We start from the raw sequence: 45985 nt of genomic DNA, 5'->3' as shown, positions 1-45985 counted from the left end.
TATATAGATAGTTAACTACCTTGAACATCTACCTGATCTGTTTCTACTCTTGTAGAGGGTGCTAGATTCTCTACTTTCTGTTCTTCTCTTAAGTAAAAATTCATCACATCATCTATTTCCCATCTTAGTTGACCTAGCTTTTTGAATGAAAGAGTGAATGGTGTAGTAATATAGTTCTCTACTAAATCAGGAAATCCTAGTGTTTGTAGTGTCTCATTAGTTACCTGTGGATTATCCCCATCCAAATAGAAGTTCCAGATAAAGTAGTACTTAGCTTGTAGTGTAGCAGAAATTGGTAATATAAAATCATGTCTAAACTTGCCACCCCCTAAGCCGCTGCCATCACGCTTCCACACAATGTGACTTATCTGGAGCTTGTTCCTGATGAACAGCTGATCTATTAGGTTGATGTTTTCATAGAAAAAGTAAATAGCGTATTTGTACTGTGGCTCCTTGGATATATGTGATGTAACTCTGGCACGAAAGAAAATTGCCTTACCTGTTGCCTGGCTTGGGCTAAAAGCCACATATGATTGATTAAAGGCATAATTAAAAAACTCAGCATTAGGCTGTAGCTCACAATAATCGTCTATCATTATTGATGTGTACATATCCCAATGAAGCGTTTTTGAGTCAAAGAATCTGGACTCTGAGAAGGGGAAATAATCTGAAAAAATAAACAGGTCTGGTTCCACATAAGAACCAGTTGTGTTGATACCTATATAATCAAGGCTCTTTTTACGAGTGAAAACAAAAGGTCGTAAATCTTCACCTGCAGACGGATAATATAGTACGTTTAAGTCTTCATTTTTATCTAAGAAGTTGTTCCATAAGTTAGAGGCTGACCGGAAGCAATTTTTTAGTATTTCTCTTTGCTTATGCATGTTATTTATGTTTTGAATGGATGACTTATAAGAAAAAGAGATTTACCTCCCACAGATCCCCGCATACCCGCAATACTCACAGCCTTTGGTATCCTCCCGCTGATCCAACACGCCGTCTGCAGACAATACTTCTTCCAACAGGTTTTTAAGCTGTTGCTCTACTTCCTCTGATTGTACTGCTGTGAACGAGAGAAGCTTTTCATCTCCTGCACTTAAGGTAGCATCAAAACTCTTACTGTAAAGCTCTTTGCTGTTGTAAAGCGCAGGTGCTACGTTTTTACCATCAAGTGTCTCCCTGTTATTCCGTGCATAGAGCAGCGAGTAGATCAATACCTGCATGGCTGCTTTGTTTCTGTCTTTCGTTTCGCGGTCAAAAAGCTCAGGTATGGTTGTGAAGGCGCGGGTGTCTTTACCGGTCTTGTAGTCTAGTACTCTTACTTCACCGTTTTTCTCATCAATCCGGTCGACGTGGCCTTTCAGGCGCATGGTTTTGGTCCCATCGCCATAAGGAACTTGTATGGCCATATCAAACGTTTTTTCGAGCCCTACAATAGAGAAGGGAGCATGGGCTTTATCCACTTCCAGGACCTGGTTTACCATCTCCGCTACCATGTGCAGAGGCATGCTATTGCGGCCCAGGAAAGGCACAACTCCATACTTTTGCTGATAAGCTACTATAACTCTTTGGAGGAGTGGCAGCTCGGTGAGTTTCTGTTCTATACTCTCTTTGGTTACTTCGGCGCCTTCTCCATATTCTTCATAAAAGTTTTGGAGCACCTGGTGCATGAGCAGACCGAAGATTGAGCTATCCACATCTTCCTGTACTTCATCTGGTTCTTTTATACCAACCAGGTAGCGGAAAGCGAATTGGGTACGGCAATGCAACCAGGTGTTCAGCGCACTAGGGGAGAGGGCCCTGGCAGGCTCTCCGTTATCGGTATACTTTAACAGAGCTGTTTGTAGCGTTTCTTTTTGTAAGTCAAGTGCAGCAGTTATGCCCAGCCTGGCATTTAAGTGCTGCTGGTGCGGCTTCACATCAGGCCATAGCTCGTACAGCATTTGTCTTACAAAGCGACTGAGTTCGCCTTGTTTACCACCAGTGCGGTAGCTGCTGTAAAACAAGTGTACTTTTTTAGCACGTTGCAACAGCCTGTAAAAGTGGTAGGCGTAGATGGCATCGTGCTCGTCGGTAGTAGGAAGCCCGTATGCGCTGCGAATGAAGTAGGTATAAGGGACGGTTCATCTGAGGCAGCCGGCAATACTCCTTCGTTCAGGCTAAGGATGTACAGGTTGTCAAAATCAAGGCAGCGGGTTTCCAGCATGCCCATCACCTGCAGGCCCTGCAAAGGCTCGCCCGTAAACGGAATGGTTAGCTGTTGCAGCAGGTGGCGGATCAGCTTATCCAACAAATCGGTGCTCAACTGAATGTCTGCCTCTTCTGCAGTTTTTAGCATATTCTCCAGTTGCGTACGAGTACGGGAAATATACTCTTCTTCCAGCGTTTGCTGGGTTGTCTGCTGGTCGCGAAGCTGCTTGTTAACCAGCTCCATTACCTTCAATAAGTAATTCCCTAATCCTGCCCCTGAAGCGGCACACTGAAAGATGATGGCCAGGCTTTGGTCTTCCTGTAGCTCAGCTTCGCTAATATGAATCTTGCTGTGCCTTTCAATGTCCTGAAGTACTTTGTAAGTAAGTGTCGGATTGAGGCCTCGCACATAGGGGTGTCGGAGTAGGCTGGTAACTGGCTTGTAATGAAACAAGGTTGAGTCCGATGTACAGGTTTTCTGGAGCTCTAGTAAAGCATCTAACAGGCTGTAAACAGGCGTTACCCGCAGGGGTACACCCATGGTGACATTTACTGTAGAATTTTCCAGTTCTGATGGTAACTGATAAAGAAAAGGGAATAACTGACTTTCATCTGGTAGCACAACTGCGGTACGCGTGAGCTCCTGGTCATTGGGCACACCATTTTCTGCTAACTGCTGCTGCAGCTGCCTGCCTGCCTCGCGTGCCTGCACATGGTCTAGTGGCAACTCGGTGAGCTGTATGGTTTCCTGTAGCTTTTTAGCTAAAAGATCAGGGACTTGTGCAGGGAAAGTTGGCCCTAAGACATCATCTTTCCGCCAGCGGCGCATGAATAGGCCGGCTTCCTGCTCTGGTTTGAGTATATGCGCATCCACATCCCAAAAAATTCGGGCAGTACCTTTTTGGAGCAGCTGCTTGATAACAGTCTCTTCCACTTTGGTGAGATCATTAAATCCGCAGAATAGAACGGTTTTACTTTGGGGTGTATCCAAGTATCGTTTTTCTTCGGTCACGCTTCTGGCAATGAGACCGCTATACCCAATATTTTCCTGTATTAGTTTTTCTCTGAATGCTTTGTACAGTTGAGGCAGGACTTCCCAGAAAGCCAGAAACCTTTCTTTATGTCCCGATAACGCTTTTTGTTCCCCGAAGCTGCCGTAAAAGGCCTGAAGCGTGTCTTTTTGCTCTTCACTTAGCAAATCATCGCTTTCCAGCGCCTTTATATCTTTCAAGTGATAAAACACTTTGTCAGCATCAGCGCAGGCCTGGTCCAGGTTGTTAAAATCTTTCAGGATGATTTCTGCCCAGGCATAAAACTGGTCGAAAGTCTCATCCCCTGGCATCAACTCTTTATAAATCGGGTATAGCTTAAAGCAAAGCAGGAGGTTGTCAGCCCGTTTTAGGTCAGAGAATTGTTCCAGGTATTCACCCATGCTCAATACCTGGGGCGCCCATGTTGGTGTTTGACTTAAGTTGGCCAGGTGCTTCAGCAGAAACTGACCCGCCCTGCGGTTTGGGAAAACCAGCTGAATTTGTTCGAAACGCCCCTGATAATCTGTAAACAGTGTGGTGGCTATTGTTTGTAGAAAATCTATGTTCATAAGATGAAATCGTTAGGTGATAAAGAAAGATAAATCTAATAACAGGCTATGCAGGTATGGCTTCCCTCGCCACGCTTTCCACAGGATTTTCTTCTTCGATATAGAGTAGGTAGCCCTCAACTTCAAAGCCCATTTGTGCCAGTTGGCTCATGTAGCGCTTTAGCTGTGCATGGTGCGACTTGCTGCGGTTTCCAGTTTTATAGTCTATCACGATTGCTTGCTTTCCTTTTAGGAGCACCCTGTCTGGCCGGTGAATTTCACCATTTACCCCCAGTATGGCTGCTCGTTCAGCACCTGCCAATCGGAGCTAAACCAGGAAGCTACCTGAGGGTGCTGTAAAAGCGCTTCCATTTTTGCTTGCAGGATTTCCGCATCCTTTTGTGTGATCTCCGACTTCAATTGCATACTTTTCAGCACAGTCGGCAGGAAATCCAGATAGGTTACTTTAGCCAGTACATCATGCACCAGGGTACCATAATCTATACTTTGTGCAATGTGCTCGTTCGCTTCAATGTAAACAGGTTTTGCGTGGCGGCGCAGACGCAGTATATGGTCCCAATGCGCTAGTGGCGTATGGTAAGTGGTTTCTGCCTGAGTAACTGTTGTTGGCTGTTTTGTGTGCTGCATAAGTTTGCCAAATACAGCCTGTGTGTAGGGAAACTCTTTTTCTCCGATAGAGCAGCTCTTTTCTTCTACTGATGCGTGCATGGCAGCAAGGCATTCTTTTACCACCCAACCTACATGGCGACTTTTGCTATCTTCGTTGAGATCCTGGGCTGTAATGAGTAAGGCATCTTCTGCACGGGTGAGCGCTACGTATAGCAGGTTCAGGTTGTCGAGATAGGCCTGTAGCTTTTCCTGCAGGTGCTCAAAGCTAAAGTACGTGGAAGCCAGTTCACTCTTATAGGTAATGGGTACTCCAGTGAGAGGCAAACCATAAAAAAGCTGGCTATGCGCGACCGGAACCCCCTCAGGCTTACAATCTGCCCAGATGATGTTTGTCTTCCCCTGCGTATCTACATCAAGCTTCCAGTTACAATAAGGTATCATGACAACCGGGTATTGCAGACCTTTGCTTTTGTGGACGGTTAAGATGCGGATAGCGTTCGGAGCCTGATCCCGTTTCAGGCTTTGTCTGGCACCTTCTTCCTGCCACCAGTCCAGGAAGCCGCCAAGGTTACCGTTTTCTTCATGGCTATACCTGTGCACTTCGTTCATAAAGGCCTCCAGATAATGCTCCTCGTCCCGCAGTCTATCGAGCCCGAACAGGCGTGTCAGGCGGCTGCACAGGTCATAAAGCGCCATACGGCTGAGGCTAATATGATTTTTTGTAAATTCAATAGGCAGGAGGTCTTCCAGCTCTTTGATATCTGCAGTAGCTACTCTTTGCAGCGTGGCAGTATCAGGGCTTCCCATATTTCTTATAGCGGCGTATAGTTTTACTGAGGCTACAATGGCAGGCTTGTTTTTGATATTGTGCAGCAAATGCAGCAGGTTTACCAGCAGCTGAACCGATTTTGCTGCATTCAGTCGGAGTGCTTCCTCGCTCAAAACATCCAGTCCATGTATTGATAGGTAAGCCGCTAACTCTCTTGCTTCTCCGTTACTACGCACAAGGAGTGCTATGTCTTGCAGAGTGTATCCTGCATCGCAGGTTTTTTGAATGTTTTTTAGCAGTAAGGCTTTCGCCTGATCTTTAAATGAAAGTTCAAGGGAGTCTTTGCCTCTGCTCTGGTCCAGCACCATTTGCACCTGCACAAACCCGCTCTTACAGTCATCCGCAATTTTATCAGCTGGGAAAAGTTGCGCACTCTCTTCATAAACAGCTTCAATATTGTTCAGTAGGTCCTGTATTTTATCTGAGCGCTTCTCAGGAAACTGCTTGCCTCTTGCGGCTTCTTCAGCTTGTTCGGCCACTACTTCTGCAGCATGCTTAAACAGACAGTTGTTAAAGTCAATGACTTCTTCGCAGCTGCGCCAATTATGCTGAAGTTGCTCCTGAAAAGCATTAGGCAATTGTTTGCCTACATCCTGCAGCATGAGGCGCAGGTCGCCGCCACGCCAGCGGTAAATGCTTTGCTTGGGGTCGCCAACTATCAGGTTCTTGTTGCCGGAAGCGATGCTGTTATCCAGCAAAGGGCGAAAGTTGTTCCAGTGCATGCGGCTTGTGTCCTGAAACTCATCAATGAGGAAGTGGTTATACCGGTTGCCTGTTTTCTCATACACAAAGGGTGCATCATCTTCACCAATAATCTTATTGAGCAGCTCGGCTACGTCTGAAATGAGCAATACATTGTTATCGGTCCGGTAATCTTTAAGCAATTTCAAGTACTCTCCCAGCAGGGCACAGGTCGTGAAATGCTCAAGCACAGCGCAGGCTGAGTGGTATTCTTCATGGTTGTCATCATAAGAACCAACGGCACGCTCCAGGTATTCATCCAGGCATTGTGCTGCCAGTCCGTCGATGATCGCTTTAGTACCTTTATTCTGGCTTTTAGAATACCAATCTTTGTCTTTAAGTAGCACTTCCCGTACCCTTGTTCCGGGTGCATAATCATTTCCTGCAATTATCTTATTGAAGTAATTTGCTACACCGGATTTGCCATAGCTAAAGTCTGGTATGGACAGCCCGGCATTATCAATTGCCTCTAATGCATCTTCACCAATACTTCTCATCTCATCCTCAAAATTCCACTTAATTTTACTTAATTTGTTTAAGAAAGCCTGTGCAGCAGTAGGGTCTTGATTGAGTGCCTTTAATCCCTTGCTCTGCTCTGCAAAACCTTCTTTGACAACCTCTCCTATCAGTTTGTGCAGGTTTTTGCGAACATCCCAAGACTTGCCCTGACTAAGTTGTTCACTTGAGAACCTAATGAGCCAGTTTCTCAGAAATGTATTATCGGCCGCCTTGTCCATCAACTGGTCAGTTAAATCTTCCAAGACTTTGGCAGTATTGAGCTCTATGGTGTAACCAGCCGGCAACTCTGCTTCGCGTGCAAAAGAACGAACCACTTTTTGAAAGAAGCTGTCAATGGTACTCACGCTGAAGTGGCTATAATTATGCAGTATGCTAACCAAAGCATTATCCGCTCTCTTTTGCAATTCATCCACTCTAATACCAATGGCTTCTAGCAGAGCCTTACCCATTCCCTTATCTGTTTCTCCGGAGGCAATTTTTTCCAGCTCCTTCAAAATACGGGCTTTCATTTCCTGTGTGGCTTTGTTTGTAAAAGTCACGGCCAGTATGCTCCGGAAATAAGTAGGGTTATCCTGGCTCAGAAGCAAGTGTAGGTAATTCATGGTCAGTGCATAGGTTTTGCCACTGCCAGCAGAAGCTCGGAGTATGGTTAAGCTCATATAGAATGGTTAAGAGGTGGTTAAACAAGTATAGGCACAGTAACTTTTGAACCTAGCACACTAATTTCTATTTTGTCGGACTAAGGTATGAAGTAGCTAATAGTGTATTCGTTATTTGCAAGCTTGTAATTATCCATTGTCGAGAACTGTGCCTATTCATGTTGAGTACTTAAAAAATGCTCTTAGTATTATATCAAATGTTTAATAGAAGCTATTTTAAGGCTCATGATTTATTTTCTGCTCAAATCTGTACCTGTCTGCTGATAAAGTGATAAAGTGTCAATTGTTGAATAATGCTATCCACTTTTGACAGGCAAGGTCGGAATGATACTCCGATGTTCTAGTAGCGTTCATGCAGGGCGTTATGGTCTTCAAGAAGTGGTATTACTTCATTGTACCCCACTAAAGACTCCTCAAACTCCTCACGTAAACTCTCCCTTAAATGCTCTGGCTCCAGCACCTCCAACTCCGCCCCAAAGCTGAGCAACTTCGCTTTCAGCTCCACATTCACGCCCACCTGTAGCGCAAAGGTATGGCTGGCGTCATCTACAAGTCGCTGAGAACTGTGCAGGGGTTTGGTTTCGATGTACTTGCGGCGGAAAGGGGAGATGCGGAAAACGACCTGCTCTATACCTGTTGCGGGCACGCTTACGCCAATGAGGTGCTTGAGCTGGTGCAGCAATTCGTCGGCATCCGCAGGTGTAGGCAGTGAATTGTTCGGCTGGGCATCGTGCAGACGGTCCAGGGCGAAGTTTTGCAGGTTGTTATACTTGTGATTGTAACCCACCAGGAACCAGCGGCCATTAAACTCCTTTAGCAGCAGTGCAGTGGTTTCGTAGGAATTGGGTGCTTCGTGGATAAAGGGCTGGTAGGTTAAGGTCAGGCCCTGGCGCGATTTCACGTAGGGCAGCAAACGACTCAACCATTTCTCAGCGGCAGGGTACTCGGTTTTCTCGAACTCAATATAAGTATGCTTTGCATCAGCAGTGCCTACCGACAAGCTCTGCTGCAGCTTGGCTTCTACCTGGCGTAGGGCTTCTAATTGTCCTAGTTCGCTGAATTGCTCCAGCACGGCCAAGGCATTTTGTATGGCTTTGTAATCGTCATCGGTGAGTGGACTGTTACTGATCGTGAAGCTGGGGTCGCTATAATAATATATGCCGTCTTCGCACACGATAGGCGCTATGTAGCCAAACTTTCCGCTGCGCATGTCTTTTATATCTTCTTGCACACTGCGCTTGCTAATGCCCTTCTGCACCCCCTCATACTCGTACAGCGCTTCAGAGCAAGCCTCAATTAAGTCGTTCAGGGTATAGCGACGGTATTTATTGCGCAGGCAGGCATCTAAGGCCTGCAGGCGAACCAGTTTGTTTTTGTTGGCCATAGCGTTTCTAATATATAGAGAAATTGCGATTGCTACAACCTGTGTTAAAAATATATCTGTTGTAACTTTATCTAGCTGGGTTATAAAGCCAGTTTTATTTTGCCGAGAATTTTAGGAGTGCAGAAAGGCTGCACTTTCGGCGAGTATGTTTGCTCCATAAAGATAGTTAAGGTCCTATAAGAGAAGAATTATGCGATTTGAAGTAGACAAGTATGAGCCTCAAAGCCCCTATTATGTAGAGGTAGAAGACAATACGCCATCCCCTTATCCTTTTATGAAGGCAGAATATTCAGAAGGTTACATCGAAAGCGTTACGTACAAAACCACAATCTATGTAAGTGGTAAGCGAAAAGTGGTGAAGCACCATGAGCCAAGAACTATACCTGGCGGTAGGTTGCTAAAAGACAATAAGTGGGTAAGTAAACGTAGGCACTCTAACTATTCAGCCCAATATAGATTCATGGTGATTGATGCAGATGCACGTGAGGTAGCTGCGCTATACCTGGATGAGTTGGAACACAGTGGCGTCTATGACTTGGTGCTAAAAGGTGGGGTGTGGCATATTGAAGGTGAGGGTACATATGAGAAAAGTACCTACGCAGGCTTTCTGATGCAGGAGGTATCTGTGGAGGAAATCAAGAGATTGAAGCAGGAGCTGAAGACTCAAAAATAAATTTTCACATCTTTTCTGCCGATGCAGAAAGGCTGCACTGCCTGTCCGTTCCTTTGTAGTAGCATTCATTACTCCACAAATAAAACGATGAAAGGCTTATCAGGCGCTAGGATTAGCATTATGTTGATTTTGCAGCTGCTGATGTTTGGCTGCAATGAGCGGCAACTAAGTGACAGTGAAAAATTTGGGCTTTACATCCACACCCTCCAAGGCGACAGCACCGGCTACCGTATCGAATATGGTATAGCCGAAAGAGTAGACACTTTATATGGTTTTTATAAGCTGTCGTCAGAGTATCTGAAACTGGAGCAACAGCTGCAGTTCTACGACTCCGTTACATTTCACTATATGGCTCGGCGTGATAGCGTCTTCAACAGCAGGTATATCGACTCACGGAACTTAGAGCATTCGAGTTATCGAAACTGGAACAGGCATAACGATAGTTTGAAGGCATACCTTAAAAAGGGAGTTGACCTGCGGCACTACCTGATGGAGCAGGCTATACCTTATGAGAAAGAAGTGCGAGGATACCTGATTAGCTTCAATGCCCGCTTGGTTAGCCACCGCGATACGCTGCAAGTACACGAGTTTGACATCTGGCTGAGACATACAGCTACTGAAAAGTTGCTTCAAAAACAGATTATTGATGGAAGTCCTCAATTCTATTAATTTTTCTCAATACCTGGTCAATAATTGACTCCTGTTTCTGTGTTTTTGACAGTTTTTCTTGCCTTAAATACCTTCTGGTTGACCTTTTTTGAATGGCACCGCCTTTGCAAATCACTTTATAACAATTAAACAAAAACAGCTATGCCTAAAATTCGCATCAAAATTACCAAGCCAAGACGCTAACTCATGATCAGTTCGTCAGATGTTACACTATCACTCAACTCTATGCAGCAAAACACTCAATCCAGACCAGGCGCAGTAGAATTTTTGCAGATGTGGAAGCACTTTAACGAAATGGCCCACGAAAGTGGTGTCGTTCGGAAGGCACTACAGAACTATCAGCAGAATGAAAGTGCCTGGTTAAATTACTATCTCTATTTTAATCACTTCGAAGCCGTCGGGCAGACGCTATTGGTATACTGCCTGCGTGAGCTCCTCGACATTGCCGCCACACACCATTTTTCAGCTTTCGATTTAACTGGCTACCTCCTGGAACCTGAAGAGGGGCAGCACTTGGGTGAGCAGGGTGCTGTGCGACAGGCATTGCAGGACGAAGATATCCTGCAGTTTGTGAGTGTGCGTGATCAGCAGGAGTTGAAACGTGTCCTTCCGAAGCTCATAAAGGCGGAGGGAAGCTTAAAGGTACTGGTGCTACCTGTGCTCGAGCAGAAGGAGCTGGAAAAATATCGGCAAAAAATTGAGCAGAAGCTTGGGCAAGTCCGGTAGGGGATGGCTTAGAGTATGTGGTGTTGATTCCGCAGGTACTGGAGGGCAAGCAGGTGACATGGAGGTACCTGCACTACAACGGCAAGCAGCAGCCGGAGATTACAAGCTTGCAATAATGCCCCGTAATGGCTGTTGCAAGCTAATTTTGTTTAAAACTTTCCAACACTACTTAATACAAACAATATGTGGATCGCATCAAAATACGGCTTCTTCTCTATCGTTGCAAAAGATAATGGCTTTCACGTTAGGGCAAGGGTACAGCTCGACCTGGAGGAGCTCCTGGCTGCAACAGGTATAGCCGAGCAAGTGCAGATATGGCCCGGAGCAGATTATCGTTATCGGATTATTGTGGGTGCAACGGATATTAGCAAAGTATTCAGCACGATGGCTTCTTCCATCGACTATAGCAATTTTAAAAGTATGATTGACGCCACCCCGAACCAGCTTGCGAAGCGGTACGCCTATAGTGATATCTGGTGTACGATGTATCAACTGCAGGAAGATAGTGATAAAAGTTAAGTTATTCTGACTTCCACATGCTTTGCTCAGTTGTGCTTATTTCATCAATCCTGCTAAAGTCTTTCTATGCATAAACCCCTCCTTTACTTCTTACCTTTCATCTGTCTCTTCCTTTTGATTAACTCACATGGTGTTTTTGTTCTTAAGCCTACAGTTTCATCAGGAGAAATAGCACCTGATGTAAAAACAACGGTAGACAGACAGCAAATTCTGAGGCTGGTAAACGATGCCCGAAGCCGTGGGCGCCAATGTGGAAGCAGTTACGAAAATGCGGCTGAACCACTTAAGTGGAATGTACAACTGCAGCGTGCAGCTCAACAGCACAGTGAGGATATGTATCGGAGGAACTATTTCAGCCACACTTCCAAGGACGGTACTCCTTTCTACATGCGTATCCGGAGACAGGGATATCAATATTTTACCTGTGCCGAAAACATAGGGAAGGGATATGAAAATGAGATTTCTGTTATAAAGGGTTGGCTAGGCAGTCCGGGGCATTGCAGTAATCTAATGGGCTCAGCACACACCGATTTTGCTGTAGCCAGGACTGGGGAATATTGGGTGATGGTGTTGGGAAGTAAGGATTGATATTTAATTTAATAAGGTGCATTTCATACCCCTGCCCAATCAAAAAATACTGCCACTTCCGGACGTCATCACCCCGGCTTCCGATTCTGAGTACATTCATGTTTATTGCATTTTGTATATATTTAAATCTTCAATTTAATACGTAATTAATACACTGTAGCTTCAGGCGTTAAAAAATAGTGCAAAAAAAATAGGGAAATAAGTGCGCTTGGTTTAATTTGCGATGCAGGAGCTTCTTATATTGTATTGTGCGAGTCAAAAAAATGAAAATAATTGACTGGGCAGTGAGAAGGGGTTTCTGGAATTGATATTTGTATTTTTAAGGCCCTGTGCGCTGGCTGGCAGGAGCAATTTCGATGAAACATACCATTACACCACCCGAAAATCTGCAGCAGGTATGTTGCCTTTCAACTGATTTTGTAGAGATCATACATGATGTCAGTCATGCCATGCTGCTTGTGCGTTGGCTGCGACCGGTGCAAAGCCACGAATACCGCTTTGGAATAGAGGAAACAGGTCGTGTGCTGTTGGAACTGGGGCTGCAGAAACTGCTCGTGAACAACCAGCGCATGGGCGTGCTAACAATGGATGACCAGGGCTGGCTGGCAGCTATCTCTATCCGGATGATCTCGCAGAGCAAGCTGAAGCAGCTGGCGATCATTTCTTCCACCGATTTCTTTCAGCAGCACACCAACGAGAAGCTCGACGGCCGGGTAAAGGAACAGACACCGTTTTTTGACACACAGTACTTCCTGATAGAGCGCGAAGGGCTGGAATGGCTGAAAACAGCTTAAACAAAAACGCCGCCTCCCATCAGGAGAGCGGCGTCTTGTAACACACTCAAACAATCTAAACTTACTTATCCCACCATACGCGGCCGTAGAGGTTGTCCTGTCCGCCGAACTGGCGCTGCACAGCCTCATTGTAGCTGGCGGCGTTGTTGAAGGCTTCGTTGGCCGGGTAGCTGTTGCGGCGTGGTACGGCGCGGCCACCGTCTGGCTCCACCAAATTGGCAGGATAGCCCGTGCGGCGCCATTCGGCCCAGGCTTCGTAGCCGTGCATGAACAGGTGGATCCAGCGCTGCGTCGCGATCTGCTCAATGGCATTGTCCGCGTCGTAGGCCACACCTTCCTGGCTCAACAGGTCTGAGGCACCGGCTGCGCTGCCCGTCCACTGCAGGAGCGACTGCTCAATGGCTTTGTTGTAATTGGCTTCAGCCTCGGCATCGCCACCGGCAATCCAGCCTAGCTTGCAGCTCCAGCCTTGGCGAAGAGCGCCTGTGCGTAAGTTACCAGCTGGATGTGCGCGTCCTGCTTCCAGATGGCCTGACCCAGCAGCGAGTAATTGGTCACGTTTGGCAGACCTTCCACGCGGCCGTATGGCAAGCCCACATACTCACCGGAGGTACGGGCGGGTGCGCCGTATACCTGCAGGCGTGGGTCTTCTACCGGCTTCAGTTCGTTTACGAGTCGCTCAGTCAGTGCCCACCATTCCCGGTTCTGGTTCGATACCTGCCCAAACCAGTAGTTCTGGTTATTGGCGTCGGCCAGGTGGCGGAACGCGAGGTTGTCGGCATTGGAGGTCATGATACCGGCTTCCAGCGCCTTCTTAAACTCGGCGGCACCTTTGGCAGGGTCTACCTCAGACAGGCGCAGGGCCATCAGCATGCGGATGGTATTGGCCAGGCGCTTCCACTTGTTCACATCCCCGTTGTAGATGATGTCGTTGGAGATGTTGCCGGCCGTGATCTCATTATTAGCCTGCTCCAGCTGTGCAAACAAGCTGTTGTAGATCGACTCCTGGGTGTCATACTTCGGGGTGAAGTTTTCGGAACCTCGCAGGGCCTCCGTGTAAGGGACATCGCTCCAACGGTCTGTCACGTGCCAGAAGTAGTAGGCCTTCAGGATACGGGCTACCGCCAGCTGGTTGTTCACCGGGCCTTCCGTAGCGCTCAGGTTATCTGACGTCAGCACCGTTTCCAGGTTCATTAGCGGCCCTGGTAGATCCAGTAGAAGCTGGTGCCGCCCTCCGGGTAGAGGGAAGCGCCCGGATACTGTGTTTCGGACAGGTACTGGGCATGGAACTGGGCCGAAGGCGAGGAGCTCAGGCTCGACAGCGAGAGCGCCGAGTTGGCGATCAGCTGGGTGCCGGAAGCATTGCTCGGCTGGTTCGGGTTGATGTTGATGTCCTCATCAAACTTGTCGCAGCTTGCCAGCATAAAGCACGACAATAGCACTGCATATATTTTCTTCATTCTCATCTTCCTTATAAAGTAATGTTTAGGTTAATGCCGTAAGAGCGCACAGAGTTGGTCATACCTGACTCGTACCAACTGATGGACTGGGAGCCGGTTGAGATCTCAGACGGGTCGATGCCCTCAGGGGCTTTCTGCCACAGCTGCGCTACGTTACGGGAGAACACGGCAACGCCTACGCTCTGGAACGGCAGACGGCCTAGCATAGACTTGTCGAGGGTATAGCCCAGGCGCAGTTCACGCAGCTTGATGTAGGAGGCGTCATATACCCACTCTTCGTACACACGGCGACCTACTACGGTGTTGTAGTAGGACTGGGCGTTTACGTAGTTAGAGGCCGGCTGTCCGCTCACATCCACACCACCCACGATCGTGCCTGGTGCGTAGATGCCCTCTACTTTCACGCCACCGCCTTCTTCCAGCGGATCACGCACATTCGCGCCGCGGTCGTTGGTTGCCACCGTGATCGGGTCCTGACCGGTACGCACCGCCAGCATTTTAGAACGGCTGAAGAACTGGCCACCGAACTGGTAGTCGATCATGGCAGAGAGGTCAACCTTCCAAATACGGAAGATGTTCTGCCAGCACCTGTCGCATCAGGCTGCACCGTGCCAAAGTCATGCGTCGCGTCAGTATACAGCGGCATGCCGTTCGCACCAATCAGTTTCTGTCCGGTGGCAGGGTCACGCTGATACGCCTGGCCTACGAGGCTGCCATAAGGCTTGCCTTCATAGTGGTTGAGGTAGGAAGTTACAGAAGAGTAGGTGGTAGAGTACTGCGTCAGCACGTCCACATCCGGGTGAAGCTCCACGACCATGTTGCGGTTGCGGTTCGCATTGAAGGACGTGTTCCAGGTGAAGTTGCTCGTCTGGATTGGTGTGCCGCTGAGTACTACCTCTATACCTTTGTTCTGGATCAGACCGGCGTTGATCGTGGTAGTGCTATACCGCTGGTGCCTGAGATAGGCAGTTGCAGGATCTGATCTTTGTTCTTCAACTGGTACAGTGTCAGGTCGAGTCCTATGCGGCCATTGAGGAAGCGCAGGTCTAAACCAGCTTCGTAAGCGTGCGCGAAAGAAGGTCTTACGTGCGGGTTGTTCAGGTTGTCCGGAACAGACAGCGTGTTAACAGTCGGGCTGCCGGCATACACGGTGCCTACATTGTAGAAAGGTGTGGTGAAATACGGGCTCAGGTCAGAGCCTGCCTGTGCGTAGCTGGCCCGGATCTTACCGAATGAAAGCGGCGACCAGTCGATCAACTCGCTGAACACCATGCTACCTGATACTGATGGATACCAGTAGGAGTTGTTTTCTGGCGGCAGGGTAGAAGAGATGTCATTACGAATGGAAGCGTCGATGAAGTAGGTGTCTTTGTAACCCACCGAGGCCATACCGTACATACTGCGGATCTGCTTGCGGCGAAGTGTCTGATTGGTAGTAGGACGGTCAATGGAGCCGTCGATGTGGTAGAAGCCCGGTGTGGCAAGCCCACCTACCGAGCCCATGTAGAGCGCCGTGTAGCGGGTGTCGAACAGGTTACCGCCGGCATTCACGTTGAGCGAGAAATCACCCAGTTGCTTCGTGTACTGCGCCAGCAATTCGAAGTTCGTTTCGCGGCCCTGGTATTTGCCTGTCGTGAACTGAGGTACTCTCCTGCCCCCGAAGGCCTGGCGGGTTTCGATGTTCTGGGTATAGCTGTCGTTGCGCACATGGCCGCTCACTTTCAGGTCAGGCAGGATCTGGTAGGTCAGACCCACGTCGCCGAATACACGCTCGCGGTTGTCATTGCTGATGTTCTCGTATGCCTCGAAGTAAGGGTTGTTCCAGTACAGCGGGTTGAAGTTGGTGATCTCGCCTGTAGCTGTGCTTGGGCGGCGCAGGTTCCAGTTCAGGAAAGTGCCGTCGGCGTAGCGGTAGTTCTTCATGCGCTTCATGTCCACGTTACGCTGGAACCACTGCACCATGTAGCGGGCACCGTACTCCGATCCCTGCGACGGACGCTGGCATTGTTGCGGGCGTAGTTGATGTTGGTCGACACTGTCAGCTTTTTAGACAGGTCCAGGCTGCCGCTTACGCCCACGTTGTTACGGTTGAGCCAGGTGTTCGGCTCCACACCCTCTACGCGGGTGTCGTTTACGCTCAGGCGGAAGGTGCTGTTCTCGTTGCCACCCGTGATGGTCACGCCATTGTTCAGGTTATAGCCTGTTTCGTAATAGTCTTTGATGTTGTCAGGATGCGGTACGAAAGGTGTCAGTTGACCATACTCCGGATCCTGTGGGTAGAAACTGAAGATCTGGCGAACCGGTGTACCGTCCATTTTAGGGCCCCAGCTTTCATCTACGGACACGTCTACATACTTATCGCCGTTTGGCAGGGTGCGCCAGGTCTGGCTGGAACCGCCGCCGTACATGTTCTGCATCGGCATGAAGTTCACGGCACGCTCCACCGAGAAGGCAGAGTTAAGCTGCACGCTTACCTTTTTAGGGCCTTTCTGACCTTTCTTGGTGGTGATCATGATCACGCCATACTGCCCACGGATACCGTACAGGGCAGAGGCCGCAGGGCCTTTCAGCACGTTCACCGACTCAATATCCTCCGGGTTGATGTCCTGTGCCAGGTTACCGTAGTCCGCCTGGTCGGCGCCGGCGAAGTTGGCGTTGGAGATCGGGGTGCCGTCCACTACGATCAGCGGCTGGTCTACGCCGGCAATCGAGTTAACGCCACGTATCTTGATCTTCTGAGTACCGCCCATGCTGGCGCCCGAAGAGCCTGTTACCTGCACACCGGCTACTTTACCGGCAAGCGAGCCAGTACGTTCTGCTCTTTGGTGAAGGTCAGGTTGTCGCCCTGCACCTGCTGCGTGGCATAGCCGAGGGAGCGCTCGCTACGCTCGATGCCGAGGGCCGTCACCACCACCTCGTCGAGCTGACGGGCGTCGGTCTGGAGGCTCACATTGATTGTGCTCTGGTTGCCCACCACTGCCTCACGGGTGGTATAGCCCAGGTAGCGGAACACGAGGGTGGCATTGGCATCGGGTACCCGGACCTGGTAGTTACCCTCCGCGTCCGTTGCAGTGCCGATGGTTGTGCCTTTGACGGCAACACTCACCCCGGGCAGGCCATTGCCTGACGAGGCTTCTGTCACCTTACCGCTTACTGCCCTGTCCTGGGCAAAGGCGCTGGCTGACCAGAGCACCATAAGCGGTAAAATGATGGATAGTAGTTTTTTTCCATAATTCAACATGTAGTTTAAAGGTGAATAGGTTAGTTTCGTTGAATATAGGATATATTTAATTAATATAAAAGCAATATTCGTTATAACATGATGCACGAATGTGCGGATATAAAAAAATACCCCGCAGCAGGCCGTAGCCTGTGCGGGGTGTTTGTACTTGTCAAAAAGCTGTCAGCTTACAGCGAATCGATCCATTTTTTGAGTTCGCCTTTCGCCTTACCGGTCTTCTGCTGCAGTTTGCCGAGCCATTCGTCCTGCTTGCCTTCGTCGTAGGTCAGGTCATCATCGGTCAGGTCGCCGTAGCTCTGCTTGATCTTGCCTTTCATTTCGTTCCAGTTTCCTCTGGTTCTATATTCTGTTTCGTTCATCGTATTTTAGACTTTAAATTTATATAAATCTTATACCTTGTTTTACGGATGAAACAGGACATACGTTTGAAACGAGAGGCTATACCCACTTCCTGAGCAGCCCAACAAGGTCGCTTTGCTCGAAGGGTTTGCAGAGGTAGTCGTTCATGCCCGAAGCCAGGCTGTTTTCGATGTCGCTGCTGTAGGCGCTGGCCGAAAAGGCGATGATAGGCGTGTCACATTTTTCCTGGCGCAACATACGGGCTGCCTCCAGGCCACTGATGCCGGGCATCTGCACATCCATAAAGATGAGGTCAAACTTGTCTTTGCGTGCCAGGTCGATGGCCTCTTGCCCGCTGAAAGCAGCAGTTACCTTCGCCCCGAAGTTTTCGAGCACCGTCTCGAGTAGCATCACGTTGATCTCATTGTCATCTACCACGAGCAGGTGCTTGCCTACAGGCACCCGGTAGTTACTGTCGTCCTCCACTTCCTGCTGCACAGACTGCCTGACCTGCATGCGCTTAAGCCGGATCGTAAACCAGAACAATGAACCCTGTTTCTGGCCTGGCAATGGGCTGATCACCTGCAGGTCGCCCTGCAGCAGCCGGGCTAACTTCTTGCTGATTGCCAGGCCAAGTCCTGAGCCGCCGTACTTGCGGGAGGTAGACTGGTCGGACTGGGTAAAAGACTCAAACACCAGGGCCTGCTTGCTGGCAGGTATACCGATGCCGGTATCACTCACAGAGCAGTAGAGCAGCAGCTCATCGTCGGGCAGCTGCTCGGCCTTGAACAGCACCTCAATGCTGCCCTGTTCTGTAAACTTGATGGCATTGCTCACCAGGTTGATCACCACCTGGTTGATGCGGGTCGGGTCACCGATCGCCCACTGCGGCACACTAGGATCAAAGGCGCAGTCAAAGCGCAGCCCCTTGCTCTCGGCCAGGTGCCGGTACGGGCCCAGACTGGCCTCCAGGTTTTCGCGCAGCTCAAACGGGATGGCCTCCAGATAAATTTTGTTCTGCTCTACGCGGTGGAGGTCCAGGATGTCGTTGAGCAGTTTGGTGAGCGTAGTGCCCGACGATTTGATCAGGTTGATGTACTGTTTTTGCGTGTCGTTCAGCTCGGTGCCCAGCAGCAGGTCCGTAAAGCCCATGATGCCATTGAGCGGCGTCCTGATCTCGTGGCTCATGCTGGAGAGGAAATTGCTTTTGGCCTCGTTGGCAGCTTCTGCTTTGCGTTTGGCCTTGCGAAGTGCTTTCTCGTTCTGCTTCAGTTCGGTGATGTCTTTGGCCACGATCAGCACACCGTCTACTTCCTTGTGGCTGTTGCGGATGTGGGAGAAAGAGCAGGAAACCGGCACTGGCTGGCTTTGCCTTGTTTTGAATTGCAACTCCTTGTTCAGGCACTTGTCCTGGGAGCGGCACTGTTCCATCAGCGACACCAGCGTCGGCACATGGTCTTTGGGGAGCAGCACCGACAAATGCTTGCCTTGCAGTTCATCTTCCCGGTAGCCCAGCGCTTCTTCCAGGGACTCGTTTACGGACCGGATCGTAAAGTCAGCATTGAGTACGAGGAGCATGTCCACCACGCCGCGGTAAATGCTCTCCATAAAGTCCCGGGACACCGTGGAGCTTTTGAGCTCCTGCCCCAGCATGTTTATACCTGCAATCACGGCATCCATTTCGTCGCCTGTTTCGGAAGTTTCGATCTGGTAGTCGAAGTTTCCGCTGGCAACCTCGGTGATCAGGGACATGATCTCCTCTATTCGCTCTTTTAGTACTTTCACTCGCTTCGTTTTTTCACCGCTTCCGGTGTTATTGACCTATTCTTTTTCAATGGCAAAGGTGGCACCCATCATCTCCAGTGCAAAGTTGTCTTTACTTTGGTAATAGCCAACTTTCGGATAAGGAGTTGCGCCTACTTTCTTCTTTTCGATAGTGGCCGATATTCCCATGTTTACCTGTATGCACTGCAGGGCATTGGCGCGCTTTATTACCTGGTAAAGCGTCTGCCTGTATACCCCGTATGTCATCAGGTATTCATAATCCATCCCGATCAGCATAAAGCTATACACATTCGCGACATTTCTGTGGCAGAAGGCAACGGCTACCGGCTTGCGGCTGATCGAGTATTCCTCTTTTATATAGAGTACGATAAATTCCCAGGACTTGCTTTCGTTGAGCTGCTGAAACATCTTCTCCGGAAACAAAAAGTTATTGATGGCGAAGTTGTTGTTTTTCACGTTGCGGAACAAAGCCATGGCGTGCTGCAGCTCTTCAGCGTCGAGCCGGTCTTTGACCACCACGTCGTAGAAGTGCTCATTGCGCTTGATCTTCTGCACAAAGTTCTCGCGTCCTTTCTTGGAGAGCGTCTTTCTGAAGCCATCCTCATCTGTCCAGTTCAGCTCCTCGACCACACAAGACTCCGGCAGGTGCATTTTCACGAAATCCTGCTCCACCATAAATTCATCCAGTTCCGGATCCTTATCGTCGAGGTCGCGAAGCAGGATGCTGCTGGCCTGGTTCGCTTCCTGCTCTTTGCTCAGCTCCGATAACAGTGCCTTCAGCGCTTCTTTCCAGTATGGGCTGGTACGGTCCAGGTAGAGGTGGTTTCCCTCGGTGAACAAGCTGCCCAGCACGATGCCGGTGGTGGTGAGGTAATAAGGGTTGGCTTCCCGTTCGCGTTCCAGTGCTTTGGAAATAGAGGCCTGCGAAAACATGTCCTCTTTAAGCAAAGCAATGGCGGCAAAGGTCAACAACACCACTTTCCCCTCCGGGTCCTGCACGGTGTAGTAGCGGAAATCCCAGTTGTTTTCCTTCTCAGGGTTATTGCTGAACGAATCTTCCAGAAAGCGCATGCCTTCCCAGTCAAACATAGCCCGGCGGCCCAGGTGCTTGTTCCAGAGCCCTGCCTCGATCTGAGTGATGGAAGTATAGCGCTGCAGGCTGATGCCGCTGGCAGAAGTTGGCTGAGCAACTGCCGGTGCAAGGGGCTGAGCAGGCGGCGCCATCTTAAAGGCCTTTCGGATATTCTCCTGCGTCTGGTTAGTAGCGGCCAGCGCCAGGTGGAAATGCAGCTGCAGCTTGCGTACCAGTTCTTCAATGTCTTCGTCTGAATTGGTGAGTGAGATGGTAATGCGCACCCCGATGTTCTTGGCCGGTACAGCCGGGAAGGTAGCCAGGTTCACATAAACGCCATCCTGCAACAAGGCCTGTACCAAGTGGTTGCCCATTTCCATGGTGCCGGTGCCGATATAGAAGATCGGGCTCTCGCTTTCGTGTACCAGGGGCAGATCGGTTTGCTTGAGGAGGTGGTTAAAATAGGCGATCTTGCGTTGCAGTCCCTGCTGGTAGGTATAGATCTCGTCGCTCAGGTGGATTTTGGCCGATGCAATGGCGGCTCCCAGCGTGGCAGGCTCTATCTGCACCGAAAAGGTGAGGGGGCCGCCAAAGTTGTTTACTCTGTTATACCATTCTTCATTCGGGAAGAGTGACAGGCCGCCGCAGGCACCAAAGGCCTTGCCCAGATTGGCGGTCAGGATCATTTTGCGGTAGAGACCATCCGGCATTTGGCTCATGGCATAGCCTGTACCATGTTTGCCAGCCCAACTCATGCCGTGCGCATCGTCCACGTACAGGTATAGCTGCTCGTATTTTTCGTCGAGGGCAATCAGGGTCTTTGATAGGGGCGAAGTCGCCGTACATGGAGTACACACTGTCGGCCATGTACCAGATGCGCTCAAACTTGCCGCGCTGCTTTTTAATGCGGTCTTCGAGCATCTCGAGGTTGTTATGGCGCACCATTTCCACAGTCACCCCCTGGCTGAGTAGCTTCTTCACGGCTTCCTGCACACTGGCATGTACCTGGTGGTCAAGTATAACCAGGTCTGACTGGCGTATAATGCTAGGTATAACGGTGAGGTGCGAAAGTGTACAATTTTTAGAGATAACGACCGGTGCGTTGTACAGTTGCTTAATCAGAACCTCGAGTTCGCGGTACAAAGGATTGGAGATGTAGGTGCGCGACATCGGGAACTGCGTGCCGTAACGCTCGATGGCATCGATGGCACCGCGCTTTACCTGCGGGTGGTGCTCCAGCCCCAGGTAGCCACAGGTGCCAAAGTGCAGCACCTGCTTGCCATGCAATGTTAAGTGCTGACCACTAAGGTTTTGGTCTTCAGCATGCAGGTGAATGATCCCCTTTTTTTTAGAAACAGAAAGTACGGAATCAACCGTATCAATGATGTTATTATGTCGTATCTTTGCCATGTGTTTTGCTATGTTCGCAGTCTCGATAAAGCAGAACATGCGAACGATAGATCCAATTCAAATTTGAATGGCAAATTTCGAAAAAGAATACGAAAAGAGTCCAATTAAAACGGATTGCCTCGAACTTTATTTGAGAGAGGGAATCTTGTATTGTATTTATAACGAGGTAAGAGAGCTTGATGTGGAAAAAGCCCGTATCTGCGTGCAGGACCGATTAAACTACATTGGCGAGCAGGTATACCCGAGTCTGTTCGACATTACGCAGGTAAAGCACTCTACCAAAGAAGCACGGGACTATCTGGCCGACGAAGGTAATAAAGGGGTTGCTGCCAGTGCAATTCTGGTGACTTCGCCCATGGTGAAGATGGCTGCCAACATTTACATTCACGTGAACAGGCCCAAGAATCCCACCCGCATGTTTACGAGCAAAGAGGAAGCCGTGCAATGGCTTTCGCAGTATAGAGCATAAACAAAAAGCCCTCCTGTCAGGAGGGCTTTTTGCTGGTTAAGGGTTTTAGGTTTTAGTTCATGCCGTTGCTGTCTCCCTGCTTGGCGTCATCGTTTTTGATGCTCTTCTTGCGCCTAGGCGGACGCTGCTGCTCCATCTTACCGAAGTTGTAGTTGAAGCTCACACGCACCCCACGGTTGAAGTTGTTGATGCGGATCTGCTGGGTGTAGGCTCTTGGGTTGGTAGGTGATTCCTCCACACGCACATCGTTACGCATGCGCATGCTCTCTCTGAACGGGTTGTCCAGGCCCAGGCTGATACCACCTCTCTTGTCGAAAAGGTCTTTCTTGATCGCGATGGTGTGGTACGAGAAGGCAGCAAACTCACCCAACAGCTGGATGCGGCGGGAGTTGAAACCACCGTTGAACTGTGCTGATATACCTTTTCCGAAGGTATAAGATGAGTTGGCGTTGATGTTGTACATCCAGCCACTGTTGCTGGCATACTTGCCGTTGAGGTCTACATAATAGATGTTGGAGCTACCGCCGATGGTCCAGTTGTTGGTCGGCTTGGTATTTCCGAACAAGCTCACCCCATAGGTTTTGTTTTTGGCGATGTTGTCGAATGTAAGAGTCGTCACGTCCACAGGCAGGCCGTTGGTGTCTGTCTCCCTTTCGATGTTAGCCACCGTTTCGATCGCATTGTCCGTCTGGCGCATGTAACCGGTCACACTGAGGGATGTCGTCTTGAAGAAGGTGCTGTAGCCCAGTTCAAACAGGTCCGTCAGTTCGGCATCGAGGTTCGGGTTACCCTGCACACGGGTGTTGGAAGTCTGCTCCTGCACATATGGGTTCAGGTAGAACAGGGAAGGACGCTGTATACGCTGCGTGAAGTTGGCGCGGAAGGTATGCTTCTGATTCAGGTTGTAGGACAGGGCCACGCTCGGTATAAAGTTATCATAGTTCAGCGCGTAGTCGTTGTCTCCCTGCAGGTCGGCGTTGATATCGGTATACTCGTAACGGCCACCCATTTTCACGTTCAGCTTTTTCTTCAGCATAAAGCCGTAGGTCATATAAGTAGCGTACACATCCTGCTCATAGAAGAAGGCATCAGTGCGGCGGGTTTCGTCCCCAGAGCTCAGGATGTCGCGGTACAGGGCGTCACTTTCCACATCACGGAAAATAGACTTGGCACCCAACTCCAGCATCGTTTTGTTGGCAAACGGATGGGTATAGTCCGCCTGGAAAGTCAGCTCTTTGTTAGCACCTTCGTTCAGGTTGCGCTTCAGCAGGTAAGGGTTCTCGCTTTCGTTCAGGTAGTCCTGGCGAATGTCGTTGTCAGTATTGGTAACCGAGTAAAGCGACAGGAGCGCAAGTTCCTGGCCGGGCTTCTTGAACGTGCGGGTATAGTCCAGGTTATAGTCTGTGCCGATGCGCTCGTTGCGGTTGCGGATCTCGTTGCGGAAGTCCTGGATCAGGGTATTGCCTTCGCGGCTGCTCACTTCCTGGTCGTTCTCCATTTTGAAAGTACCGCCGTTGCTGCGGATGCTGCCCGAGATGTTGTTCTTCGGATTGAGGTCGTAGTCAAAACCGATCAGCGCGTTCATGAACGAGCCATTGATGCGTGTCTTGCCAGACTGGAAACTGGTGGTATTGCCGGCGAGGATGGTGTTGCTCATGTTGCCGTGGTTATAGAACATGTTGCCACCAAAGGTGCCGTTAATGCCCAGTTTGCCACGACGGATGTTGAGGCTGGCATTGGCATTGCTGTTTCGCGTGCCCGCTGTGGCAGCTACCGAACCGGTCACACCTTGCAGTCCACCGTCTTTTTTGGTGATAATGTTGATGATACCAGCTGTACCTTCGGCGTCATACTTCGCAGAAGGGCTGGTGATCACTTCCACAGACTTGATCTGGTCGGCCGGGATTTGCTTAAGAGCATCTGCCACGCTACCCGCCATAATAGCAGACGGCTTATTGTTGATGAGTACACGCACGTTAGAGCTACCGCGCAACTGTACGTTGCCGTCTGTATCCAGCGAAAGGCAGGTACCTTTTGCAGCACATCCGCCGCATTGCCACCCGAATTGGTGATATCCTTTTCGGCGTTGTATACCGTGCGGTCGATCTTCTCTTCTACCAGCGGCTTCTCGCCTGTGATCACGACTTCGCTCAGCTTTTTGGCATCAGAGGCAATGGCCACGGCACCCACATTCACGCTGGCATTGTCAGAGCTCACTGTCACATCCTCAACCAGCTTCTGCTGATAGCCCAGGAAGCTCACCTGCAGTCTGTACTTGCCTACGCCTACCTTGCTGATCGTAAAGCGGCCCTTGTCGTCAGCCATAGCCCCGTCAATCGGTTTGCCTGTCGCCAGGTTGATCAGCGCAACAGTAGCAAACTCCACAGGCTTTTTAGTGTCAGCGTCCTGCACGGTACCTGTGATGGTCGCGTTGCCGCGCGGCACGGCCATACCTGAGGCGGCCTGCTGTTGTGGGGCAGCCTGCGGTGCCTGTGCCAGAGCCGGCACTGTGCTCAGTCCCAGCAGGGCGAGCAGCAGGCTCTTTTTCATAGTTTTTTCGAGTTGGTGTATACGTTCTCTTTTCATATTTCCGGTCTTCTGTAAATTCTTGCTGTTGTAAAGAAAAACCGGGTTTTTGACTCCTGAAAACGGAATATACCAAGGCGTCGCATTTCTATATGAATAGCCTAATATAGCCTATAAGCCATTCGTCGGTAAATAGGGGAGGTTCGTGGAGGGAAAGGTGGTTTGCTAAGGTATAGTGGGATGGTATGGTAACTTGGCCTGGCCGGGCGGGCCCTACTTTTTTTCTTGATAAAAAAATCGAGGGCCCCTACCCCCACTCGCTGAACGCTCTCGAAAGAGGGACCCTTCACCCCCAATAGAGGAGTGCCAAAAAGTGAACCTGGCTCAGTGATCTGTTTCATAGCCGCCGTGCAAGTATGTCGTGCTATACCCGCCAGTGGTATGTGTGCTACGAAGCCTATACCTGTTGAATAACAGTGGCAGAAAATCCCCTCTTGGGAGGGGCAGGGGTGGGTATAAGCAGCAGGAACAGCTAAAGACAGAAATTACGCAGCTATACTTGAAAATAAGCAGCTTCTAGAGAAGTCCCCCTTGGGGGTAGGGGCCCTCGACAAAGAAGGGGGCAGGGGGATGACAATCGTTCCCAAGTTTCCCTCCCCTGTCTTGGGGAGGGGCCCTCTTTAAAAGGGGAGAGCTGACCTACAAGGGGCAACAAACCCCTAACTACACAATCTCAAAAGAATGTGTGATCGTGGCTGTTTTATATAGAATGGCGGCGACAGAGCAGTATTTCTCCAGCGAAAGCTCAATGGCACGGCGTACTTTGTCCTCGTCCAACTGACCACCGATCTTGAAGTGGACGTGAATGGTGCTGAAGAGATTAAATTCCTCTACCTTCTGGCGCTCTGCTTTTACATTGATATCAAAGCTTTCGATGGGCTGGCGCTGCTTTTTGAGGATGCTGATAATATCGATGGCACTGCAGCCGCCCAGGCCCATCAGCATGAGCTCCATAGGGCGGGCGCCCTCGTTGTGGCCCCCAATTTCGGGGTTGGCATCTATGTTAATGGCGACATTGGCGGCGCCTCTGGCTTCGAAGTGATAGTCCTGGTCTACGCGGGTGAGGTTGATCTCCATGGTATATTTCTCGTTTTCTGAAGTTCGAAGGTATAAATTTATACCCTTTGCACCAAGTCCGGCTCAGGCTGCCAGGCGCGTCACATACTTCACCAGCGATCGTTTGGCTATGGGAAGCAGGGCGCTGTCGAGCGGGCAGGGAACCTTGGCGACCACCACAAACGTGGCAGGATTGGGCAGCTCCTGGTTTTCTTTGACTAGCTGTACCTTCAGGTTTTCGTGCGTCTGGGCAAGCCCGCGGCGCACGGTGCGGACTAGCTGTGTGTTGATACCCCGGTACTTCTCATAGGTGTTCTCAAAAACGGTGATGCGGTATACGTACACCTGCGTTTCCTTGCCCGGAAAGCGTCCAGGAATAGGTAGCCCTCGTTGAAATACATCGGCGTAATACCCACAGGATTGATTTCGAGGTGACGCTCTATAAAGTCATACAGCTCCCTGCCTTGGTACACGGCCTCCTGAAAAAGCGGCGCGGCATACTGGATCACCTCTTCGATCTGGGCCATGGTTTCGTCATCTTCTACGATCTTTTCATATACCAGCTCCAGCTTCTCAAAATCGGCACGGGTGATCTGCTGTGGAAAGGCTTCGTATACCAGCTTCTTGTGCTCGCGCACCTGTTGCAGGTTACGGTAGTGCATGATCAGGTCAGAAAAGACAGGGTAGAGGCGCTGTTGCCCGAACTCGGACCGGACTGCCTGCAGGTAGGCCAGCAGGCGGTATTTTTTATATTCAAAGTCAAGCAATCCTTCTGTCAGCCAATTGATGGGTAAGTTTTGCATAACGGTAAACCTTGGGTGATTATGCATAAAAACGAACGGTGCCGGGGCGATGTTGCTTCGCAGGACACTTTGTCAGCGTAAACCTTAATGGCAGGCGACCGTTTAATTTCAGCACCGGGATGCTCTGAACAAAGCCTCCCGTTTTACACCATACTTATAAGACAGAACATGAATTATACAGAGAATTTCGAAGGAATCAAGATTGACGTACAGGCTGTAGACATATCAATTACAGACGACGTGCAGCAGCATATTCGCAACACTATCTCTAAACTGAAGCGCCATGCCAAAAAGATAGACTCTGTGGACGTGTACTTCAAGGAAGAGGCGAACCACGCGACCGATGCCAAGAAACTGAGCATGCGAGTAGGTATACCCGGCACCGACGCGTTTGCCGAAGACAATGGCGACAACTGGTATGAGTTGCTGAAGAACGTAGAAGATAAACTTAAGCGCCAGCTCGAGAAAAGATAAGCCGGAAGGCACAGCAAAGCAAACCCGCTGCGTGGCCAGGTATAGCTCCTGCCCAGCAGCGGGTTTGCTTTGCTGTGCAGACAGGTATAGAGAGATAAAACAGAACATATGGCCACAGCAGATTATACAAATAAAGTAGTACTGGTCACCGGTGGAGCGCAAGGTATAGGCCTGGGTATAGCGCAGGCTTTTGCCCAGGCGGGGGCTCACGTCGTGCTAACCGATGCGGACGAGGAAGCAGGAAAGGAAGCCTTGCAGCGACTGCAGGCCCGGCAGCTGACTGCCAGCTTTATACCCTGCGACGTGAGCGCCGAGCAGGAGGTGGTTTCCCTGATGCAAAAAGTGGAAGTGGAGCACGGTCAGCTGGATGTGCTGGTAAACAACGCAGGTATAGCCGATCCTTTTATAGGTGATCTGGACCAGATGCTGATGTCGGAATTTGACCGGGTGTTGGCGGTGAACCTGCGCGGGCCAGTGCTTTGCGCCAAGTATGGGGTGCCGCTGCTGCACAAGTCAGCGCATCCTGCCATCCTGAATATCACGAGCACACGCGCTTTCATGTCAGAACCCGATACCTTCGCCTACTCGGCTTCCAAGGGTGGACTGGAGGCGCTCACTCATTCCTTGGCCGTTAGTCTGGCGCCTGACCGCATCCGGGTAAATGCCATCGCACCCGGCTGGATCGAAACCGGGCCCTGGCAAAAAGAGAAGAATCGCTACGAGCCGCAGCATACCCGCCAGGACAAGGAGCAGCACCCGGTAGGCCGTATAGGAGAGCCGCAGGATATCGCTGAGGCAGCGCTTTTTCTGTGCTCCGACAAAGCCGGCTTTATCACAGGGCAGCATTTGGTGATAGACGGCGGCATGACCATAAAGATGATTTATGCCTGAACCTATCTGCCGGCATTGGGGTAAAACCTAAGGGAAGTGTAAAAATTGCCTATGACCAATAGTCCTTACAACCCTGTACTGCTATATGTGACCGACCCGATGTGCGCCTGGTGCTACGGTTTCACGCACGTGATCCGCCGTTTGCGCGCCTTATGGCATGGTCGGTTGACTGTAGAAGTTGTGGCCGGAGGGCTCCACCCGTTTGCCCGAGAGCCTATTTCGCGTGAGCAGCGGGAGCGACTGGCGGTGAACTGGCACCGGGTGCAGGAGCGTACCAGTCTGCCGTTTAACTACAACCTGTTTCTGCGGGAAGACTTTGTGTACGACACAGAGCCCGCCTGCCGCGCCTTGCACGTGGTGCGTCGCCTCAGGCCTGCGCTCACGCTTGAGATACTGCGGGCCATGCACTCTGCTTTCTATGCCGATGGCCTGAACCTGGCTGATCCGCAGGTGCTCGCCCATGCGGTCCGCCCTTTTGGCATCCAGGAAAACCTGTTCTATACCTTGTTTGAGGCTGAGGAGATCATTGACGCGACCGAGAAGGAGTTTGAGTTTGTCGAAATGCTAGGGGTTACGAACCTGCCCAGTGTATACATGGAAGGAGGTATGGGGCCGGAACTGCTCACCAGCGGCTTCTGCCAGCTCGACGAATTGGAAGAAAGGTTATTACAGCATCTGGAAATGGCCTGACCCTATACCTGAGGTATAAGTATTTGTGAAAGACAGGTTTATCTACCGAAACTACGTAGTGCCTTGCAACCGAATAAGAAGGACCTTGTATAAGCGATGACAGATTTTTTGCTCCAATATTAAAAGATATGTATATTTAGCTGTAAATTAACGGCTCAGGCCACACAGGCCGATACATACCCTGTATGAGAAGCAAGATATCCACTAACCAGGTCGATGAATACATCGACAAACTTACACCTGAGAAACAGCTATTAGCGCAAGCAGTACGCCGCATCATCAGCCAGACGGCTGCTCACCTGGAAGAGTGTGTGCGCTGGGAAAATCCCTGCTATTTCTTTTACGGCCCCGTATGCTACTTCGCCTCTTCGCGTAGCGGACTTCATTTCGGCTTTTCCGCGGAAAAGAACTTGATGACCCCAACAAGCGCCTGGTAAGCCGCAACGGGCAGCTGCCGCACATCAAGCTGCGTACGCTCGAGGATATTGACGAAGAATATTTCAGCGACCTGGTGCGCCAGGCGGTGCAGCTTAACCAGAATTAGGCAGGTCAGGGGTACAGTACTCCTGGCTGCATTCCTGCCCCGGCATTTCCAGTTCTACCGTTACATGGTCTATGTGCGCGTCCTGCATGGTATCGCGTATACGCTGCTTCACACCGTGCGCCTCTTCTAAGTTCAGGTTTTGATTTACGACGGCGTGCATGGTCAGTACATGACTCATGCCGTCCAGCGTCCAGAGATGCAGGTCATGCACGGAGCGCACTTCAGGGAGAAGTTGCAGTCGTCGGCGCACTTCCTGCAAACTGATGTTGGCGGGAGTGCCCTGCAGCAGGATTTGAAGGCCCTTGCGCAGATTGCGCACCACATTGTAGAGTATGAAGCAAGTGATGAGCAATGAAAGCAGCGGGTCGATGATGGGCCAGTCAAAGAAATAGAGAAGAATACCACCTACGAGCACGGCCACCCAGCCCAATACATCCTCCATCAGGTGGAGCATGGCCACCCGCTCGTTCAGCGATTCCCCCTTGTTTAGGCGCAAGGCAGCCGCTCCGTTCACCAGCACGCCCAGTATGGCAAATCCGATCATACCAGGTGCATGTACGGGCTCCGGGTTAAAGAGGCGCGGGATCGAAACCCAAAGCACGATACCTGAGCCAATTAATAAAACGATCGAATTGATAACAGCGCCCAGGAGCGAAAAGCGTTTATACCCGTAAGAGTACTGCTGATCGCTGCCTTTGCGGGAGAGACGGTCAAAGTACCAGGCAAGGCCCAGCGAGAGCGAATCGCCTAAATCATGCAGGCATCCGAAAGAATGGCCATGCTGTTGATCCAGAGTCCGCCAAATACCTCGATCACAGTGAAGCCCAGGTTCAGGAAGAAAGCAACCTTGATGTTGTCACCTCCGTGGTGATGGTGATGGCCGTGGCCTCCGTGATGGTGATGATCGTGTGCCATAAACTGTTTGTCTTCATCTAAAATATACAGATATTGGCGCAACTGCAAGCTGCCGGACGGCTCAGTAGCGTTTTTTCGTATCTTGTCCGGGTAAACACGTAAACGGTGACTGGAATATGAGAATACTGCTGGTAGAAGACGAACCCAAAGTAGCTTCCTTTATCAAAAAGGGTCTGGAAGAACAGTCGTATGAAGTGGAGCAGGCCTACGACGGTAATTTTGGTCTGAAGATGGCCATGCAAAACGAGTATGATCTCATTATACTGGACATTATATTGCCGCACATGAACGGGCTGGAAGTGTGCCAGGCTATCCGGAAGAAAAAGTCGCAGGTCCCGATCCTGATGCTCACAGCGCTTGGTTCCACCGACGATAAGATCACAGGGCTGGATGCCGGAGCGGATGACTACCTCCCCAAGCCTTTTGAGTTTAAAGAATTGTTGGCCCGCCTGCGTGCCCTTACCCGTCGGTCAGGTGATAACGGGGGAGGGGAGAAGCTCTCCATAGCAGACCTTGAAATGGATATGGGCAGCAAAACAGTGACCCGCGGCGGAAAACCCATCAACCTGACAGCCCGGGAATTTGCCCTGCTGCACTACCTGCTGCGCAACCGGGGGCGTGTCGTTTCGCGGGTCGATATCACCGAGAACGTATGGGAAACCTCTTTTGACACAGGCAGCAACGTGATTGATGTATACATTAACTTCCTTCGCAAAAAGATAGACAAAGGCTTTCCTGGTAAACTGATCCATACCCTGGTGGGCATGGGCTATGTGCTCAAGGAGGACGACGCATGACCATCCGCAATAAACTGACCCTGCAGTTTGCAGGTATATTCGCCCTGATCCTGGTCCTGTTCTCGCTGGTGATCTATTACTTCACCTCCCTCTACCGGCAGGACGACTTTTACAAGCGCATCGAAGGCCGGGCCTATGACACGGCCGCCCACATACTGGAGGCCGACGAGGTGAGCGAAAGGGCACGCCGCAGCAATCAGATCCGGTACTACCGGGTGCTTCCTTATGAAATGGTGAGCATTTACCGGCAGGACGGCAGCCTGTTTTTCTCAGACGGAGATGGGGAACTGGAAGTGGCGCCTGAGGTGCTGGAGCGAGTGAAGGAGGAGCGCATGGTGCAGTACGCACAGGACGAACGCCAGGTCGTGGGCATCCTCTACGAAGATAATGAGGGTGATTTTATCGTGCTCTCCTCTTCCGTGGATGCCTATAGTCTGCGCAAGCTGCAGCACCTTAAGGTCATCCTGATCGTGGGCTTTCTGGGCTCGATGGTCGTGATCCTGCTGGCGGGCTGGGCCTTTGCCCGTGAAGCACTGCGTCCTATTACCAAAGTGGTAAGCGAGGTAGAAAAGATCAGCGCCTCCGACCTGCACCTGCGCCTGAGCGATGCGGACGGCAAAGACGAGCTGTCGCACCTGGCCCAGACCTTTAATAAGATGCTGGACCGGCTGGAGATGGCTTTTGAAATGCAGAGTACCTTTGTGTCGAACGCCTCCCATGAACTGCGTACGCCGCTGACAGCCATGATCGGTGAGTTAGAGGTGGCGCTGATGAAACCCCGCGAGAAAGAAGAGTACCAGCGGGTGCTGGCCTCCACTCTCGAAGATGCCCGGCTCTTGGCTGAACTGTCGAACGGACTGCTGCAGATAGCGCAGGCAAGCGTGGATACCTCTAAAATCAAGCTGTCCCAGTTGCGTTTCGACGAGTTGCTGTGGATGGCACATGAGCAGGCGCTAAAGCGGCATCCGGGGGCGCTGTTCAACATAGATTTTGACAACCTACCTGATGATGAGGACCGCCTGATCGTAAAGGGCAATGATGCGCTGCTGCTGATTGCCATTGTCAATGTATTGGAAAATGCCGCCAAGTTCTCACCGAAGGGAGAGTACAGCACCGTGCGGCTTTCCGCTGACCGGCGGGAGGTTGTGTTGCAGGTTGCAGACAAGGGAGTAGGTATAGCACCGCACGACCTGAGGCATGTATTTGTGCCATTTTTCAGGGCAAACAATGTGCGCAATATTACGGGTCATGGCATTGGTCTGCCCTTGACAGAAAGCATCATAAAACTCCACAAAGGCTCCATTTCGATAGATTCCCGTGTAAACGAAGGGACAGTCGTGACCTTGCGTTTACCGCAGGCAATCGGATTTATTTCGGCCAAAAACGCATTTTAATTTCATTTTAATGCCGTTTTAATACTGGCTTAATACCTCCCCCGTACTTTTGTAAACATAAGGTGAGTATTCTGACTTACGTTCCTGCAGCTGGCCTGTTGGTCAGCGCAGGGATGTGAGTTGGGACTTTTAGTTTACATGCTTGCCTAATTTTTTACTCTCCACCTTATTATGAAAAACACCTCTTCCAAATCAGATTATTTTGCCAGTCTGGGTAAAGACATTCCCGCTGGCCTCGTCGTTTTCCTTGTTGCCCTACCACTTTGTTTAGGTATATCGCTTGCTTCCGGAGCCCCACTTTTAGCTGGTATTATTACCGGTGTAGTAGGAGGTCTGGTGGTATCCTTGCTTAGTGGTTCGCAGTTAAGTGTGAGTGGTCCGGCAGCTGGTCTGACAGTGATCGTGCTTAACGGTATCGAAACCCTGCAGTCGTATGAAGCCTTTTTGCTGGCAGTTGTATTGGCGGGTGTGTTGCAGGTTGCGCTTGGTTTCCTGAAAGCCGGTGTCATTGGTCTTTATTTTCCCTCCTCTGTCATCAAAGGTATGCTGGCCGCTATTGGCCTGATCCTTATTCTGAAGCAAATTCCGCATTTTATGGGTGCCGATGATGACTTCTTCGGTGAAATGAACTTCTTACAGCCGGATGGGCGCAATACTTTCTCTGAAATACTTCATGCCTTCACTGCCATACAGCTGGGTGCGCTGATCATTGGTATTATCTCGCTGGCGATCCTGATCTTGTGGGAGCAGCCATTCATGAAGCGCATCAAGCTCTTTAAACTGGTGCCGGGTGCCCTGATCGTGGTGATTGGCTCTGTCGGTATCAACTATTTGTTCCTCAACTATTCCCCTGAGCTGGCGGTAGCAGGTACACACCTGGTGAACCTGCCAAACATTTCGAGCATGGGCGAATTACAGAACGAGCTTCGCTTGCCTGCATTTGATCAATTGACGAACCCTTCACTCTATGTGGTTGCGTTTACAATTGCGATTATTGCCAGTCTGGAGACTTTGCTGAGTGTGGAGGCCGTTGATAAGCTTGATCCGCACAAGCGCCGCACTCCAAACAACCGCGAACTGAAGGCACAGGGTGTCGGTAATATCATAGCAGGTATGCTGGGCGGTATCCCGATGACTGCCGTAATTGTGCGAAGCTCTGCCAATGTCGCTGCAGGTGGCAAGACCAAGATGTCAGCCTTTATACATGGTATATTCCTGCTGCTGTCTGTCCTGTTCCTGGCTGGCTTCCTGAACCAGGTACCGCTTTCAGCATTGGCCGCCGTGCTTTTGATGGTGGGTTATAAACTGACGAAGCCAACCCTGTTCAAAGGGCAGCTTAAATTAGGGCATGAACAGTTCATTCCGTTTGTGGTAACGATCGTGGCCATCCTGTTTACTGACCTGCTGGTAGGTATCCTGATCGGTCTGGCTGTGGGGGTATTCTTCATCCTGAAAGCCAATTACAAGTCACCTTACTTCTTCCACAAAGAAGAGCACCGCGACAAAGAAACAATTCGCATCAAACTGAGCGAGCACGTGTCCTTCCTGAATAAAGCAAGCATTGTGCTGACGCTGGAGAAACTGCCGGATAACAGCCATGTGATCATCGATGGTGCAAATTCTGAGTATATTGACTACGATGTGCTGGAGGCCATACACGAGTTCAAGAAAACAGCGCACGAACGTGGTATATTTGTGGAAGTGTTTAATGTAGAAGAAGTACAGGTGCTGGATATGCACTAGGAATAAATAAAACTATGGAAAAAATATTTGAGAATAATAAAAAGTGGGTAGAGCGTAAGCTCAACGAAGACCCGGATTACTTTAACAAACTGGCTAAGGGACAGACGCCACGTTACCTGTACATAGGCTGTTCAGATAGCCGTATTCCTATAAATGAAGTAACCGGCACAGGCCCGGGCGAGATTTTCGTGCACCGCAACATCGCCAACATGGTGGTACATACCGATATGAACCTGCTCTCGGTGCTACAGTATGCGGTGGAGGTGCTTAAAGTAAAGGACATCATTGTGTGTGGCCACTACGGTTGCGGAGGTGTGGCGGCGGCTGCCAGCAACAAACAGTTTGGACTGATCGATAACTGGCTGCGCAACATCAAGGATGTGATACGCCTGCACGAGCCGGAGCTTCTGAGCATCAAGGATGAGGAACAGCGCCATCGTCGCCTGGTGGAGTTGAACATTATTGAGCAGGTGCTTAATCTGTCCAAAACGTCTATTATCCAGAATGCCATGCAGACTGACAATCCTCCGAAGTTGTACGGTCTGGTATACGATTTGAGCGAGGGGCTTCTGAGAGACCTGAACGTGCTTGAGCAAAGCGACTACATGAAACGTTATGAGCACATCTACAGCCTGGAGCAAGATGCTTAATCGTATTAAAAAACCACTACTACCTAGATTTTTCTATTAACTACATTGAACAAAACCCTTGCATTTGCGAGGGTTTTGTTTTTTAGGGACGATCAGAAAGCAAAATATCCTGTCTTTTGTCATCCTGAAAGGATCTTGGTGAAGAGGAATCCTGCCCCAGCAAATAATACCGCCTTTATCTCAGGTGGAAGGGACCACTACTGTTCGAAACCTGCTGAATAAGCGTTTCTGCACGAACGAGGCTGGTTTTGTAGTAAGAAAAGTGTCCCCTAGAGAGGACCATAAGGGTGTAGATGACCCGGCCTATACCATGTAGGTGGTATATCGTGGGAAACTGGCCAACTGGATACCCCTGTTGAGCTTCGCTCGCAAGTTTCGAACTCCCGTTCTCACTTGTCCACAAAGAGACAGTCCTGCTTTGCTCTCGTCTACCCAAAATAAAAAGCCCTCCTGATAGGAGGGCTTTGGGATATATGGTAAGGTTACTGCTAGCGTCCGCCGAGCAGGTAGCTTAGCATCAGGCTGAAGCCGGCATTGCGACGCTCACGATTTGCAAAGGCACCCTCGTCATCTATCTTTTTCAAACCGCCGGTGTAGCGTATTTCCAGGCCAATGCCATTGGTAGAACGGTAGCCCACTGAACCAACATAAGCAAAGTCAATGGTGTAAGGGTTGTCTGAAATGTTGTGCTTGGTGGTGACAATCTTATCGCCGTTGCTGGAGTGCGCCTCGTGCACATGACTGGCATTGTAGATAAAGGATACCTGCGGACCAAGATCAAAAAATACTCCACTGGCAGATACGTGAAAGAGCAAAGGGATGTCGATGTAATTCAGCTTAAATACCTCAGCTGTCTGAAGATTGCTACCTGAGTAGATTTCGCGGCGAGCTCCCTTGGAGGTATAAAGTGCCTCCAGTTGCAGACCCATCATGTTGTTGATGTGCTTTTGCAGAAATATACCGCCTGTATACCCAACCCGATACTTGTAATTGTCGGTGTCAGCACCGGTAAATGTTGTGTAGGTTGCACCGCCTTTAAAGCCAAGTTGTTGGGCGAAGCCAGTGCCTGACATAAGCGCAAAGCAGCACAGAATCAGTAAGAGTCTTTTCATAGGAAATACCTGTTTAAATGGGTTGGTTTAATCAGGGTGAAATTACTGAGAAGGGGAAAACAGGTCAATGGAGGATATATATAAATTGTACTATTTTTCTCATGCAAAAAGCCCGGCCAGTATTGGCCGGGCTTTTCTAAACTTGGTATGGTTTATATCAGGTCATCGACTAATAAGCCGTTTGCCTTCATATTACCATTCGTAATCTCTGCGAGAGGATGAACCATAAGAGTACGGAGGTCCACTGTAGGTGTTACCGTAGCTGGTATGTGTTCTTTGGCGGCTGTTGTAGTCGCTGTCGTGATCTCTGTCACGCATTTCATCCATTCTTCTTCTGCGCTCTGCTTCTTCGTCACCGAACCATGACTTTACTTCGTCACCGGCACGGTCAAAGAAACCTCTGTCGTGGTCTCTGTCACGATCCCAGTCGCTGGAGCCGCGGTTGCTGCTGTAGCCTGAAGAACCATAGCTGCTGCCGCTGCCATAGCCAGAACCATAGCTCGACGAGCCATAATTGCCTGAACCATAGTTGGAAGAGCCGGAACCGTAGTTGCCAGAACCGTAGTTGGATGAACCCGAGCCGTAATTAGACGAGCCCGAGCCATAGTTAGAAGAGCCGGAACCGTAGTTGCCGCTGCTATAACCACTGCCATAGTTTGATGAACCCGAGCCGTAGTTAGAACCACCATAGTTCGAGGAACCACTGTAGCCGCGGTTTGATGAACGGTAGCTGTCGCTGCCACGATCACGCATATCATCCATTCTTCTTCTACGCTCAGCGTCGTCATCGCCGAACCAGGATCTTACTTCGTCGCTACCGCGGTCCCATGCATCACGGTCGCCTGAGCGGTTAGATGAATCCCAGTCGCTGCTGCCGTAACGGCGGTTTGAGCCCGAACCGTAGTTAGAGGAACCCGAGCCGTAGTTAGAGCTGCCAGCGGAGCGGCCATAAGATGAAGTGCCGCCATATCCTGATGAGGAGTAGCTGTCGCGGCCGCTACCGAAACCACCCATGCGGGAAGAATCGCTGCTTCTGCCTGATGACTCGCTACCATAGGAGCCTCTTATGCGGCTGGTCGGATCGTAATCTCCTGAATAATAATTTCTGCCTGAGCCTCTGCTCTCAGACCTATAGTTGTCATTGTATGGGTTGCTACCCAAATTTTCATAGCTTCTCATAGCTTTACTTTAATTTTTAGGTTTGAAAAAAGAACAAATTTAAGGTGTGTCCAAATAGGCACGCCGGTATTTTTTACGGGTATAGTGCGCATAAGTTATTGATGGAAAAGCCTGATATGAGTGCAGTCAAAAGCTATGGGCATAACATAGCATATGGGTAATATGTGTAGAGTGACAAATTGTATTTAATTATTAATAAACTAAGGCTATGTATATATATGAAATTGAATTATTAAGGGTGGTCTAAATTTTATTTGCTGAGCTTAGTTTGTTTACAAGATTTGAAATCAGTTTGTTGTGCCGGTTTTGGGGTTGTGTAACTAATCGTAATACGGGTTATTAAATTGAATATTTTTTATTTTATGATTTTTGTAAATTATATTGATTTAGTAAATTGCGGGCCTTTTAGATTATTTTCTCTATTTATCTATCTTATGAAGTTTACAAAATTGCTGGCCTCAGCGGTGATGGTTGTCTCTTTGACGGCCTGTGAAGATGTGTTTGAGGATGGGAGCCTGCAGCCAGATGGTTCAAAGCCCGCTTTAACGATCCGAAATCCAACTAACAACCAAAAGTTATCAAAGTCGTCAGGACTTCGTGTAAAGCTGACAGCCTCCGACAAAGACAAAGTAAAGGAGTTGCAGGTACGTGTGCGTGCGGTCGGTGGTGATGCAGACCACATCAACTTTACTACCTTACCCGATAAGAAGATACTCGAATTCGATACACTGCTGAACGCAAGTGATCTGCCACAGGGCGACTATACCTTGTGGATTCAGGCCACAGACTTCCGTACGAATGTCTCAACTGGCGAAGTGCTGTTTTCAGTGAAGTAAACCGTACACCTGCTGGCTATACCTATAGATCTTGTGCTGGTTAGTTCAGCAGGTAAACGACCTGCCAGTTGTCGTTGATGGTAAGCGCAGCGTCAAAGCTGTTGCCGGTCTTGGCAGAGGTGAAGCCTTTGATCTTGCCAGTTTTGCCTTTAGTGAGTAAAGTGCCGATCTGTTTATCAGTAAGCTGCTTGCCACCCATCTCGAAAGGTACTACAAACTGGCAGCCCTCCCGGAAGCGACTGCAACCATAGGCCGTCTTGCCTTTGAGCATGCTGCCCTGCTGACACCGTGGGCATGTAGCGAAAGGGTCTGCCTCGGGTGTTTTCTCCGCTTTCTCCAATACCAGCTGCTTGTTACCATCCAGCCTGAGAGTGGCATCGAAGCTGTTCCCTTGCTCGTCTTTAAATCCTTTGATCACTGGCGTCTTGCCTTTGCTGAGCAAGGCTGTGATCTGTTTGTCGGTGAGGGACTTCCCCTGTTGCTCAATCGGGATCAGGAAACGACAGCCTTCCTTAAAGCGGATGCAGCCGTAAGCCTTGGAGCCTTTCAGGATGTGACCCTCGCCGCAGGCCGGGCATGCGCCAAGGCCTTTGCCAGGTATTGCCTCTGTGGCGGCTTTCGGTTTTTTGGCAGTTCCTCCTTTAGCGGGGGCAGGCTCCGGCTGCGCCTCCATGGTTACGGTGGCTTTATCGTACTTCACCTCCTGCACCAGACTCACCACAAACTCCTGCAACTCCTGCAGAAATGCCTCCGCTTTAAAAGAGCCTCCTTCGATCTGGCGCAGCTTACGCTCCCACTGCCCGGTCATCTCGGCCGACTTCAGGGTCTGGTTACGAATCACGCCGATCAGGTCGATGCCCATCTGGGTGGGTATGATCTTCTTTTTGTCTTTGCGGATATACTGACGCTTGAACAACGTTTCGATAATGGCTGCGCGGGTGGAAGGACGCCCAATGCCGTTTTCTTTCAGTGCTTCTTTCAGTTCTTCATCGTCTATCTGCCGGCCAGCTGTTTCCATGGCACGAAGCAGGGTCGCTTCAGTATACTCCTTTGGCGGGTTCGTCCATTTCTTGTCAAGCAGCGGCGCATGCGGACCGTGCTCACCTTTTTCGAAGTTGGGTAGTATGCCGGCTGTTTCCTCTTCCTCTTTATTCCCATCCTTGCCCGTGCTGCTATCCGACTTTATATCATCAGCACCATAAAGCACGCGCCAGCCTGGCTCCAGGATCTGCTTGCCGCGCACCCGGAAGGTATAGCCTGCCGACTCCGCCATGACTGTCGTGTTGCTCACGATACAGTCGGGGTAGAAGGCAGCCAGGAAGCGACGCGTGATGATGTCGTATACATCCGCCTCACGACCATACAAACTGGCTTGTGCACCGGTCGGTATAATGGCGTGGTGGTCGGTTACTTTATTGTTGTTGAAGACCTTCTTGCTCTTCCGGATCTTGCTTTGAAGCAGCGGCGCGACTTCCTGTTGGTAGCCACTTAGACCCTGCAGGATGCCCGGAATCTTAGGGTAAATGTCATCCGGCAAGAACACGGTATCTACACGCGGGTAGGACACCACTTTCTTCTCGTAGAGGCTCTGAATGGTTTTGAGCGTTTCGTCGGCCGACATGCTCAGCTTGTTACTGCACTCGATCTGCAGCGAGGTCAGGTCAAACAGCTTAGGCGGACTCTCGGTACCTTTCTTGGTTTCGATATCCGTGATGGTGAGCTCATCTTTTTGGATGGCTTCCAATATCTGCTGACCTTCTTCCTCTTTGTGGAAGCGGCCGTTGGTGCTCGAAAAAGTTGTTTCACGGTATACCGTCTTGAGCTCCCAGAAGGGTTGGGGTACGAAATTGGCGATCTCGTGATGACGGTTCACGATCATGGCGAGGGTAGGGGTCTGCACCCGTCCGATAGAGAGCGTCTGCCGTCCCTGCGCATACTTGAGCGTGAAGAGTCGGGTGGCGTTCAGGCCAAGTAGCCAGTCTCCGATGGCGCGACTTTTGCCGGCCTGGTAGAGCGAGTCGAATTCGGAGCCTTCACGCAAGCGGGCAAAACCCTGGCGGATGGCATCCTCGGTAAGCGATGAGATCCAGAGACGCTTGAAAGGTTTACGATAGTTAGCCTCGGTGAGCACCCAGCGCTGTATCACTTCCCCTTCCTGTCCGGCGTCACCGCAGTTGATCACCTCCTCGGCATTGTCGAGCAGCTTTTTGATGATGTTGAACTGCTGCACCACACCCTTGTCCTGCATCAATTTGATGCCATACCTTTCGGGAAGCATAGGCAGATCATAGAGGCTCCAGCGCTTCCACTCGGGGCGGTAATCGTCGGGCTCGCGCAGCGTGCAAAAGTGGCCGAACGTCCAGGTGACCTGGTAGCCGTTGCCTTCGTAATAGCCATCCTTACGGGTTTTGGCTCCAATTACCTGGGCAATCTCACGTGCAACACTCGGTTTCTCAGCAATGCAAACTTTCAAGGTATAGGGTAATTTTAGGGTGACTCTAACATTCAAATTTACGCTTTTAGGCTCTAAATCCCTAAACTTGCTTTGCCGTAAACTAAGGCATTATACCATTAAGCGTCAGAAAATGCAGCCAATCGGAAAATACATTATCATTATCGGGGTCGTGATCGTGGTGATCGGGCTTATCGTCTGGTTGGCCGGGGATAAACTGGGGTGGTTTGGCAACTTGCCCGGTGATATTCGGGTGGAGCGGGAGAATTTCAAATTTTACATGCCCATTACGAGTATGATCCTGGTGAGTATTCTACTCTCTTTGCTGCTCTGGATCTTCAGAAGGCTCTTTTAAGGTATAGCCTTTCAGGGATGGCATGCCTTTTATACCTTTGCTGCATCTGCTATACCTGAAACCCTTATGTTTTTTGTCCTTTCGAAGCTGCTGCAGTATTTCCTGATGCCCATTATCTGGATTGCCATACTGCTGCTGCTGGCCATCTTCCTGAAATCTGCCAAGTGGCGACGCATTACGTTGGTGACAGCTACGGTGCTGCTGCTGGTTTTCTCGAACCCATTTCTAGCGAACGTCACCATGCGGGCCTGGGAGCTGGAAGCGGTGCCGCTGGTGCAAGTGGAAAATTATGACGTGGCCATCATTCTGACGGGTGTGACCCAGGCCATTGGCTTTGCTGATGACCGGGTGCATACGAACAAAGGGGCAGACCGCTTTCTGCATCCGCTCAAGCTCTACCGCATGGGCAAGGTCGATAAGTTTCTGATCACGGGAGGTATCGGCACCGTTGCCTTAGACCGCAGGCCGGAAGCGGAGATGCTGCAGGAAATCCTATTGCTGGCAGGTGTGCCGCAAGAGGACATCATCATCGAGACTCGCAGCGACAATACCTACCAGAATGCCATCTTCACCGGAGATATGCTGCAGAAGCACCCGGAGCTGCAGCGCCGCCTGCTCGTGACATCCGCCTTTCACATGCGCCGCTCCAAAGCCTGCTTCGACAAAGCAGGTATAGCCACCGATGTTTTCCCGACCGATTTCTATACCTCCGAAATCCGCTATACCCCTGATGAGCTGCTTATACCTAATCCCGACGCCTTCCGCCTCTGGCACCGCATCATCCACGAAGTGACGGGCTTTGTGATATATAAGCTGGTGGGGTATGCGTGATTTTTGATTGAGTGAATGAGTGATTGAGTGAATTGCTGAATGATTAAATTGTTGAATTGTTTGGTGCACGATTGTGCAACTGTACGCTTCGCGCCTTAACTCTTTTAAATAAATTAACAGTGACTTTGTGCTGTCATCTCGAATGGAATGAGAGATCTGGATTATTTCAGATTTCTCCCTAAGGTCGAAATGACAAAAATGTACTTAAGCTTGCGACAATGAATCGCATGTCGAAAATCACCTAAATATCACTCTCTGCAAACTTCGATTCCCACAATTAACCATTCAACAATTCACTCAATCACTCATTCACTAAATCACCCAATCCAAATACTCTTCTGGTTGGTAAACTCCCGAATGCCGATGTAGGAGAGCTCGCGGCCGTAGCCTGATTTTTTAATGCCGCCGAAAGGCATTTCGGGGGTTGAAGCGACCATGGCGTTGACGAACATGGCACCGGTCTCGACCTGTCGCGCTACACGCAAGCCACGTTCCTGATCACTGGTAAATACAGTACCGGCCAGGCCGTACTTATGGTCGTTTGCTATTTTGATAGCTTCTGCTTCGTCTTTCACCACAAACGCGATGGCTACCGGGCCAAACAATTCGTCTTCGTAGGCAGGAGAGCCGGGCTTCGGATCCTGGATGATCATCGGCTTGAAGTAGGCGGAGCCTTTTTCGTGGCCACCTTCCAGCACGACTTTGGCGCCTTTCCGGATAGATTCCTGTACCTGCTGCTCCAGTTCCTCGGCCAGGTCTTGGCGGGCCATCGGACCATAATCACAGTCTTCGGTGAGCGGATCGCCGGTACGGAGGGTCTGCATTTTCTCCTTCATCCTCTTCAGGAAAGCATCGGCTATACCTTCCACTACAATGAAGCGCTTGGCTGCAATGCAGCTCTGGCCCGTATTGACCATGCGCGATTTTACGGCAGTAGTGGCGGCGGCTTCGAGGTCAGCATCTTCGAGGATGATAAACGGATCACTGCCGCCCAGTTCGAGTACCGTTTTCTTGATCTCGCTGCCCGCTTTTTCGGCTACTTTAGAGCCAGCGCCTTCACTGCCGGTCAGGGTCACGGCCTTTACAATGGTATTTTCGATGATCGCATCTACTGCCTTTGAGCCAATGAGCAGGGTATGGAAGACATCCTTCGGAAAACCTGCCTTATGGATGATCTCTTCAATGGCCAAGGCACACTGCGGCACGTTGGAGGCATGTTTGAGTACGCCTGCGTTGCCCGCCATCAGGCAGGGGCCAGGAAACGGAAAACCTGCCAGAATGGGAAATTCCAAGGCATCACGGCCAACACCACCCCCAGCGGTTGGTAAGCGATCAGGCTACGGCTGGCACCGGACTCGACCTCCTCGTCTTTCAGGAATTCAGCAGCGTGTTCGGCATAGTAACGGCACACCTTGGCGCATTTCTGTACTTCGGATATGGCATCCTTCAGTGGTTTGCCCATTTCCAGTGTGATAATGCGCCCGTACTTTTCAGCTTCCTCTTCCAAAATGTCAGCACAGCGGTTCATCAGGCGGGCTCTTTCCTCAAAACCGGTGTTTTTCCATTGCTGAAAAGCCTCATCGGCTGCTTTCAGTTTCTGCTGCACCTGATCGGAAGTATGCTCCTCAAATGTTTTGATTACTTCGTTGGTTGCAGGATTTATTGTTTGTATCGCCATTTGTTTCAGATTCTAGGTAAGATGTGCTGTAAATATACGGTTGCGGACTATTTATGCTGCCGGAGACAATAAACTGATAAAAAAAGGGTTAAATATTGTGTTGTTAAAGTTCTATTTGCGGGATTTTGCGGATATTGTTACTTCTTTCGCAAATATTCCCTTTTTTATAGATTGTTTCTTACTAAATTGCCTTCCACTAGAGTTTAGAATGGATTTTACTCCAGAAATAAAAACTCTTTATTTTAAATTATTCTTTTGAATACGCTCCAACACGATACCGTCATTTTGCTGTTTGCCCAGATGCCTGAGCAGCAGATCCGCTTTAAAACGTTCACTGAGGAGCATGGCCCTGAACTGAACAAGCAAGCGGCCGACCTGCTGTTGCAGCATACCTTGTTTGTGGCCAAGGGTTCCGGTATCCCGCTGGTGGTGATCTACCCGGAGCGGCAGGAGGGAAGCAATTTCGGGGAGCGCCTGGCCAATGCCTTTCAGGAAGTTTACTCCATGGGCTACCAGCGTGTGATCTGCATCGGAGCCGACTGCGTGGACCTGACCCCGGCTGACCTGCTGCTGGCCCAGGATGCGCTTAGTAAAGGCCGCATGGTCGTGGGACCCGGTACAAATGGCGGTGCTTACCTGGTAGGCCTGCACATCGACTGCTTTGACCCCGAGGCACTGGCCATGCTCAACTGGCAAACCGACGAACTGCTGAACGAACTCGTGCTCTATGGCTACCGCATGCAGGCCAGCATGGGCAGCTTGACGGTGCTCGACGAAAAGACCGAAGCAGGAAGCGGAGCCGACCTTTCCCGCCAATTGAACATCCTCCCCGTATACCATCATCTGCACAGGCAACTCAGCGCTATTCTGAGCTAACCAAACAGGAGTCTTAGTTTCTTGTTACCTTTAAGGTAAATAAGACTTTATTTTTCTATGGATAATACGTATTACAATCCGGCGGACCTGAAGAAATTCGGGAACATTAGTGAGTTGCAGCCAGAGATGGGCCGCAAGTTTTTCGATTATTACGGTGAGGTATTCAAAGAAGGCGCCCTGACCGAGCGCGAAAAAGCCCTGATCGCCCTGGCCGTGTCACACGCCGTGCAGTGCCCTTATTGCATTGATGCCTACACCTCTGACTGTCTGGAGAAAGGTGCTGACGAAAACCAGATGATGGAAGCTGTGCACGTGGCCGCCGCCATAAAAGGGGGGCGCTGCGCTGGTGCATGGCGTGCAGATGATGAACAAGATCAAGGACCTGACCATGTAGCCCATGCCTATACCTGTTAAATCGCTGAAGGCGCAGCAGCACCAGTTTGCCAACCCGGCTTTTCAACTGGAGGTGCTGCAGCATGCGGGAACGGAAGAAGGCGATTTTCCACTTTTCGGAGCCAAGTTGCGCGAGCACGAGCTATACCCTTTGCGACCTGCCGGCACCAGCATTTTGCAGGTGAACGTGGGCAAGATGTGCAACCAGACCTGCCGCCACTGCCACGTCGACGCCGGCCCGGATCGCAAGGAGATCATGACCCGCGCAACGATGCAGCTCTGCCTCGATGCACTGGCCAGATCCCCTCAACTCACTACCGTGGACCTGACAGGCGGGGCGCCGGAAATGAACCCTGATTTCCGCTGGTTTGTGGAGCGACTGTCGGCGATGGGGCGGCAAGTCATTGTGCGCTGCAACCTCACCATCATCCTGGCAATCCCAAGTACTACGACCTGCCGGAGTTTTTCAAGAAACACCGGGTGCAGGTGGTATCCTCTTTACCATATTTCTCGGCTTCCAGAACCGATGCCCAGCGCGGCGATGGCGTGTTTGAGAAATCCATTAAGGCGCTTCAGATGCTCAACAAGGTGGGCTACGGGCAGGAGGGGAGTAGCCTGGAGCTGAACCTGGTCTACAATCCGTCGGGTGCTTTCCTGCCCGCAGGTCAGAAATCGCTGGAGGCTGAGTTTAAACGGCGATTAAAGAGTGGCTACGACATAGAATTCAACAACCTGTTTTGCATCACCAACCTGCCGGTCAGCCGCTACCTCGACTACCTGATAGAGAGCGGAAACTACAGCAGCTATATGGAGAAGCTGGTGACGGCCTTCAACCCTGTGGCGGCGGCAAATGTGATGTGCCGCAACACCATTTCAGTTGGCTGGGACGGTGCGCTGTACGACTGCGACTTTAACCAGATGCTCGAGCTCAAGGTACAGCCCGGCACGCCGCAGCACATCCGCGACTTTGACCTGAAGCAGCTCGACGAGCGGCAGATCGTGCTGAACCAGCATTGCTATGGCTGCACGGCCGGGGCCGGTTCCAGCTGCGGCGGCTCCACCACCTGATCTGCTTATGCGCTATATCTGGCATCATCGGCTATACCTGATTTTATCTCTTTGCCTGCTGCTGTCAGCCTGCAATCAGCCTTCCGATGCAGCTTACAACCTGATGCTCCGGCAGCTCTACAGCCATAGCGTCGATACCATTTCGGCTGCACAAGTACAGAAACAGTTGAGGCAAGGTATAGCGCCACTACTACTCGATACCCGCAGCAAAAAGGAATACCAGGTGAGTCACCTGCCCGGGGCCCGGTATGTAGGGTACGAAGACTTTGACCTTTCTGACCTGGAAGACGTACCCCCAAATACACCCCTCGTGCTATACTGCTCGGTCGGCTACCGCAGCGAAAAAGTAGGGGAGCAGCTGCAGGCAGCAGGGTATACCCAGGTGC

Annotated in this window: 46 protein-coding genes and 4 pseudogenes; 22 read left to right on the top strand and 28 right to left on the bottom strand. The window is 50.4% G+C overall.

The annotated features are described in order from the left end of the window. Window positions 1-11: 11 nt before the first annotated feature. From O71_RS00210 to O71_RS00185, 6 genes are all read right to left on the bottom strand, one after another. Complete coding sequence (locus O71_RS00210; protein ID WP_007652031.1) at window positions 12-884, bottom strand: hypothetical protein; 873 nt, start codon at window positions 882-884, stop codon at window positions 12-14. A 42-nt stretch (window positions 885-926) separates the two neighbouring features. Next, complete coding sequence (locus tag O71_RS00205; protein ID WP_040573361.1) at window positions 927-1943, bottom strand: PD-(D/E)XK nuclease family protein; 1017 nt, start codon at window positions 1941-1943, stop codon at window positions 927-929. Between the two features lie 5 nt (window positions 1944-1948). Next, window positions 1949-3790, bottom strand: coding sequence for a hypothetical protein (locus tag O71_RS00200; protein WP_040573360.1), 1842 nt, complete (start codon window positions 3788-3790; stop codon window positions 1949-1951). A 46-nt stretch (window positions 3791-3836) separates the two neighbouring features. After that, window positions 3837-4091: a Dna2/Cas4 domain-containing protein gene (locus tag O71_RS26190; RefSeq protein ID WP_071530805.1), complete on the bottom strand. Its 255-nt coding sequence runs from the start codon at window positions 4089-4091 to the stop codon at window positions 3837-3839. Then, the gene (locus O71_RS00190; protein WP_007652026.1) at window positions 4055-7147 is read right to left on the bottom strand and encodes an exodeoxyribonuclease V subunit beta; all 3093 of its coding nucleotides are present in this window, start codon (window positions 7145-7147) and stop codon (window positions 4055-4057) included. The genes O71_RS26190 and O71_RS00190 overlap by 37 nt, the downstream gene beginning before the upstream one ends. A gap of 340 nt (window positions 7148-7487) precedes the next feature. Beyond that, on the bottom strand, window positions 7488-8531 hold the full coding sequence (locus O71_RS00185) for a YafY family protein (protein ID WP_007652024.1): 1044 nt from the start codon (window positions 8529-8531) through the stop codon (window positions 7488-7490). Window positions 8532-8721: 190 nt separating this feature from the next. Between O71_RS00185 and O71_RS00180 the strand changes: the two genes are divergently transcribed. From O71_RS00180 to O71_RS00155, 6 genes are all read left to right on the top strand, one after another. Continuing rightward, window positions 8722-9204, top strand: coding sequence for a hypothetical protein (locus O71_RS00180; RefSeq protein WP_007652023.1), 483 nt, complete (start codon window positions 8722-8724; stop codon window positions 9202-9204). Window positions 9205-9324: 120 nt separating this feature from the next. Further along, complete coding sequence (locus tag O71_RS00175) at window positions 9325-9873, top strand: hypothetical protein (protein ID WP_007652021.1); 549 nt, start codon at window positions 9325-9327, stop codon at window positions 9871-9873. Window positions 9874-10098: 225 nt separating this feature from the next. After that, window positions 10099-10599: a hypothetical protein gene (locus O71_RS00170; RefSeq protein ID WP_155800384.1), complete on the top strand. Its 501-nt coding sequence runs from the start codon at window positions 10099-10101 to the stop codon at window positions 10597-10599. 183 nt (window positions 10600-10782) lie between these two features. Then, on the top strand, window positions 10783-11118 hold the full coding sequence (locus tag O71_RS00165) for a hypothetical protein (RefSeq protein ID WP_007652017.1): 336 nt from the start codon (window positions 10783-10785) through the stop codon (window positions 11116-11118). 66 nt (window positions 11119-11184) lie between these two features. Then, window positions 11185-11706, top strand: coding sequence for a CAP domain-containing protein (locus O71_RS26915; RefSeq protein ID WP_007652015.1), 522 nt, complete (start codon window positions 11185-11187; stop codon window positions 11704-11706). A gap of 356 nt (window positions 11707-12062) precedes the next feature. Further along, window positions 12063-12500 carry a hypothetical protein gene (locus O71_RS00155; protein WP_040573359.1) on the top strand — a complete coding sequence of 146 codons (438 nt, stop codon included), beginning with the start codon at window positions 12063-12065 and terminating at the stop codon, window positions 12498-12500. Window positions 12501-12561: 61 nt separating this feature from the next. Here the strand turns inward: O71_RS00155 and O71_RS00150 are convergent. The 11 genes and pseudogenes from O71_RS00150 to O71_RS26905 all read right to left on the bottom strand — a co-directional run bounded on the left by O71_RS00150 (window position 12562) and on the right by O71_RS26905 (window position 21807). Next, window positions 12562-13694: pseudogene (locus tag O71_RS00150) on the bottom strand (SusD/RagB family nutrient-binding outer membrane lipoprotein). Beyond that, window positions 13694-13960 carry a hypothetical protein gene (locus tag O71_RS24865; RefSeq protein ID WP_237717634.1) on the bottom strand — a complete coding sequence of 89 codons (267 nt, stop codon included), beginning with the start codon at window positions 13958-13960 and terminating at the stop codon, window positions 13694-13696. The pseudogene O71_RS00150 and the gene O71_RS24865 overlap by 1 nt, the downstream one beginning before the upstream one ends. Before the next feature lie 11 nt (window positions 13961-13971). After that, the gene (locus O71_RS24860) at window positions 13972-14502 is read right to left on the bottom strand and encodes a hypothetical protein (RefSeq protein WP_237717633.1); all 531 of its coding nucleotides are present in this window, start codon (window positions 14500-14502) and stop codon (window positions 13972-13974) included. Then, complete coding sequence (locus O71_RS24855; RefSeq protein WP_237717632.1) at window positions 14499-14777, bottom strand: hypothetical protein; 279 nt, start codon at window positions 14775-14777, stop codon at window positions 14499-14501. The genes O71_RS24860 and O71_RS24855 overlap by 4 nt, the downstream gene beginning before the upstream one ends. Before the next feature lie 98 nt (window positions 14778-14875). After that, window positions 14876-15922: a hypothetical protein gene (locus O71_RS24850; RefSeq protein ID WP_237717631.1), complete on the bottom strand. Its 1047-nt coding sequence runs from the start codon at window positions 15920-15922 to the stop codon at window positions 14876-14878. Further along, window positions 15889-16740: a TonB-dependent receptor plug domain-containing protein gene (locus tag O71_RS24845; protein WP_237717630.1), complete on the bottom strand. Its 852-nt coding sequence runs from the start codon at window positions 16738-16740 to the stop codon at window positions 15889-15891. Before O71_RS24845 ends, O71_RS24850 begins: the two co-directional genes overlap by 34 nt. Window positions 16741-16745: 5 nt before the next feature. Continuing rightward, window positions 16746-17156: a carboxypeptidase-like regulatory domain-containing protein gene (locus tag O71_RS24840; protein WP_237717629.1), complete on the bottom strand. Its 411-nt coding sequence runs from the start codon at window positions 17154-17156 to the stop codon at window positions 16746-16748. 212 nt (window positions 17157-17368) lie between these two features. After that, a complete protein-coding gene (locus O71_RS00140) occupies window positions 17369-17560 on the bottom strand; it encodes a CsbD family protein (protein ID WP_007652002.1) in 192 nt (63 codons plus the stop codon). 79 nt (window positions 17561-17639) lie between these two features. Then, a complete protein-coding gene (locus O71_RS00135) occupies window positions 17640-19325 on the bottom strand; it encodes a PAS domain-containing hybrid sensor histidine kinase/response regulator (RefSeq protein ID WP_007652001.1) in 1686 nt (561 codons plus the stop codon). A 36-nt stretch (window positions 19326-19361) separates the two neighbouring features. After that, entirely contained in the window at window positions 19362-19976 is a 615-nt protein-coding gene (locus O71_RS26910) for a GNAT family N-acetyltransferase (protein WP_369750833.1), read from the bottom strand. Between the two features lie 1039 nt (window positions 19977-21015). Next, window positions 21016-21807, bottom strand: coding sequence for a hypothetical protein (locus tag O71_RS26905; protein ID WP_369750831.1), 792 nt, complete (start codon window positions 21805-21807; stop codon window positions 21016-21018). Between the two features lie 181 nt (window positions 21808-21988). Between O71_RS26905 and O71_RS00125 the strand changes: the two genes are divergently transcribed. Then, entirely contained in the window at window positions 21989-22276 is a 288-nt protein-coding gene (locus O71_RS00125; RefSeq protein ID WP_051017647.1) for an STAS/SEC14 domain-containing protein, read from the top strand. A 52-nt stretch (window positions 22277-22328) separates the two neighbouring features. On the opposite strand, the gene O71_RS00120 is transcribed toward O71_RS00125, so the two are convergent. From O71_RS00120 to O71_RS00110, 5 genes are all read right to left on the bottom strand, one after another. Next, window positions 22329-24251, bottom strand: a complete 1923-nt coding sequence (locus O71_RS00120; RefSeq protein ID WP_155800380.1) for an outer membrane beta-barrel family protein — start codon at window positions 24249-24251, stop codon at window positions 22329-22331. After that, window positions 24149-24826 carry a carboxypeptidase-like regulatory domain-containing protein gene (locus tag O71_RS22930; protein ID WP_007651998.1) on the bottom strand — a complete coding sequence of 226 codons (678 nt, stop codon included), beginning with the start codon at window positions 24824-24826 and terminating at the stop codon, window positions 24149-24151. The genes O71_RS00120 and O71_RS22930 overlap by 103 nt, the downstream gene beginning before the upstream one ends. Before the next feature lie 699 nt (window positions 24827-25525). Beyond that, window positions 25526-25939: an OsmC family protein gene (locus O71_RS00115; protein ID WP_007651996.1), complete on the bottom strand. Its 414-nt coding sequence runs from the start codon at window positions 25937-25939 to the stop codon at window positions 25526-25528. Between the two features lie 63 nt (window positions 25940-26002). After that, window positions 26003-26185, bottom strand: a complete 183-nt coding sequence (locus O71_RS22925) for a hypothetical protein (protein ID WP_051017646.1) — start codon at window positions 26183-26185, stop codon at window positions 26003-26005. An 8-nt stretch (window positions 26186-26193) separates the two neighbouring features. Then, window positions 26194-26721, bottom strand: coding sequence for a hypothetical protein (locus tag O71_RS00110; protein ID WP_051017645.1), 528 nt, complete (start codon window positions 26719-26721; stop codon window positions 26194-26196). 168 nt (window positions 26722-26889) lie between these two features. Between O71_RS00110 and hpf the strand changes: the two genes are divergently transcribed. From hpf to O71_RS00090, 4 genes are all read left to right on the top strand, one after another. After that, on the top strand, window positions 26890-27195 hold the full coding sequence (hpf, locus tag O71_RS00105) for a ribosome hibernation-promoting factor, HPF/YfiA family (RefSeq protein ID WP_007651995.1): 306 nt from the start codon (window positions 26890-26892) through the stop codon (window positions 27193-27195). A 108-nt stretch (window positions 27196-27303) separates the two neighbouring features. Then, on the top strand, window positions 27304-28086 hold the full coding sequence (locus O71_RS00100; RefSeq protein ID WP_007651993.1) for an SDR family NAD(P)-dependent oxidoreductase: 783 nt from the start codon (window positions 27304-27306) through the stop codon (window positions 28084-28086). Between the two features lie 51 nt (window positions 28087-28137). Next, entirely contained in the window at window positions 28138-28776 is a 639-nt protein-coding gene (locus tag O71_RS00095; RefSeq protein ID WP_007651991.1) for a DsbA family protein, read from the top strand. A 185-nt stretch (window positions 28777-28961) separates the two neighbouring features. Continuing rightward, complete coding sequence (locus tag O71_RS00090) at window positions 28962-29213, top strand: hypothetical protein (RefSeq protein ID WP_007651989.1); 252 nt, start codon at window positions 28962-28964, stop codon at window positions 29211-29213. A 93-nt stretch (window positions 29214-29306) separates the two neighbouring features. On the opposite strand, the gene O71_RS00085 is transcribed toward O71_RS00090, so the two are convergent. Continuing rightward, window positions 29307-30053 carry a cation diffusion facilitator family transporter gene (locus O71_RS00085; protein WP_369750832.1) on the bottom strand — a complete coding sequence of 249 codons (747 nt, stop codon included), beginning with the start codon at window positions 30051-30053 and terminating at the stop codon, window positions 29307-29309. Between the two features lie 14 nt (window positions 30054-30067). Continuing rightward, window positions 30068-30235, bottom strand: a complete 168-nt coding sequence (locus tag O71_RS26900) for a hypothetical protein (protein ID WP_369750830.1) — start codon at window positions 30233-30235, stop codon at window positions 30068-30070. A 116-nt stretch (window positions 30236-30351) separates the two neighbouring features. Between O71_RS26900 and O71_RS00080 the strand changes: the two genes are divergently transcribed. From O71_RS00080 to O71_RS00065, 4 genes are all read left to right on the top strand, one after another. Beyond that, window positions 30352-31032 (top strand): response regulator transcription factor, encoded by a 681-nt coding sequence (locus O71_RS00080; protein ID WP_007651979.1) that lies wholly within the window; start codon window positions 30352-30354, stop codon window positions 31030-31032. Beyond that, window positions 31029-32426, top strand: a complete 1398-nt coding sequence (locus O71_RS00075; RefSeq protein WP_007651977.1) for an ATP-binding protein — start codon at window positions 31029-31031, stop codon at window positions 32424-32426. Before O71_RS00080 ends, O71_RS00075 begins: the two co-directional genes overlap by 4 nt. A 171-nt stretch (window positions 32427-32597) precedes the next feature. After that, on the top strand, window positions 32598-34169 hold the full coding sequence (locus tag O71_RS00070) for a SulP family inorganic anion transporter (protein WP_007651976.1): 1572 nt from the start codon (window positions 32598-32600) through the stop codon (window positions 34167-34169). 14 nt (window positions 34170-34183) lie between these two features. Further along, window positions 34184-34819 (top strand): carbonic anhydrase, encoded by a 636-nt coding sequence (locus O71_RS00065; protein WP_007651974.1) that lies wholly within the window; start codon window positions 34184-34186, stop codon window positions 34817-34819. A 488-nt stretch (window positions 34820-35307) separates the two neighbouring features. Here O71_RS00065 and O71_RS00060 read toward each other — a convergent pair whose 3' ends face one another. Then, window positions 35308-35931, bottom strand: coding sequence for a porin family protein (locus O71_RS00060; protein WP_007651971.1), 624 nt, complete (start codon window positions 35929-35931; stop codon window positions 35308-35310). 192 nt (window positions 35932-36123) lie between these two features. Further along, window positions 36124-37110 (bottom strand): SWFGD domain-containing protein, encoded by a 987-nt coding sequence (locus tag O71_RS00055; RefSeq protein ID WP_007651970.1) that lies wholly within the window; start codon window positions 37108-37110, stop codon window positions 36124-36126. A 434-nt stretch (window positions 37111-37544) separates the two neighbouring features. On the opposite strand from O71_RS00055, the gene O71_RS00050 reads away from it, so the two are divergent. Further along, entirely contained in the window at window positions 37545-37946 is a 402-nt protein-coding gene (locus tag O71_RS00050; protein ID WP_007651966.1) for a hypothetical protein, read from the top strand. 40 nt (window positions 37947-37986) lie between these two features. Here O71_RS00050 and O71_RS00045 read toward each other — a convergent pair whose 3' ends face one another. Then, window positions 37987-40419, bottom strand: coding sequence for a type IA DNA topoisomerase (locus O71_RS00045; RefSeq protein WP_007651964.1), 2433 nt, complete (start codon window positions 40417-40419; stop codon window positions 37987-37989). 112 nt (window positions 40420-40531) lie between these two features. Here O71_RS00045 and O71_RS00040 point away from each other — a divergent pair, with 112 nt between their 5' ends. Beyond that, a complete protein-coding gene (locus tag O71_RS00040; RefSeq protein ID WP_007651962.1) occupies window positions 40532-40753 on the top strand; it encodes a DUF2905 domain-containing protein in 222 nt (73 codons plus the stop codon). Between the two features lie 66 nt (window positions 40754-40819). Next, window positions 40820-41584 (top strand): YdcF family protein, encoded by a 765-nt coding sequence (locus O71_RS00035; protein WP_007651960.1) that lies wholly within the window; start codon window positions 40820-40822, stop codon window positions 41582-41584. A 317-nt stretch (window positions 41585-41901) separates the two neighbouring features. On the opposite strand, the pseudogene O71_RS00030 reads toward O71_RS00035, so the two are convergent. Beyond that, window positions 41902-43262, bottom strand: a pseudogene (locus O71_RS00030) (NAD-dependent succinate-semialdehyde dehydrogenase). 255 nt (window positions 43263-43517) lie between these two features. Here O71_RS00030 and O71_RS21165 point away from each other — a divergent pair. The 4 genes and pseudogenes from O71_RS21165 to O71_RS24835 form a co-directional block, all read left to right on the top strand. After that, on the top strand, window positions 43518-44138 hold the full coding sequence (locus tag O71_RS21165) for a DUF2064 domain-containing protein (protein WP_007651954.1): 621 nt from the start codon (window positions 43518-43520) through the stop codon (window positions 44136-44138). Between the two features lie 57 nt (window positions 44139-44195). Beyond that, window positions 44196-44532 (top strand): annotated as a pseudogene (locus O71_RS00015) (arsenosugar biosynthesis-associated peroxidase-like protein). Between the two features lie 3 nt (window positions 44533-44535). Next, window positions 44536-45599: pseudogene (gene arsS, locus O71_RS00010) on the top strand (arsenosugar biosynthesis radical SAM (seleno)protein ArsS). Next, window positions 45550-45985: rhodanese-like domain-containing protein (locus O71_RS24835; RefSeq protein WP_237717628.1), on the top strand; the 436-nt coding region annotated here is incomplete at its 3' end. The pseudogene arsS and the gene O71_RS24835, both read left to right, overlap by 50 nt.

The organism is Pontibacter sp. BAB1700 (assembly GCF_000277005.1).
Lineage (GTDB): Bacteria > Bacteroidota > Bacteroidia > Cytophagales > Hymenobacteraceae > Pontibacter > Pontibacter lucknowensis.
The sequence above is the reverse complement of the archived record's forward strand: the minus strand, read 5'-3'. Positions and strand labels throughout refer to the sequence as shown.

Excerpts from the sequence above, each read along its gene's own strand:
- O71_RS00210 (WP_007652031.1), bottom strand. The coding sequence starts at position 884 with ATGCATAAGCAAAGAGAAATACTAAAAAATTGCTTCCGGTCAGCCTCT.
- O71_RS00205 (WP_040573361.1), bottom strand. The coding sequence starts at position 1,943 with ATGCTGTACGAGCTATGGCCTGATGTGAAGCCGCACCAGCAGCACTTA.
- O71_RS00200 (WP_040573360.1), bottom strand. The coding sequence starts at position 3,790 with ATGAACATAGATTTTCTACAAACAATAGCCACCACACTGTTTACAGAT.
- O71_RS00190 (WP_007652026.1), bottom strand. The coding sequence starts at position 7,147 with ATGAGCTTAACCATACTCCGAGCTTCTGCTGGCAGTGGCAAAACCTAT.
- O71_RS00185 (WP_007652024.1), bottom strand. The coding sequence starts at position 8,531 with ATGGCCAACAAAAACAAACTGGTTCGCCTGCAGGCCTTAGATGCCTGC.
- O71_RS00180 (WP_007652023.1), top strand. The coding sequence starts at position 8,722 with ATGCGATTTGAAGTAGACAAGTATGAGCCTCAAAGCCCCTATTATGTA.
- O71_RS00175 (WP_007652021.1), top strand. The coding sequence starts at position 9,325 with ATGTTGATTTTGCAGCTGCTGATGTTTGGCTGCAATGAGCGGCAACTA.
- O71_RS00170 (WP_155800384.1), top strand. The coding sequence starts at position 10,099 with ATGCAGCAAAACACTCAATCCAGACCAGGCGCAGTAGAATTTTTGCAG.
- O71_RS00165 (WP_007652017.1), top strand. The coding sequence starts at position 10,783 with ATGTGGATCGCATCAAAATACGGCTTCTTCTCTATCGTTGCAAAAGAT.
- O71_RS26915 (WP_007652015.1), top strand. The coding sequence starts at position 11,185 with ATGCATAAACCCCTCCTTTACTTCTTACCTTTCATCTGTCTCTTCCTT.
- O71_RS00155 (WP_040573359.1), top strand. The coding sequence starts at position 12,063 with ATGAAACATACCATTACACCACCCGAAAATCTGCAGCAGGTATGTTGC.
- O71_RS24865 (WP_237717634.1), bottom strand. The coding sequence starts at position 13,960 with ATGAAGAAAATATATGCAGTGCTATTGTCGTGCTTTATGCTGGCAAGC.
- O71_RS24860 (WP_237717633.1), bottom strand. The coding sequence starts at position 14,502 with ATGATCGACTACCAGTTCGGTGGCCAGTTCTTCAGCCGTTCTAAAATG.
- O71_RS24855 (WP_237717632.1), bottom strand. The coding sequence starts at position 14,777 with ATGGTCGTGGAGCTTCACCCGGATGTGGACGTGCTGACGCAGTACTCT.
- O71_RS24850 (WP_237717631.1), bottom strand. The coding sequence starts at position 15,922 with ATGGTGCAGTGGTTCCAGCGTAACGTGGACATGAAGCGCATGAAGAAC.
- O71_RS24840 (WP_237717629.1), bottom strand. The coding sequence starts at position 17,156 with ATGGTGCTCTGGTCAGCCAGCGCCTTTGCCCAGGACAGGGCAGTAAGC.
- O71_RS00140 (WP_007652002.1), bottom strand. The coding sequence starts at position 17,560 with ATGAACGAAACAGAATATAGAACCAGAGGAAACTGGAACGAAATGAAA.
- O71_RS26910 (WP_369750833.1), bottom strand. The coding sequence starts at position 19,976 with ATGCACCTGCCGGAGTCTTGTGTGGTCGAGGAGCTGAACTGGACAGAT.
- O71_RS26905 (WP_369750831.1), bottom strand. The coding sequence starts at position 21,807 with ATGGCAAAGATACGACATAATAACATCATTGATACGGTTGATTCCGTA.
- O71_RS22930 (WP_007651998.1), bottom strand. The coding sequence starts at position 24,826 with ATGAAAAAGAGCCTGCTGCTCGCCCTGCTGGGACTGAGCACAGTGCCG.
- O71_RS00115 (WP_007651996.1), bottom strand. The coding sequence starts at position 25,939 with ATGGAGATCAACCTCACCCGCGTAGACCAGGACTATCACTTCGAAGCC.
- O71_RS00110 (WP_051017645.1), bottom strand. The coding sequence starts at position 26,721 with ATGCAAAACTTACCCATCAATTGGCTGACAGAAGGATTGCTTGACTTT.
- hpf (WP_007651995.1), top strand. The coding sequence starts at position 26,890 with ATGAATTATACAGAGAATTTCGAAGGAATCAAGATTGACGTACAGGCT.
- O71_RS00100 (WP_007651993.1), top strand. The coding sequence starts at position 27,304 with ATGGCCACAGCAGATTATACAAATAAAGTAGTACTGGTCACCGGTGGA.
- O71_RS00095 (WP_007651991.1), top strand. The coding sequence starts at position 28,138 with ATGACCAATAGTCCTTACAACCCTGTACTGCTATATGTGACCGACCCG.
- O71_RS00090 (WP_007651989.1), top strand. The coding sequence starts at position 28,962 with ATGAGAAGCAAGATATCCACTAACCAGGTCGATGAATACATCGACAAA.
- O71_RS26900 (WP_369750830.1), bottom strand. The coding sequence starts at position 30,235 with ATGGCACACGATCATCACCATCACGGAGGCCACGGCCATCACCATCAC.
- O71_RS00080 (WP_007651979.1), top strand. The coding sequence starts at position 30,352 with ATGAGAATACTGCTGGTAGAAGACGAACCCAAAGTAGCTTCCTTTATC.
- O71_RS00075 (WP_007651977.1), top strand. The coding sequence starts at position 31,029 with ATGACCATCCGCAATAAACTGACCCTGCAGTTTGCAGGTATATTCGCC.
- O71_RS00070 (WP_007651976.1), top strand. The coding sequence starts at position 32,598 with ATGAAAAACACCTCTTCCAAATCAGATTATTTTGCCAGTCTGGGTAAA.
- O71_RS00065 (WP_007651974.1), top strand. The coding sequence starts at position 34,184 with ATGGAAAAAATATTTGAGAATAATAAAAAGTGGGTAGAGCGTAAGCTC.
- O71_RS00060 (WP_007651971.1), bottom strand. The coding sequence starts at position 35,931 with ATGAAAAGACTCTTACTGATTCTGTGCTGCTTTGCGCTTATGTCAGGC.
- O71_RS00055 (WP_007651970.1), bottom strand. The coding sequence starts at position 37,110 with ATGAGAAGCTATGAAAATTTGGGTAGCAACCCATACAATGACAACTAT.
- O71_RS00050 (WP_007651966.1), top strand. The coding sequence starts at position 37,545 with ATGAAGTTTACAAAATTGCTGGCCTCAGCGGTGATGGTTGTCTCTTTG.
- O71_RS00040 (WP_007651962.1), top strand. The coding sequence starts at position 40,532 with ATGCAGCCAATCGGAAAATACATTATCATTATCGGGGTCGTGATCGTG.
- O71_RS00035 (WP_007651960.1), top strand. The coding sequence starts at position 40,820 with ATGTTTTTTGTCCTTTCGAAGCTGCTGCAGTATTTCCTGATGCCCATT.